The 56,604-nt window shown below is 71.5% G+C and carries 52 protein-coding genes and 1 pseudogene (1 of these 53 only partly in view); 16 read left to right on the forward strand and 37 right to left on the reverse strand.

The genetic code is table 11. The features are described from left to right. Positions 1-218: 218 nt before the first annotated feature. Positions 219-1,151, forward strand: a complete 933-nt coding sequence (locus AB0F61_RS08060; protein WP_357805059.1) for an alpha/beta hydrolase — start codon at positions 219-221, stop codon at positions 1,149-1,151. 4 nt (positions 1,152-1,155) lie between these two features. On the opposite strand, the gene AB0F61_RS08065 is transcribed toward AB0F61_RS08060, so the two are convergent. Together AB0F61_RS08065 and AB0F61_RS08070 are read right to left on the reverse strand one after the other, a co-directional pair. Beyond that, on the reverse strand, positions 1,156-1,521 hold the full coding sequence (locus AB0F61_RS08065; RefSeq protein ID WP_357805062.1) for a hypothetical protein: 366 nt from the start codon (positions 1,519-1,521) through the stop codon (positions 1,156-1,158). Then, positions 1,518-4,394 (reverse strand): SseB family protein, encoded by a 2,877-nt coding sequence (locus AB0F61_RS08070; protein WP_357805065.1) that lies wholly within the window; start codon positions 4,392-4,394, stop codon positions 1,518-1,520. Before AB0F61_RS08070 ends, AB0F61_RS08065 begins: the two co-directional genes overlap by 4 nt. Positions 4,395-4,546: 152 nt before the next feature. On the opposite strand from AB0F61_RS08070, the gene mycP reads away from it, so the two are divergent. Beyond that, a complete protein-coding gene (mycP, locus tag AB0F61_RS08075; RefSeq protein WP_357805068.1) occupies positions 4,547-5,770 on the forward strand; it encodes a type VII secretion-associated serine protease mycosin in 1,224 nt (407 codons plus the stop codon). Between the two features lie 82 nt (positions 5,771-5,852). On the opposite strand, the gene AB0F61_RS08080 is transcribed toward mycP, so the two are convergent. Next, positions 5,853-6,146 (reverse strand): WXG100 family type VII secretion target, encoded by a 294-nt coding sequence (locus tag AB0F61_RS08080; protein WP_357805071.1) that lies wholly within the window; start codon positions 6,144-6,146, stop codon positions 5,853-5,855. 22 nt (positions 6,147-6,168) lie between these two features. Next, positions 6,169-6,489, reverse strand: a complete 321-nt coding sequence (locus tag AB0F61_RS08085; protein WP_357805074.1) for a WXG100 family type VII secretion target — start codon at positions 6,487-6,489, stop codon at positions 6,169-6,171. A 437-nt stretch (positions 6,490-6,926) separates the two neighbouring features. Here AB0F61_RS08085 and eccE point away from each other — a divergent pair, with 437 nt between their 5' ends. The 4 genes from eccE to rarD all read left to right on the forward strand — a co-directional run bounded on the left by eccE (position 6,927) and on the right by rarD (position 10,659). After that, the gene (eccE, locus tag AB0F61_RS08090) at positions 6,927-8,693 is read left to right on the forward strand and encodes a type VII secretion protein EccE (protein ID WP_357805891.1); all 1,767 of its coding nucleotides are present in this window, start codon (positions 6,927-6,929) and stop codon (positions 8,691-8,693) included. A 60-nt stretch (positions 8,694-8,753) separates the two neighbouring features. Then, entirely contained in the window at positions 8,754-9,140 is a 387-nt protein-coding gene (locus AB0F61_RS08095) for a phage holin family protein (protein WP_357805077.1), read from the forward strand. A 116-nt stretch (positions 9,141-9,256) separates the two neighbouring features. After that, on the forward strand, positions 9,257-9,754 hold the full coding sequence (locus tag AB0F61_RS08100; RefSeq protein WP_357805080.1) for a GNAT family N-acetyltransferase: 498 nt from the start codon (positions 9,257-9,259) through the stop codon (positions 9,752-9,754). Continuing rightward, entirely contained in the window at positions 9,751-10,659 is a 909-nt protein-coding gene (gene rarD / locus AB0F61_RS08105) for an EamA family transporter RarD (RefSeq protein WP_357805082.1), read from the forward strand. The genes AB0F61_RS08100 and rarD overlap by 4 nt, the downstream gene beginning before the upstream one ends. Positions 10,660-10,699: 40 nt before the next feature. Here rarD and AB0F61_RS08110 read toward each other — a convergent pair whose 3' ends face one another. Further along, positions 10,700-11,416: a zf-HC2 domain-containing protein gene (locus AB0F61_RS08110; protein ID WP_357805085.1), complete on the reverse strand. Its 717-nt coding sequence runs from the start codon at positions 11,414-11,416 to the stop codon at positions 10,700-10,702. Then, complete coding sequence (locus tag AB0F61_RS08115; protein ID WP_357252026.1) at positions 11,413-11,907, reverse strand: sigma-70 family RNA polymerase sigma factor; 495 nt, start codon at positions 11,905-11,907, stop codon at positions 11,413-11,415. Before AB0F61_RS08115 ends, AB0F61_RS08110 begins: the two co-directional genes overlap by 4 nt. Before the next feature lie 247 nt (positions 11,908-12,154). Here AB0F61_RS08115 and AB0F61_RS08120 point away from each other — a divergent pair, with 247 nt between their 5' ends. Continuing rightward, a complete protein-coding gene (locus tag AB0F61_RS08120) occupies positions 12,155-14,269 on the forward strand; it encodes a PhoX family phosphatase (RefSeq protein WP_357805088.1) in 2,115 nt (704 codons plus the stop codon). A gap of 113 nt (positions 14,270-14,382) precedes the next feature. Here the strand turns inward: AB0F61_RS08120 and AB0F61_RS08125 are convergent, their stop codons facing one another. Then, positions 14,383-15,165 (reverse strand): IclR family transcriptional regulator C-terminal domain-containing protein, encoded by a 783-nt coding sequence (locus AB0F61_RS08125; protein ID WP_357805091.1) that lies wholly within the window; start codon positions 15,163-15,165, stop codon positions 14,383-14,385. A gap of 154 nt (positions 15,166-15,319) precedes the next feature. Between AB0F61_RS08125 and AB0F61_RS08130 the strand changes: the two genes are divergently transcribed. Further along, complete coding sequence (locus AB0F61_RS08130; protein WP_357805094.1) at positions 15,320-16,558, forward strand: MFS transporter; 1,239 nt, start codon at positions 15,320-15,322, stop codon at positions 16,556-16,558. A gap of 21 nt (positions 16,559-16,579) precedes the next feature. Here the strand turns inward: AB0F61_RS08130 and AB0F61_RS08135 are convergent, their stop codons facing one another. The 28 genes from AB0F61_RS08135 to paaA form a co-directional block, all read right to left on the reverse strand. Continuing rightward, entirely contained in the window at positions 16,580-17,665 is a 1,086-nt protein-coding gene (locus AB0F61_RS08135; RefSeq protein ID WP_357805097.1) for a polyprenyl synthetase family protein, read from the reverse strand. 90 nt (positions 17,666-17,755) lie between these two features. Then, positions 17,756-19,309 (reverse strand): NADH-quinone oxidoreductase subunit NuoN, encoded by a 1,554-nt coding sequence (gene nuoN / locus AB0F61_RS08140; RefSeq protein ID WP_357805100.1) that lies wholly within the window; start codon positions 19,307-19,309, stop codon positions 17,756-17,758. Further along, on the reverse strand, positions 19,306-20,838 hold the full coding sequence (locus tag AB0F61_RS08145; RefSeq protein WP_357805103.1) for an NADH-quinone oxidoreductase subunit M: 1,533 nt from the start codon (positions 20,836-20,838) through the stop codon (positions 19,306-19,308). Before AB0F61_RS08145 ends, nuoN begins: the two co-directional genes overlap by 4 nt. 64 nt (positions 20,839-20,902) lie before the next feature. Beyond that, positions 20,903-22,828, reverse strand: coding sequence for an NADH-quinone oxidoreductase subunit L (gene nuoL, locus AB0F61_RS08150; protein ID WP_357805105.1), 1,926 nt, complete (start codon positions 22,826-22,828; stop codon positions 20,903-20,905). Positions 22,829-22,840: 12 nt separating this feature from the next. Then, positions 22,841-23,158: an NADH-quinone oxidoreductase subunit NuoK gene (nuoK, locus tag AB0F61_RS08155; RefSeq protein ID WP_357805108.1), complete on the reverse strand. Its 318-nt coding sequence runs from the start codon at positions 23,156-23,158 to the stop codon at positions 22,841-22,843. Continuing rightward, complete coding sequence (locus tag AB0F61_RS08160; RefSeq protein ID WP_357805110.1) at positions 23,158-23,928, reverse strand: NADH-quinone oxidoreductase subunit J; 771 nt, start codon at positions 23,926-23,928, stop codon at positions 23,158-23,160. Before AB0F61_RS08160 ends, nuoK begins: the two co-directional genes overlap by 1 nt. Continuing rightward, positions 23,925-24,566 (reverse strand): NADH-quinone oxidoreductase subunit NuoI, encoded by a 642-nt coding sequence (nuoI, locus tag AB0F61_RS08165; protein ID WP_357484594.1) that lies wholly within the window; start codon positions 24,564-24,566, stop codon positions 23,925-23,927. Before nuoI ends, AB0F61_RS08160 begins: the two co-directional genes overlap by 4 nt. Position 24,567: 1 nt before the next feature. Next, entirely contained in the window at positions 24,568-25,920 is a 1,353-nt protein-coding gene (nuoH, locus tag AB0F61_RS08170) for an NADH-quinone oxidoreductase subunit NuoH (protein ID WP_357805113.1), read from the reverse strand. Then, positions 25,917-28,424 (reverse strand): NADH-quinone oxidoreductase subunit G, encoded by a 2,508-nt coding sequence (locus tag AB0F61_RS08175; protein WP_357805116.1) that lies wholly within the window; start codon positions 28,422-28,424, stop codon positions 25,917-25,919. The genes nuoH and AB0F61_RS08175 overlap by 4 nt, the downstream gene beginning before the upstream one ends. Further along, a complete protein-coding gene (gene nuoF / locus AB0F61_RS08180) occupies positions 28,424-29,740 on the reverse strand; it encodes an NADH-quinone oxidoreductase subunit NuoF (RefSeq protein WP_357805118.1) in 1,317 nt (438 codons plus the stop codon). The genes AB0F61_RS08175 and nuoF overlap by 1 nt, the downstream gene beginning before the upstream one ends. Continuing rightward, the gene (gene nuoE, locus AB0F61_RS08185; RefSeq protein WP_357805121.1) at positions 29,737-30,891 is read right to left on the reverse strand and encodes an NADH-quinone oxidoreductase subunit NuoE; all 1,155 of its coding nucleotides are present in this window, start codon (positions 30,889-30,891) and stop codon (positions 29,737-29,739) included. The genes nuoF and nuoE overlap by 4 nt, the downstream gene beginning before the upstream one ends. After that, positions 30,888-32,213: an NADH-quinone oxidoreductase subunit D gene (locus tag AB0F61_RS08190; RefSeq protein ID WP_355027401.1), complete on the reverse strand. Its 1,326-nt coding sequence runs from the start codon at positions 32,211-32,213 to the stop codon at positions 30,888-30,890. Before AB0F61_RS08190 ends, nuoE begins: the two co-directional genes overlap by 4 nt. Then, positions 32,210-32,947, reverse strand: coding sequence for an NADH-quinone oxidoreductase subunit C (locus tag AB0F61_RS08195; RefSeq protein ID WP_357805124.1), 738 nt, complete (start codon positions 32,945-32,947; stop codon positions 32,210-32,212). The genes AB0F61_RS08190 and AB0F61_RS08195 overlap by 4 nt, the downstream gene beginning before the upstream one ends. Beyond that, positions 32,944-33,621, reverse strand: coding sequence for an NADH-quinone oxidoreductase subunit B (locus AB0F61_RS08200; RefSeq protein ID WP_151489187.1), 678 nt, complete (start codon positions 33,619-33,621; stop codon positions 32,944-32,946). The genes AB0F61_RS08195 and AB0F61_RS08200 overlap by 4 nt, the downstream gene beginning before the upstream one ends. A gap of 12 nt (positions 33,622-33,633) precedes the next feature. Continuing rightward, positions 33,634-33,999 (reverse strand): NADH-quinone oxidoreductase subunit A, encoded by a 366-nt coding sequence (locus AB0F61_RS08205; protein WP_007454588.1) that lies wholly within the window; start codon positions 33,997-33,999, stop codon positions 33,634-33,636. 135 nt (positions 34,000-34,134) lie between these two features. Beyond that, complete coding sequence (locus AB0F61_RS08210; protein WP_357805127.1) at positions 34,135-35,412, reverse strand: geranylgeranyl reductase family protein; 1,278 nt, start codon at positions 35,410-35,412, stop codon at positions 34,135-34,137. Positions 35,413-35,551: 139 nt separating this feature from the next. After that, positions 35,552-35,776 (reverse strand): hypothetical protein, encoded by a 225-nt coding sequence (locus tag AB0F61_RS08215; protein WP_355027404.1) that lies wholly within the window; start codon positions 35,774-35,776, stop codon positions 35,552-35,554. Positions 35,777-35,855: 79 nt separating this feature from the next. Then, the gene (locus AB0F61_RS08220; protein ID WP_357805131.1) at positions 35,856-36,566 is read right to left on the reverse strand and encodes a demethylmenaquinone methyltransferase; all 711 of its coding nucleotides are present in this window, start codon (positions 36,564-36,566) and stop codon (positions 35,856-35,858) included. A gap of 139 nt (positions 36,567-36,705) precedes the next feature. Next, positions 36,706-38,025: an LPXTG cell wall anchor domain-containing protein gene (locus AB0F61_RS08225; protein WP_357805133.1), complete on the reverse strand. Its 1,320-nt coding sequence runs from the start codon at positions 38,023-38,025 to the stop codon at positions 36,706-36,708. A 423-nt stretch (positions 38,026-38,448) separates the two neighbouring features. Continuing rightward, a complete protein-coding gene (gene mqnC, locus AB0F61_RS08230; RefSeq protein WP_357805136.1) occupies positions 38,449-39,639 on the reverse strand; it encodes a cyclic dehypoxanthinyl futalosine synthase in 1,191 nt (396 codons plus the stop codon). Positions 39,640-39,855: 216 nt separating this feature from the next. Further along, a complete protein-coding gene (locus AB0F61_RS08235; protein ID WP_357805139.1) occupies positions 39,856-41,001 on the reverse strand; it encodes a hypothetical protein in 1,146 nt (381 codons plus the stop codon). After that, positions 40,998-41,570, reverse strand: coding sequence for a sigma-70 family RNA polymerase sigma factor (locus AB0F61_RS08240; RefSeq protein WP_357805142.1), 573 nt, complete (start codon positions 41,568-41,570; stop codon positions 40,998-41,000). Before AB0F61_RS08240 ends, AB0F61_RS08235 begins: the two co-directional genes overlap by 4 nt. A 330-nt stretch (positions 41,571-41,900) precedes the next feature. Beyond that, positions 41,901-42,311 carry a hypothetical protein gene (locus AB0F61_RS08245; protein WP_357805145.1) on the reverse strand — a complete coding sequence of 137 codons (411 nt, stop codon included), beginning with the start codon at positions 42,309-42,311 and terminating at the stop codon, positions 41,901-41,903. Between the two features lie 59 nt (positions 42,312-42,370). Then, positions 42,371-43,480 carry a 1,2-phenylacetyl-CoA epoxidase subunit PaaE gene (gene paaE / locus AB0F61_RS08250; protein WP_357805147.1) on the reverse strand — a complete coding sequence of 370 codons (1,110 nt, stop codon included), beginning with the start codon at positions 43,478-43,480 and terminating at the stop codon, positions 42,371-42,373. After that, the gene (gene paaD / locus AB0F61_RS08255; protein ID WP_357805907.1) at positions 43,477-43,950 is read right to left on the reverse strand and encodes a 1,2-phenylacetyl-CoA epoxidase subunit PaaD; all 474 of its coding nucleotides are present in this window, start codon (positions 43,948-43,950) and stop codon (positions 43,477-43,479) included. The genes paaE and paaD overlap by 4 nt, the downstream gene beginning before the upstream one ends. Positions 43,951-43,991: 41 nt before the next feature. Next, complete coding sequence (paaC, locus tag AB0F61_RS08260) at positions 43,992-44,717, reverse strand: 1,2-phenylacetyl-CoA epoxidase subunit PaaC (RefSeq protein WP_357805150.1); 726 nt, start codon at positions 44,715-44,717, stop codon at positions 43,992-43,994. Next, positions 44,714-45,001 carry a 1,2-phenylacetyl-CoA epoxidase subunit PaaB gene (gene paaB, locus AB0F61_RS08265; protein ID WP_357805152.1) on the reverse strand — a complete coding sequence of 96 codons (288 nt, stop codon included), beginning with the start codon at positions 44,999-45,001 and terminating at the stop codon, positions 44,714-44,716. The genes paaC and paaB overlap by 4 nt, the downstream gene beginning before the upstream one ends. Next, positions 44,998-46,089, reverse strand: a complete 1,092-nt coding sequence (gene paaA / locus AB0F61_RS08270; RefSeq protein WP_357805154.1) for a 1,2-phenylacetyl-CoA epoxidase subunit PaaA — start codon at positions 46,087-46,089, stop codon at positions 44,998-45,000. The genes paaB and paaA overlap by 4 nt, the downstream gene beginning before the upstream one ends. Positions 46,090-46,459: 370 nt before the next feature. On the opposite strand from paaA, the gene AB0F61_RS08275 reads away from it, so the two are divergent. Next, complete coding sequence (locus AB0F61_RS08275) at positions 46,460-47,449, forward strand: hypothetical protein (protein WP_357805157.1); 990 nt, start codon at positions 46,460-46,462, stop codon at positions 47,447-47,449. Beyond that, complete coding sequence (locus AB0F61_RS08280; protein WP_357805159.1) at positions 47,449-48,411, forward strand: hypothetical protein; 963 nt, start codon at positions 47,449-47,451, stop codon at positions 48,409-48,411. The genes AB0F61_RS08275 and AB0F61_RS08280 overlap by 1 nt, the downstream gene beginning before the upstream one ends. Positions 48,412-48,446: 35 nt before the next feature. Here the strand turns inward: AB0F61_RS08280 and AB0F61_RS08285 are convergent, their stop codons facing one another. Next, the gene (locus AB0F61_RS08285) at positions 48,447-49,298 is read right to left on the reverse strand and encodes a menaquinone biosynthesis protein (RefSeq protein ID WP_357805161.1); all 852 of its coding nucleotides are present in this window, start codon (positions 49,296-49,298) and stop codon (positions 48,447-48,449) included. 203 nt (positions 49,299-49,501) lie between these two features. Here AB0F61_RS08285 and AB0F61_RS08290 point away from each other — a divergent pair. From AB0F61_RS08290 to AB0F61_RS08300, 3 genes and pseudogenes are all read left to right on the forward strand, one after another. Further along, positions 49,502-49,918: pseudogene (locus AB0F61_RS08290) on the forward strand (DUF222 domain-containing protein); the annotation flags it as partial. A 77-nt stretch (positions 49,919-49,995) separates the two neighbouring features. Beyond that, complete coding sequence (locus tag AB0F61_RS08295) at positions 49,996-50,751, forward strand: DUF222 domain-containing protein (RefSeq protein WP_357805928.1); 756 nt, start codon at positions 49,996-49,998, stop codon at positions 50,749-50,751. A 383-nt stretch (positions 50,752-51,134) separates the two neighbouring features. Then, on the forward strand, positions 51,135-53,396 hold the full coding sequence (locus tag AB0F61_RS08300; protein ID WP_357805164.1) for an AAA family ATPase: 2,262 nt from the start codon (positions 51,135-51,137) through the stop codon (positions 53,394-53,396). Positions 53,397-53,422: 26 nt separating this feature from the next. Here AB0F61_RS08300 and AB0F61_RS08305 read toward each other — a convergent pair whose 3' ends face one another. Further along, positions 53,423-54,034: a hypothetical protein gene (locus AB0F61_RS08305; RefSeq protein ID WP_357805167.1), complete on the reverse strand. Its 612-nt coding sequence runs from the start codon at positions 54,032-54,034 to the stop codon at positions 53,423-53,425. Between the two features lie 393 nt (positions 54,035-54,427). Here AB0F61_RS08305 and AB0F61_RS08310 point away from each other — a divergent pair, with 393 nt between their 5' ends. The 3 genes from AB0F61_RS08310 to AB0F61_RS08320 all read left to right on the forward strand — a co-directional run. Further along, a complete protein-coding gene (locus tag AB0F61_RS08310; protein WP_357805170.1) occupies positions 54,428-55,369 on the forward strand; it encodes an ABC transporter ATP-binding protein in 942 nt (313 codons plus the stop codon). Between the two features lie 10 nt (positions 55,370-55,379). Then, entirely contained in the window at positions 55,380-56,117 is a 738-nt protein-coding gene (locus AB0F61_RS08315; RefSeq protein WP_357805173.1) for an ABC transporter permease, read from the forward strand. 96 nt (positions 56,118-56,213) lie between these two features. Next, positions 56,214-56,604 carry the 5' portion of a VOC family protein gene (locus AB0F61_RS08320; RefSeq protein ID WP_357805176.1) on the forward strand. 374 nt of this gene lie beyond the right edge of the window, so the window shows 391 of its 765 coding nt (coding positions 1-391); it begins with the start codon at positions 56,214-56,216; its stop codon lies off the right edge, out of view.

Consider the following 56,604-nt stretch of genomic DNA (forward strand, 5'->3'; position numbering starts at 1 on the left):
GCGCCGGGCCAGGTCGTGCAGGGTCAACGTGCTGGCGGAGAAGAGCTCGTCGCCGCCGATCCCCTGGAGGTGACGCCGGGAGCCCGTACCTGCCCGGGCGCCGCCCTTTGTCCAGCCGCACCGTGAACCCTCGTTCCGGTAGGGGACAACCCGGGCTTCTCCCTGTTCAACGCGACCACCAGGGCCGCCTGCGCCAACCTGGTCCTAGGCTGTCTGCCATGACCGACCAGCGCGGCGGAGTCGTCGACGAGTCCCGTGTCCTCACCGAGGGGCCGTGGACGCACCGTTTCGTCGGCGCCAACGGCACCCGGTTCCACGTGGTCGAGGCGGGCACCGGGCCGATGGTGCTCTTCCTGCACGGCTTTCCCGAGCACTGGTGGGCGTGGCACCAGATGCTCCCGGCGGTCGCCGACGCCGGCTTCCGGGCGGTCGCCGTCGACCTGCGCGGCTACGGCGCCAGCGACAAACCACCCCGGGGGTACGACGGCTACACCCTCGCGGCCGACATCGCCGGGTTGATCCGTGCGCTCGGTGAGCGGTCGACGACGATCGTCGGCAGCGGCGTCGGCGGCATGGTGGGCTGGACGGTGGCCTCCTTCCACCCGCCGCTGGTGCGCCGGCTCGTGGTGTTGGGGGCACCACACCCGCTGCGACTGCGCGCCGGCATCTTCGCCGACCCACGCGGGCAGTTCGCCGCCTCCACCCCCGCGCTGAAGTTCCAACTACCCCGCTACGAGCACGTACTGACCCGGGACGGCGCGGCGGCCGTCGGCGAGATCCTGCGCCGCTGGGGCGGGCCACGCTGGGTCGCCGGGCCGGACTTCGAGGCGTACGCCGAGCGGTGCCGGGAGGCGATGTGCATCCCACAGGCCGCGTTCTGCGCGTTGGAGGGTTACCGCTGGGCGTTCCGCTCGCTGCTGCGGCTGCACGGCTACCGGTTCGTCCGCCTCATGCAGAAGCCGCTGTCCACCCCCACCCTGCAACTGCACGGCGCGCTTGACCCCGCCTCCCTGCCGCGTACCGCCCTGGGTTCCGGCCGCTACGTCGTCGCCCCCTACGAGTGGCGGCTGCTCGACGGGGTGGGGCACTTTCCGCACCTGGAGGCACCGGAGCTGGTGCTCGGCGAGATCCTGCGCTGGGCCAAGAGCTGACCGCTCAGACCCGCTGCTCCCGCAGGTCGGTGACCTCGGAGGCCGGCGCCCACCCCTGGTAGACGCCGAAGTCGAAGACTTCCAGCCGCATCGCCTCAGCCACCGGCCAACGGCCACCCGTGTATTCCACCCGCAACCAGGCGTCGTGCTCGCCGAGCACGATGAACGGCTGCCCCTGCCACGTGCAGGTGGTCCGCACGTACGCCAGGTCCTCGATCTCGCTCGCCGGCAGCACCCGGACGTACCGGCCGGCGCGGACCTCCTCGAAGCCCTCGCCCGGCTCGCGTTGGTAGAGGCGGATGTTGTCGCCGTCCGGGCTGGCCTGGTATTCCCGGCCCTGCCACCGGGCCACGTAACCGTCGCGCATCACGCCTCACCAACCCGTCGCCAGACCACCGTGTCGGTGTCCAGTTCGGCGACCACCCGCTCGGTGCCGTCCGCGCCGATCCGCCAGAGCTGCGTGCCGTGTGGGAGGCGCGCGCTGTCCACCTTGAACTCCGCCACCACGTCGCTGCTCTCGCCCGGGGCGAAGCCGTTGCCCCGGAACGGGGGACGCTCGATGACCCAGCCCTCCATGGCCCGCATCGCCGGCTCGTTCTGACCGCCGTACGGAATCCGGTAGAGGCTCGGCCGGTGCGCCGGCCAGCGCAGCACGTAGATCTCCTCGGCGTCCCGGGCGAACGGCGAACCGGGATAGCTGAGGCCGAGCGCGTCGTGCACCTGCGCGGGAGTGGTCAGGTGGGCCAGCTCACCGGCCCGGTGCACGAAGCCGGAGACCCGGTCGTACCCGCGATCCAGGTAGTAGGCGAGTTGGCTGGGCGCGACCGCCTTCTGCATGACAGTCGGTCGGGCCGGGTCGACCGCCGCCGGGGCGTAGCGGGGACGGGCGGTGGGCTCCGCCACGGCCGGCGCCTCCACCGGGTCCACCTCCAGGTCGTCACCGAGCCCCACCTCGGCGGCCCAGTTCGCCAACGCGACGATCTGCTCCCCGGGCAGCTTGGCACCGACCGGGGTGCCCGGGTTGACGGCGAACGACCAGTCCTCGTCCGGCCACCGCCGGATCAACTGGGCGAACTTCACGCCGACGGTGGTCACGTCGCCCTCGACGTGGTCGGCGAGGCGCTCCGGTGACGTGTAGACCACCACGTACGTCTCGCCGTCGAGCTGCGCCGTCCGCCAGACGAAACCCGGATCACCGGGGCGGCTGCCCGGCAGCGATTCCGGTGCCGCCGGTAGCAGCACCCGGGCCAGCAGCAGGGTGGACAGGAACGTGTCGGTGCTGCCGGCACCGGCGGCACCGAGGAGGTCCTCCTCGACGGTGTTCGCCGGCTCGAACTCGACAGCTGCCGGTCCGTCGGCGGGGGGCGGCTGCCCGGAGTCGTCCGCGACAGCGCTGTCGACCCGATCCGCGCCGGTCCCGACGACCGACGAGCCGTCGAAGTCGGTGCGATCGCCACTGGCCGGGACGCCACCGCGGTCAGCGGTGTGCCCGCGGCCCGTGCCGGCACCGCCCAGGCCGTCCGCAGTGTGACCGCCGTCCACCGGCCCGCTGGCGGGCGGCGCCGAAGGGATCGGACCGGGGTCGGACGACGCGGGGCCGGACGGGCGGGGACCGAAGGACGACGGACTGAACAGGTCCGGACCGGAGGGCGCCGGGTCGAACGGTCGCGGGGCGGCCTCGGCGGGGCGGGGCTGCCGGGGCGCGTCGAACCCGCCGCTGACCCCGACCGGGTCGGTGAGGTCGCGGGACTCGATGATGGTGCCCTCGATGACGATGGGCGTGAAGCCGCGGCGCGGCGCGGGCGGGCCGGAGACCGGTTCCGCGACGGATGCCGGCAGCTCCTCCACCGGCTCGAATCGGCTCGGCCGGTCGCGCGGGATCGCCTGGGTCTGCTCCGCCGACGGGCTGGGCCGCTCCGGCGCCCGGGTCGGCAGCGGCTCACCCGTCATCCGAAAGGCGCGGGTCGGCTCCTCAGCCACCGGACCGGGCCGGCGCGGCGGCAACGGCTGCGTGATCTCCTCGCCCGGTGCCGGCGCGCGTACCCCCCGGGACGCACCGAGGTCGCTGGTCGGGGGCCGCAGCGGCCGGGTGGCGTCCGGATCCGTCATCGGAAAGGCGCGGGCCGCGGTCTCCTCGGCCGGCGCGTCGGCCGGGCGGCGACGTGGGAAGGGCTGGCTGCCTCGCCCGAATCGGGTCGGTGGGGCCGCTCGGTCAGCGGAGCGCCCCCCACCCGGCATCGGGTCCGACGCCCGTTCCCGGGCGGTGGTGGGTTCGAAGAAGGAACGCCGAGCGGCCTGGGGACCGCCGTTGCCGTTACCCGCCGCCAGGCCGTCGGTGTCGCTCGGTCGATTCGCTGCCGGCCAGCCCACGCCCGGTCCGGGGGCATCGGCGGGACGGTCGGCGGGCGCCAATGGTGTGAACCGGGATGGCCGGCCGGTGCGGGGCAGGGCTCCGGCGCCCGACGCGCCGGGTCGGGGCGAGTCACTCGGGTACCGCTGACCGGTGGCGGGCAGGTCCTCCTCGCCAGGTCGGCGGGACGGCTCGACGGGGCCGGTTGTCCGCGCCGCCGGGCCGGGCGCCGAGGGTGCGCCGGCCGCTCGGGGCGTCGGGCCCCACGCGGCCCTCCGGGGCGGGACCGGGGCGGGCGGCACCGGGGCGGGCGGAGTCGGAGCAGGCGGGGCCGGAGCAGGCGGAGCCGTGGTGGGCGGGGCCGGGACAGGGCCGGAGTGCGTCGTACCCGTCGTGGGAGGCGACCCGGCAGCCGGCGCGGCGTCCCGACCGGGCGCGCCGGTGCGGGTGCGGGCCAGGGTCTCCGCCCGCTCCAGCCGAGCGCGGGCGCCCATGGCGCGGCCGGGCAGGCGCACGTCGCCGCGGGAGAGTTGAGACACGAACCAGGCCGGCAGGTAGCCCTCGACCGGCAGACCCGGGTTGACGGCGAGCCACCACTCCGGGTTGGGCCAGCCGACCGCGAGGTCGGCGAAGGGAACGCGTCGGTTGGTGCCGGAGTGCTCGCCGAGGCAGACCCGCAGTGCGGCGGCGGACGTGAAGGCGAGCACGTGCGTCCGGCCACCTGTTGTCCAGGTGCCCCACCCGGGGGGTGCCTGACCGGGCTGGGCCGGCGCGGAGACCGGCAGCAGCAGGTCGGTGCGGGACAGAAGTCGGAAGTAGAGCTCCTGGTCGTTGGCGCGCAGCGCGTCGCGCATCGCCACCTCGGCCTCCGTGGCCGGCTCCCATGCGGTCACGGCCACCTCCCCTTCCGAGAACAGGCCACAGGTATCGCGTACAACCTACAAGGTGGTACCAAGATCACAATGGCTGGTAGGCGGCGGCCAACCGGGGCGCGGGCGAGGCGATAACATCCCGTCCCGGAGCCGACACGATACGGAGGCTGTCGATGTCCCGATCGATCACGCGCCCGGTCCTCGCAGGTCTGGCCGCGAGCCTGCTGACCGTACCGGCCCTCCCGAGCGCCCCCGCCACCGCCAGGCTCCGGACGGCACCGGCGTGCGCGACCCCACTCGCCCCGGCCCGACCGGTCACGGCCACACCCTGGCCACAGCAACGGTACGACCCGACCCGCCTCGCACCCCTGACCACCGGCGCCGGGGTGACCGTCGCGGTGGTCGACTCCGGGGTGGACCGGGTGCACCCCCAGCTTGCCGGGCGCGTGCTGGCCGGCACCGATCTGCTCGACCCCGGCGGTGACGGCAGTCAGGACTGCGCCGGGCACGGCACCGGTGTGGCGAGCATCATCGCGGCGACCCCCCAGCCCGGAGTCGCCTTCCGCGGTCTGGCGCCGGGTGCCCGGATCATGCCGGTGCGGGTGAGCGAGCAGCAGGTGGTCCAGGGGCGGGAGTCGGGGCGTACGGTCAGCGCCGACGAGTTCGCCCAGGCCATCCGGTGGGCCGTCGACCACGACGCCGACGTGGTGAACCTGTCGGTCGTGTTGTACGCGGACGACCCGGAGGTCCGTTCGGCCGTGCGGTACGCGATCGACCGGGACGTGGTGCTGGTGGCCGCCGCCGGCAACCTGCACGACGGCGGGGATCCCCGGCCGTTTCCCGCCGCCTACGACGGGGTGCTCGGCGTGGGGGCGATCGGCGCGGACGGCGGTCGGGCGGCCTTCTCGCAGACCGGATCGTACGTGGACCTGGTCGCACCGGGCAGTGAGGTGCTGACCGCCGCACCCGGGTCGGGCCATCATCAGGTCGAGGGCACCAGCTACGCCGCGCCGTTCGTGGCCGCCACCGCCGCGTTGCTGCGCGAGTACCGGCCCGAGTTGACCGCGGCCCAGGTGGCGGAACGGATCATCGCCACCGCCGATCCGGCTCCCGACGCGGGCCACGGCGGCGGGTACGGCGCCGGCGTGCTGAACCCGTACCGGGCGGTCATCGAGACCAGCGGCAGCCGTGCCGCCGGCCCCCGACCGGCCGCCGTGCTCGCCGCCGACCGGGCCGACCCGGCGCTGCTGGCCCGCCAGGCCCGCCGGGCGACCGCGCAGAGACGCGCCCTGCTGGTCAGCGCGGCGGTTGGCACGATGACGGCCACCGTGGCGCTGCTCGCCTTGGTGGTGCCCCGTGGCGCCCGACGACGCTGGCGCCCGGCCGACCCAGCCTGAGGCCGACAGACCGCCCGGACCGAGAACCCGCGGCGGCCGGGCGGCTGACCGGGACACGGTCAGCGCTCCCGAGCCGCCGCGCTCACTGGAACAGCCCGGTGTTCTTCTTTTCGGTGTCCAGGTAGTCGGTGGCCGAGTCGTGCACCGCCACCTTGATGTCCCGCAGCATCGCCTGGAGATCCTGCGAGGCGGACCGCCACCGCGTCTGCCGCTGCTCGTAGGCCTGACGGGCCTCGCCCGTCCAACTCGCCACCAGCGGGGCGGCGTCCCGTTCGAGTTGGCCGAGCTGCGAGTCGAGCGTGTTCAGCGCCTTCTGGATGTCCGCGCCGGCCTGCTGGAGCGCGGCGAAGTTGACGACCAGCACACCATGGTCCATCGGATTTCCCTCCCGAGCGGGATCAGAGCGGCAGTTGGATGCCGCCGCGATTGGTGCCGGCAACCCGGCTTGCCACCTCGTCGTCGGAGGCGTCGTACTGCCGGCCGGCGGTGCGGATCGCCCCGGCGGTCTCCCGCAGCGCCCGGTGCAGCGCCGCCTGGTCCTGTGACCACTGCTGCTTGACCTGCTCGAATGACCGGCCGCCAGCACCACGCCAGGCCTGCTGCAACACCTGCAACTCGGCCAGCAGGCCGGTCAGCATGGACTGCAACGACTGGTCTACCTGCTCGAACTTCGCGGCGGTCTGCTGCATCACCGCGGCTTCTGCCTGGGTCTGGGACACCCGGACGTCACCTCGTCTCCCTGATCGAACCTTGGCCCTCGACGCGCCCGCCCTGTGAACGCGTCGTTCGCTTGGCCCGGTCGTCGAGCACTGAGACGCGGGTCAGCGATGACTTCGTGGCTGACGGTAGCGGCCTCGTTGCGGTTCTGCTACCCCCCATGTCTCCCCTGTGGACAACCATGCGAGCCATCGGTCGCTTACGATGTGCCGCAGCCACGTCGCGGCGTGTGACGGGCCGTCGCAGGGCGGCCCGGCCGCCCGACCCGGTCCACACTGGTCGAGGAGGCGCGGTGCCCGCGATCACCACCGGAGGGCCGCACCCGGCGACCCCGGTCGCCTCCGGGCCGAGCGCCGTCCCGCGAGCACCCGGGTCGGGTCGGGCCGATGCGGTCGGCCTGGATCCGACCGGCCCGCGCACCCCCCGTCGCCGGTCACCCCTGGCCCGCCGGGCCTGGTCCGATCGGCGGTCCGGCACGGCGGTACGGGCCGGTCAACTGGTAACCGCGCAGGTCGCGGCGGCACTCGTCCTCACCGCCCTCGGCCGGCCCGCACCTGTCGTCGTCGCGGCCGTGCTGCTGGCCGTGCTGCTGCTGGCGGCCGCCGGGGTCCGGTTCCGGGGCCGGTGGCTCTTCGAGTGGCTCGGCACCGCGGTCGGGCACCTGACCCGACGTCGGGCGCTCGCCGGGCCGGCCGGAGCGGCCGACCTGCTCGACCTGGTCGCTCCCGGCACCGTCGTCCGCTCGACGGAGCTGACCGGCGGCCCGGCCGCCGTTCTGGAGGACACCGCGGGCATGGTGGCGCTACTGGAGCTCGGCGACCCCGGTGACCTGCTCGGCGACGTGTCCCGGGCGATCCCCGCACCAGCCGCGTTGCTGCCCCCGGCCGGTCCGGACGTGCCCCCGCTCCGGGTTCAACTGCTGCTCGCCGGGTCGCCGGCACCGGTGCCGGCCGCGGGTGGCACCGCCGGCACGTCGTACCGGCAGCTCACCGACGGACGGCTCGCCGGGCGGGAGCGGGCGGTGGTGGCGATCCGGGTGCTGCGGGTGGACGGCTGGTCGGAGGAGGACCTGCGCCGCGTACTCGCCGGCACGGTACGTCGCGTCGTCCGCCGGTTCGGATCGCTGACCGCGCGGCCACTCGGCGTGCCCGCGGCCCTGCGCGTCCTGGCCGAGCTGGCCCACCACGACGGCCAGCCGGTGCGGGAGTCCTGGCCGGCACTGCGCTGCGGCACCCTGGTGCAGGCCACCTTCCGGCTGGTCCAGTGGCCGGAGGCGGGCGCCACGGGTGGGCGGCGGCTGGTGCCCCGGATGCTCGCGCTGCCGGCGACCGCGACGACTGTGTCGATCACCGCGGGTCCGTCGCCGAGCACCGGGACCGGCCCGCCGCCCACCGAGCTGACCGTACGGCTGGCCGCCACGACGGCGACCGAGCTGACCGCGGCCACCAAGGCGCTGCACCGCCTGGTGACCGACCAGGGCGGGGAGCTGCGCCGCCTCGACGGCGCCCACCTGCCCGGGCTGGCTGCCACGCTGCCGTTGGCGTTGACCACACCCGGGGCCCGGCCCCGCGTCGCGATGGACGACTGGGAGCTGACCCTGGGCGACGCGGGGATGATGGTCGGCACGAACCGGCACGGCAGGGCCGTCACCGTGCGACTCTTCCGGCCGGAGAGCACCCGGGTGCTACTGGTCGGCGGGGTACGCGCGGCCCAGTTGGTGGCCCTGCGCGCACTCGCCCTGGGCGCGCTCGTGGTGGTGCAGACCGCACGGCCGCGCGCCTGGGAGCCGTTCGTCCGGGGGGTGGGCGCGCCGGGCGGGACGATTCCGCTGCTCCCGACCGGTCGACCGGTCGCCGACGGGGTGGGCACCGCCCTGCGTCCGTTACTGCTGGTCGTCGACGCCGGGCCGGTGCCGGCCGAGGCCGAGCCGGGTCCGCCGTGGCGGGCCACGCTTGTCGTACGGGACGAGTTGACCGCTGCCGACGTCGACTCGTTGAGCCGCGCCGACCTCGCGTTGCTGCAACCGCTCGACGACAGCGAGGCCGCGCTGGCCGGCGCCGCCCTGGGGCTGGGCGGCTCCGCCGAGTGGCTGACCCGGATCCGGGACGACATGGTCGCCGTGGTCAACCGGCGGGCGCTGCGCTGGGCGCTGCTCTCCCCCACGCCGATCGAGTCACAACTGATCGGGCCGCCGGGGCGCGGCTGAACCACCCGCATGGTCAACTGCGGGTTACGCCGGTGCGAGGTCCGTGGCACGATCCCCGCCATGGGTTTTCTGAAAGGTCTGCTGATTCGGCTGGCCAGCACAGCGCTGGCATTCTGGCTGGCCACACTCCTCATTCCGGGCATCTCACTGGAGTCGGACTCCGCCGGCGAGACGATCACCACGCTGCTCCTGGTGGCGGTGATCTTCGGCGTGGTCAACGCGGTCCTCCAGCCGGTCATCAAGACCGTCGGCTGTGGCTTCTACCTGCTGACCCTGGGTCTCATCGCGCTTGTGGTGAACGGGCTGCTGTTCCTGCTCACCAGTTGGATCGCCGACCAGGCGGGGCTGCCGTTCACGGTGGACGGTTTCTGGCCGGCCGCAGTGCTCGGTGCCCTGTTCGTGAGCATCGTGACCTGGATCCTCGGCGCCGTCCTCGACCGGGACTGACCGTCTGCGGGCCAGCACCGATCCGGTTCGCCGAGGGCTGCCACCACGGCCGGCCAATGACCAGGATCTGGGAATTGGCCGGTCGGGCCGGGCACCCCGGCGGCTAGCGTCGCAGCGTGTTCTCGCTGACTCGCACCGACGGTCACCTGCTCAGCACCGACCCCGCCCGACTCGATCTGGCATTGGTGCATCTCTGGTTGTCCACCGACGCGTACTGGGCGCTCGGTCGGGACCGGGAGACCACGGCACGGGCGTTCGCCGGCTCGCTGCCGTTCGGCGTCTACCGCCCCGAGGACGACCGGCAGGTGGCGGTGGCCCGGGTGGTCACCGATGGCGCCACCTTCGCGTGGCTCTGCGACGTGTACGTCGACCGCGCCGCCCGGGGCCGCGGGTTGGGCGGTTGGCTGACCGGTGCCATCCGCGACCACCTGGACGACCTCGGCGTACGCCGGATCCTGCTGGCCACGAACGACGCGCACCAGGTGTACGCGAAGGTGGGCTTCACGGCGTTGGACGTGCCGGAGCGGTGGATGCAGCTCGATCGACGCACTCCGGTGACGCCGCTCACTGGAAAGGAGCAAAACGACAGTACGCCCCTTACGGTGGAGCGGTGACGCCACTCCGCCTGGGATACCTCTACGGCTTCGGCGCGTATCTGCTCTGGGGCTTCTTTCCGCTCTACTTCAAACTGTTGCGGCCGGCCGGGCCACTTGAGGTACTGGCCCACCGGGTCGTCTGGTCGGTGGTCTTCGTGGCCCTGCTGCTTGCGGCGCTGCGCAACATCGGCTTCCTGCGGGCCCTTGTGCGACGTCCCTGGGCGGTGGCCGGGATCGTCGCCGCCGCCGCGCTGATCGCCGTCAACTGGGGCACCTACATCTACGGGGTCAACTCCGACCGGGTGGTCGAGACCGCGCTCGGCTACTTCATCAATCCGCTGGTCGTGGTGCTGCTCGGGGTGACAGTGCTGCGGGAGCGGCTCCGCCCGGCACAGTGGCTGGCGCTGGGAATCGGCGCGTCAGCGGTCGTGGTGCTCACCGTGGACTACGGCCGGCTGCCCTGGTTGGCGTTGACGCTGGCGTTCAGTTTCGCGGGCTACGGCCTGGTCAAGAAGCGGCTCGGCCTGCCGGCGGCGGAAGGCCTCTTCGTCGAGTCGGCGGTGCTGGCCCTGCCGGCGTTGGGTTACCTGGCCTGGCTCACCAGCCGCGGCCAGTCCACGTTCGGCCACGTCTCGGCCGGGCACACCGCGCTGCTGGTGCTTGCCGGCGCGGCCACGGCGATCCCGCTGCTCCTGTTCGCCGGGGCGACCAACCGGCTACCCCTGAGCGGTCTCGGCATGATCCAGTATCTGGCGCCGATCCTCCAGCTCGGCTGCGGCGTGCTGATCTTCCACGAGCCGATGCCGCCGGCCCGCCTCGCCGGTTTCGCGCTGGTCTGGCTCGCCCTCATCGTCTTCACCGCCGATGTCGTGCGCAGCTCCCGCCGAACCCGAACCCCCAGGCAACCCGCCCTGGTCCCCTGACCCTCCCGCACCCTCGTCCCCGGACGGCGGGTGGGGTCTCTCAGGGGACCGCGTAGGTGAGGATGGGCGTGCCGTCGGCTCGCTGAAGTTCGACGCTGACCAGCTCGGCGTCGGTGAAGCGGGTGACGCCGGTGACGCTGAGGTCGTCGCCGGGGGCCGCCAGCCAGGAGCCGATCTGTTCGCTGGCGCCGCTGGGGCCGCGCGCCACCAGCCGGAACGGGTATGCCTTGCTGTAGCTCGTCCGCGCGTCGTACCCGCAGCGCATGGTCACCCGGGTACCCCACTTGGTGCCGATGAGCCCGATGTCCGCGTGCACCGGCCCGGTGCTGGCCACCGGACGCATGGCGACCATCGACACCTGCGGCGCCGGTGTGCTGCCCTGGGCGACCGGAGGGCCGGACGGGTCGGGTCGGGGCAGCACCACGGCGGTGCCCACACCGACAAGCAGGGCCAGCCCGGCGGCGGCCAGGGTGGTCAACGCGTACCGTCGCCGGTCCGTGGCGCGTTCCCGACGCCTGCGACGCCGGGCCTCCTCCAGCAACGCTGGCACCCGGGGCGGGGCCGGTGGCGGCAGGATCTGCTCCAACCCCGCCGGGTCGAGCCGCCCGAGCAACCCGGGCAGGACGGCGATCTCGGCGACCGCCTCGCGGCAGGACGCGCAGCCGCCGAGGTGCCGCTCGTAGGCCGCCCGCTCGGCGGGGGCCAGGGCACCCAGCACGTACGCGCCATCGTCGTGCGCGAACTCGCACCGGGTCATCCCGTCACTCCCATCTCAGCCAGGACCAACCGTAGGGACCGCAGCGCGTAGTGGGTGCGGGACTTCACGGTCCCCGGTGGCACGCCCAGACGGGACGCCGCCTCGGCCACCGACCGTCCCTGGTAGAAGCACTCGACAAGCACCTCCCGGTGGGTCGGGCTGAGCCGGTTGAGCGCCTCGGCGACGGTCCACGCCTCCACCGCCCGCTCGGCCTCGTCGATCACCTCGGGCGGTTCGGGAAGGTCGTCGGTGAAAACCTCGCCGACCCGGGTGGAACGCCGCCGCCAGGCGTCGATGGCCAGGTTGCGCGCGGTGGTGAAGAGCCACGACCGCACCGAACCGCGCTGCGGGTCGAGCGACTCCGGATGTCGCCAGGCCCGCAGCAGCGTCTCCTGCACCAGGTCCTCGGCTCGCTGCCGGTCGCCGTTGACCAGCCGCAGGGCATGCGCGTACAGCGCCTCCGCGTGCTCGTCGTGCAGCGCGCGCAGCAGTTGGGCGTCGTGGTCGCTGATGGCGGTCTCCCTCGCTTCCGGCGCGCGTCCGGCGTTGCGTTCGCTCGGAAATACGTGCTGTCACGCCGATCGGTTCAGCCCGAGGTCAGACCGGTTACGTGCGGTAGCCGCCCGCGAAGGTGTTCACGGCCGGTTCACATCGTGGCCGACGCCCGCTCACCGCGTCCTCCTAGCGTCCGCCTGGTACGCCGCCTGCCGTGCCACCGACTCCTCTGGAGGCTCCCCCATGAGCGACAGTCCCCGGCTGCTTCCGCTGCTGACCGGCAGCCGCCATGGCACCCGTGACGCCATGACCTGTCTGTACCGCTGCGGGAACGCCTGTGACCACCCGGTCCCGAACACCTCCGACAACGCGTACTTCGGTGACGTGGTGAACGCCGAGGTCTCGCGGCGCGGCGTGGTCCGGGCCGGCGCGGTCGGCGCACTGGTCCTCGGCTTCGGCGGCGCGGCTGCCGGTGCGGCGCCGGCCCTGGCGGCCCCCGCCACCCCGGACGTCCCGGAGGCCTTCGGTTTCGGCCGACCCGGCACCGGCGTCGGCAACGGGGCGCTCACCTTCAAGCCGATCCCACCGAACAAGCTGGACACCCTGGTCGTCCCGAACGGCTACGACCACGCCGTGGTGATCAGGTGGGGTGACCCGGTGCTGCCGGGTGCGCCCGAGTTCGACCTGCACCACCAGACCGCCGCGGCGCAGTCCAAGCAGTTCGGTTACAACAACGACTTCGTGGGCGTGCTGCCGCTGGACAAGCAGGGCCGGCGCGCACTGCTCGTGGTCAACCACGAGTACACGAACGAGGAGCTGATGTTCCCGGGCTTCCCCGGCCTGGACGGGCTCTCCTCCGAGCAGCTCCGCACCACCATGGCCGCGCACGGCATGTCGGTGGTGGAGGTGGAGCGGGTCGCGGGCACCGGGCAGTGGAAGCCTGTCGACACCGGCCGCCGACCGTACAACCGGCGGGTCACCGCGCTCAGCACCAAGTTCGACCTGACCGGCCCGGCCGCCGGCTCGGCCTGGCTGAAGACCGCCGCCGACCCCAAGGGTCGTACGGTCGTCGGCACGCTCAACAACTGCTCCGGTGGCGTGACCCCGTGGGGCACCGTGCTCTCCGGCGAGGAGAACTTCAACCAGTACTTCGTGGGCGCGGACGCCGCCCCGGCCGAGCTGAAGGCGAAGCTGGACCGCTACGGCATCACCACCGCGAGCCGCTACCCCAGCGGCAGCCGCAAGTGGGAGCGCGCCGACGAGCGCTTCGACCTGGCCCGGCACCCCAACGAGGCGCACCGGTTCGGCTGGGTCGTCGAGATCGACCCGTTCGACCCGGAGAGCCGCCCGCGCAAGCACACCGCGATGGGCCGGTTCAAGCACGAGGGCGCGAACGTGATCGTCGCGAAGGACGGTCACGTGGTCGCGTACATGGGCGACGACGAGCGGTTCGACTACCTCTACAAGTTCGTCTCGGACCAGAAGTTCCTGAACGGCAACTCCTGGGCCGCCCGCAAGCACAACCTGACCCTGCTGGAGTCCGGCACGCTCTACGTGGCGAAGCTCGACCAGACAAGCGCCGCCGAGATCGACGGCTCGGGTCAGCTCCCCACCGACGGCGCGTTCAACGGCCGGGGGCGCTGGATCAAGCTGGTCAGCGGCAACCGGTCGTTCGTCGACGGGATGACCGCCGCGGACGTGCTCACCTTCACCCGGCTGGCCGGCGACAAGGTCGGCGCGACCAAGATGGACCGCCCCGAGGACGTGGAGCCGAGCCAGCTCACCGGCAAGGTGTACGTGGCGCTCACCAACAACACCGACCGCGGTAAGGCCGGCAAGGCCGCGGCCGACGAGGCCAACCCGCGCAACGCCAACAAGCACGGGCAGATCCTGGAGCTGGTCGAGGACCGCAACGACAACACTGCGGAGACCTTCGCCTGGTCGCTGCCGATCGTCTGCGGCGACCCGACCGACCCGTCGACCTTCTTCGCCGGGTACGACAAGACCAGGGTCTCCCCGATCTCCTGCCCGGACAACGTCGCCTTCGACGCCACCGGCAACCTGTGGATCTCCACCGACGGCAACGCGCTGGGCAGCAACGACGGCCTGTTCGCCACGGCCGTCGAGGGCCCGGAGCGGGGTCACCTCAAGCAGTTCCTGACCGTGCCGCTCGGCGCGGAGACCTGCGGGCCGTTCATCACCGGCGACAACCGCTCGGTCTTCGTCGCCGTGCAGCACCCGGGTGAGATCACCGGCGCCTCGGTGGAGAACCCGGCCTCGAACTGGCCCGACGGCGACTACGCCAAGCCGGGCGTGGTGGTCACCTGGCGTCTCGACGGCGGCCCGGTGGGCAGCTGACGGTGCCGCTGCGGTCGGTGGACCGCTGAACGTCACTCACGGCGGGTCCGGCGCTGGACCGCCACGAGAGGCCCTCTCCCAGCCCGGGAGAGGGCCTCTCGCCGTCGGTGGGGTCAGGTGTCGGCGGCGATGCCGTCGGCGACGCTGCGGGCGACGGTGAGCAGTTTGGCGCGGACCACCCGGGCGGAGGTCATCATCTCGCTGGCCGGCAACGCGCAGGCCAGCACGACCCGGCGTTCCATGTCCTTGTCCGGCGCGACGAGCACCGCCGCACACGCCACCCCCTGGCGGAACTGCCCCATCTCCAGTTGCATGCCACGCCGGTCACCGGCGGCCAGGTCGGCCTCGAACGCCTCGGTGGTGGTGAGCGTGGCGCTGGTGAACGGGCGCATGCCGTACTCCCGCAGGTAGCGGTGGCGTTGATCGGCGGTCAGGGTGGCGAGCAGTGACTTGCCGAGAGCCGTCGCGTGCGCACCCTCGTCGAAGCCGGGGACCAGGTCCTCCAGGTAGGGCGAGCGGTGCCCCTCGGCGACCGCCGTGAGGGCCACCTGCCCGCCGACGAAGCGACCCAGGAAGTGGCTGTAGCCGGTGTCCAGAGCCGCCCGTCGCAGCGTCTCACCGACCACCGGCGGGCCGCGGAACGCCGTCACCAGCTCCCGGTAGCGGTCGGCCACCTCCAACCCCACGATGTACGTGCCGTCCTCGCGACGGATCACGTAGCCCTCGTAGGCGAGGGTGCGGACCAGGTGGTAGGTGGTCGCCACGGTCAGCTCGCACCGCCTGGCGATCTGCTTGACGGTCAGGCCTTTCGGGGCACGACCGACCGACTCCAACACCCGCAGCGCTCGGGACACGCTGCGGATCAGGTCCGAAGGTTCTGCCAAGGGGTCGCGCACAACCACCTCCGCCGCCGGGGACTTACACCATATGAAATACAGGCCCACTGCGAAATGCCTGTTCGGGTGGAGGATGCCAGATCATCACCCACAGCGTGTACCCCGGTGGTCACCAAGAGTGGCCCGAGCAGGGTTCACGTAACTTTGCCGGACGATGATTAACACCGTCTCCACCTCCGACCCGACCATCGCCCGACCCCACCCGGTCCGGGCCAGCGCCGGCGCAGTCGTCACCACCGTGGCCTGCGTACTGCCCGTCTTCCTGCTCGGCGGTCTCGCCGTGCAGATGGGCACCGACCTCGGCTTCTCCCCGGCCGGCCTCGGCCTGGCCGTGGCCGTCTACTTCGGGATCAGCGCGCTGGCCTCGGTACCCTCCGGCCGGCTGGTCGAGCGGTACGGGCCGGCCCTGGTAGCCCGCTGCGGCATCGCGCTGGCCGCCGGGTCGATGCTGGCCGTGGCCGCCTTCGCCCGGTCGTACCCCATGCTTGTCGGCCTGCTGGCGCTCAGCGCCGCCGCGAACGCGCTCGGCCAGTTGGCAAGCAACGCGGCGCTGGCCCAGCACGTGCCGGCCCGACGACAGGGGTTGTCGTTCGGCGTCAAGCAGGCCGCCATCCCCGCCTCCACCCTGCTGGCCGGGGCGGCGGTGCCCACCTTCGCGCTCACCGTCGGCTGGCGCTGGGCGTTCGTGGCCGCCGCCGTGGCCGCGCTGACCACGCTCCCCGCCGTACCCCGGCAGTTGCCCGGCCCGGCGCGGCGGGCCGGCGCGTCCGGCGCGGGTCGGGCCACTGTGGCGCTCGTGGTGATCGGCGCGGCGGCGACGTTGGCCGCGGCCGCCGCCAACACGCTCGGCACCTTCCTTGTGGACTCCGCTGCGGCTCGGGGCCTCTCGCCCGGCCTCGCCGGCCTCACCCTGACCCTGGGCGGCACGGTCTGCATGGTGGCCCGGGTGGGCGCCGGCTGGTTCGCCGACCGGCGCGACACAGGCCACGTAGCCCTCATCGCCGCGATGCTCGTCGTCGGCGCGGCCGGGCTGACCCTGCTCGCGTTGACCGGCTCGGTGCCGCTGGTGGCCGGCGTGGTGCTCGGCTTCGGCCTGGGTTGGGCCTGGCCCGGCCTGATGAACTTCGCGGTGGTCCGGCTCCACCCGCAGTCACCGGCCACCGCCACCTCGATCACCCAGACCGGGGTGTACGCGGGCGGCTGTCTCGGCCCGCTGAGCCTCGGCCCACTCGCCGCCCACTTCGGCTACCCCGCCATGTGGACCACGGCGGCGGTGGCGATGCTGCTCGCCGCCGCCCTCATGCTCGTCGGCAGTCGCCTGTTGACAGCGGCCCGCCCCGAGCACCGTGGTGGTGACACGGCGGCCCGGACACCCGGCGAGGTGCCGCGATAGCGTCCGGGCGGGATGGGTGGGTCAGCCGGTGCGGTCGGCGATGTAGTCGCAGAGCGATTCGAGCGCCCGGCGGGACGGGCCCTGCGGAAGCGGACCCAGGCGCGCGCGGGCGTCCTCGGCGTAACTACGAACGGTCTCCCGGGCGCGCTTGAGCGCCGGGCTCTCCCGCAGGAGCCCCAACGCCTCCGCGTGCAGCGCGTCGTCGGTGAGCGGGCCGGTCGCCAGGATCTCCCGCAGCCGCACCGAGGACGCGTCGGCGTCGTCCGCCGCGCGAGCGTAGAGCACCGGCAGGGTCGGGACACCCTCGCGCAGGTCCGTGCCGGGCGTCTTGCCCGACTGACCCGACTCGGAGGCGATGTCCAGCAGGTCGTCGGAGAGCTGGAAGGCGACGCCGATCGTCTCGCCGTACCCGGCGAGGGCATCCACGTGCTCCGCGGGGGCGCCACCGAACATCCCGCCGAACCGGGCCGACGTGGCGATGAGCGAGCCGGTCTTCTCGGCGATCACGTGCAGGTAGTGGGTCACCGGATCGTCGCCGACGCGCGGGCCGACGGTCTCCGCGATCTGACCGTGCACCAGCCGGGCGAAGGTACGGGCCTGCAACCGGACCGCCTCCGGGCCCAGATCGGCGGCGATGTCCGCCGCCCGGGCGAAGAGGTAGTCGCCGACCAGGATGGCGACCGAGTTGGTCCAGCGGGAGTTGGCGCTCGGCGCGCCCCGACGGACGGCAGCCTCGTCCATCACGTCGTCGTGGTAGAGGGTGGCGAGGTGGGTGAGCTCCATCACCACGGCGGCCGGGACCACCTGCGCGCCGCTGGGGTCACCGAACTGGGCGCCGAGCGCCACCAGCAGCGGCCGGAAACGCTTCCCGCCGGCTTCCAGAAGGTGCCGGGCCGCTTCGGTGACGAACGGGTCGGCGCTTGCCACACTGGCCCGCAGCTCGACCTCGACCGTGTCCAGCACACCGAGCACGGACGCCTCGACGCGAGGATCGGCAAGGTGGAGGCCGAGCGCGCCGAACTGACTCGTGCTCGCCCGACCCCGCCGACCGCCGGAGCCGGAGGAACCTGAACGCTCGCCCGCCGGATTCACCACGCCATCAACCATGCCACACCCGTTCTACCTGCTCCGGGTCGGGGATACGCACCGGGGGTCGGCACGTGAACACGCGCCGACCCCCGATGATCGATCCCTCGGTCATCTAACGAATTCGGCAGCTCCGGTAGCCAGATCGAGCAGCGGCGCCGGGGCGACACCCAGCACCAGGGTCGCCAGCACACCGATCATCAACGCGGCGGAGGTGAGCCCACCGGGGACGGTGACGGTCGGGGTGGACTCGCCCGGCTCGGACAGCCACATCATCACCACGACCCGCAGGTACGGGAACGCCAGCACCATGCTGGTCAGCACACCGGCGATCACCAGCCAGGTCTGACCACCCTCCAGCGCCGGCCCGAAGACCGCGAACTTGCTCATGAAGCCACTGGTCAGCGGGATACCGGCGAAGGCCAGCAGGATGAAGGTGAACAGGGCGGCGAAGAACGGCGAGCGGCGGCCCAGCCCGGCCCACCGGGACAGGTGGGTGGCCTCCCCGTCGGCGTCGCGCACCAGGGTCACCACCGCGAACGCGGCGAGCACCGAGAAGCCGTACGCGACCAGGTAGAACATCGTGCCGGCCAGCCCGTCGCGGCTCGGCGCCAGCACCCCGACCAGCAGGTAGCCGGCGTTGGCGATCGAGGAGTACGCGAGCAGCCGCTTGATGTCGGTCTGGGTGACCGCGAGCACCGCGCCGACAAGCATGGTCAGCACCGCCACCACGCCGAGGACCGGGGTGAAGTCCCAGTTGGCGCCGGCGAACGCGACGTGGAAGACACGCAGCAGGGCACCGAACGCGGCGACCTTGGTGCAGGCGGCCATGAAACCGGTGACCGGGGTCGGCGCGCCCTGGTAGACGTCCGGGGTCCACACGTGGAACGGCGCCGCCGCGGCCTTGAAGAGCAGCCCGATGGCGAGCAGCGCCATGCCGGCGAAGAGCAGCACCTCGCTGGCCGGCGAGTCGCTCACCGCCGCGTTGATGGTGGCGAAGTCGACGCCGGCCACCCGACCGGGGATACCGGCGGTGAAGCCGTAGATCAGGGCCACGCCGAACAGGAAGAAGGCGGAGGCGTACGCGCCGAGCAGGAAGTACTTCATCGCCGCCTCCTGGCTCAGCAGGCGGCGGCGACGGGCCAGCGCGCAGAGCAGGTAGAGCGGCAGGGAGAAGACTTCGAGCGCGATGAACATGGTCAGCAGGTCGTTCGCCGCCACGAAGATCAGCATGCCGCCGATCGCGAACGTGGTGAGCGGGTAGACCTCGGTGAGGCCGTTGCGCCCCTCGGCCTGCCGCCGGTCGTCGGCGGACTCGGCGGTCACCGCGGCCTGGGCGACGAACGCCCCGCCCAACTCGACCGAGCGGTCACCGATCAGCAGCAGCGCCATCGCGGCCAGCACCAGGATCGCGCCCTGGAGGAACAGCGTCGGGCCGTCGATCGCGAGGGCCTGGCCGGCGGTGATCATCCGCTCGTCGGCGTTGAGCACCACCATGGTCAGCGCCGCGAGCACCGCCAACAGCGCCAGCGTCAACTGCACGACGTGCCGCAGGCGCCGGGGCACGAAGGCCTCGACGAGCACGCCGAGCAACGCGGTGCTCAGCATGATCAAAATCGGAGAGAGCGCCGCGTAGTCGATCGACGGCAACTTGAAATCGGTCACTTTGCCGCCTCCTGGACGGTGCCGACCGACGGGGCCGGGTCGGTTCTGCCGATGTCGTCCATGGTCGCCTGGACAGCCGGGTTGATCACGTCAGTGACCGGCTTGGGGAAGAAGCCGAGCAGCACGATCAGTGCGATGAGTGGAGCGACCACGACCTTCTCACGCAGGTTCAGGTCCCGGCGCATGCCGTCGACCTCGGTGAGCGTCGGGTTGAGAGTGCCCTGGGTGGTGCGCTGCACCATCCACAACACGTACGCGGCGGCCAGGATGATCCCGAGCGTGGCGATGATCGCGACCGGCTTGTTCACCGTGAAGGTGCCGATCAGCACCAGGAACTCGGAGATGAACGGCGCCGTACCGGGCAGCGCGAGCGAGGCGAGACCGGCGAAGAAGAGCACCCCGGCGAGCACCGGGACCAGCTTGCCGGCGCCACCGAAGTCGCTGATCAGCGCGGAACCACGCCGCGAGATCAGCATGCCCACCACCAGGAACAGCAGGCCCGTCGCCAGACCGTGGTTGAGCATGTAGAGCACCGCGCCGGTGCCGGCCTGGGTGGTGAAGGCGAAGATACCCACCCCGATGAACCCGAAGTGCGCGATCGAGGTGTACGACACCAGCCGCTTGAGGTCGTTCTGGCCGACCGCCAGCAGCGCCGCGTAGACGATGCCGATCACGCCCAACGCCAGCGCCCACGGCGCGAACCACTTCGACGCCTCCGGGAACAGCGGCAGGCAGTACCGCAGGATGCCGAACGTGCCGACCTTGTCCAGTACGCCGACGAGCAGGGCCGCGGCACCCGCCGGGGCCGCACCACCGGCGTCCGGCAACCAGGTGTGGAACGGGAAGAACGGGGCCTTGATGGCGAACGCGAGGAAGAAGCCGAGGAACAGCCACCGCTCGGTGCCGGTGCTGATGTCGACCTCCGACAGCGCCTGCCAGTCGAAGGTCTTGCCGCCGACCACCCACAACCCGATCACGGCGGCCAGCATGAACAGACCGCCGACGAGCGAGTAGAGGAAGAACTTCACCGCCGCGTACTGCCGCTGGTGGCCGCCGTAGCTGCCGATCAGGAAGTACATCGGGACCAGCATGACCTCGAAGAACACGTAGAACAGGAAGACGTCGGCGGCCGCGAAGACACCGATCATCGTGCATTCGAGGACCAGCAGCAGCGCGAAGTAGACAGGCACCGACCGCTTGGAGGACTCGGCGTCATGCCAGGAGGCCAGGATCACCAGCGGCACCAGGACCGCGATCAGCATCAGCATCACCAACGCGATGCCGTCGGTGGCGAAGGTGAAGCTGACGCCCCAGTCCGGGATCCACGAGTACGACTCGCGGAACTGGAACCGCTTACCGCCGGCGTTGAAGCTGACCCACATCGCCACCGAGAGCGCCAGCACCAGCAGCGACCAGACGAACGCCACCTGCTTGGCCAGCTCCGGCCGATGGCGCGGCAGGAAGGCCACCACCAGGGCGCCCACCAGTGGCGCCACGGTGAGCACCGAGAGGAACGGGAAGTTGGACATTATGCGGCCTTACCTCCGTCGTCACTGCGTGGTCCGCCGGCGGGGGCGGCCGGGAACAGGTCGATCACGCCAACCACCCCGCCTGCACCGCCAGGAACGCCGCCATCACCAGCAGCGCACCGGCCAGGATCGAGGTGGCGTACGAGCGGACGAAGCCGGTCTGCATCCGCCGGAGCCGACCCGAGCCGCCGCCGACCGCGGCGGCGAGCCCGTTCACCAGCCCGTCGATGCCCCGGTTGTCGAGGTAGACAAGCGCCCGGGTGAGGAAGATGCCCGGCTTCTCGAAGACCGCCTCGTTCACCGCGTCCGCGTACAGGTTGCGCCGCGCGGCGGTGACAAGCACCCCGGCCGGCTGCGGTGCGGTGGCCGTACCGGCCCGGAACAGGAACCAGGCCAACCCTGCGCCGAGCACGGTCACCAGCAGCGACAGCGTCGTGATCACGGCGTGCGAGAGGACCGCCTCGTGTTCCGCGTGCTCGCCGCCCAGGCCGGCGGTCGCCGTCAGCCAGTCCGGCACCGAGGTGGAGAGCAGGAAACCAGCGCCGACCGAACCGGCCGCCAGCAGGATCAGCGGGATGGTCATCAGCTTCGGCGACTCGTGCGGGTGTTCGATGTCGTCGGTCCAGCGCTTCGGGCCGTGGAAGGTGAGCACGAACAGCCGGGTCATGTAGAACGCGGTGAGCCCCGCGCCGAGCAGCGCCGCCCCGCCGAAGAGCCAGGCGGTCCAGTCCTCCCGCTCGAAGGCGGCCACGATGATCGGCTCCTTGGAGAAGAAGCCGGAGAACGGGAACATGCCGATGATGGCCAGCCAGCCCATCATGAAGGTCAACCAGGTGACCTTCATGTACGTCGACAGCCCGCCGAAGCGGCGGATGTCGACCTGGTCCTTCATCCCGTGCATCACCGAGCCGGCGCCCAGGAACATGTTGGCCTTGAAGAACCCGTGCGCCAGCAGGTGCACGATGGCGAGCGCGTACGCCCCGCCGCCCAGGCCGACACCGAGGAACATGTAGCCGATCTGGCTCACCGTCGACCAGGCGAGCACCCGCTTGATGTCGTCCTTGGCCGCGCCGATGATGCAGCCCATCAGCAGGGTGAGCGCACCGACGCTCACCACCACGAGCTGGAGCGTCGAGTTGGCGGAGAAGACCGGGTTGGACCGGGCGATCAGGTAGACGCCCGCGGTGACCATGGTGGCGGCGTGGATGAGCGCCGACACCGGGGTGGGGCCCTCCATCGCGTCCGGCAACCATGCCTGGAGCGGGAACTGACCGGACTTGCCGGCCGCACCGAGCAGCAGCAGCAGACCGAGGACCAGCACCGTGGCGCCGGTCAGCGCACCGACACCGTTGAACACCTCGTCGTACTGGGTGGTGCCCAGGGTGGCGAACATGATGAAGATCGCGATGGCCAGGCCGGCGTCGCCGACCCGGTTCATCAGGAACGCCTTCTTGCCGGCGGTGGCCGCGCTAGGCCGCTCGTACCAGAAGGAGATCAGCAGGTACGACGCCAGACCGACGCCCTCCCAGCCGACGTAGAGCATCACGTAGTTGTTGCCGAGCACCAGCAGCAGCATCGCCGCGACGAACAGGTTGAAGTACGCGAAGAAGCGGCGACGGCCCGCGTCGTGCGCCATGTACTCCACCGCGTACAGGTGGATCAGGAAGCCCACCCCGGTGATCAGTAGCACGAAGACCGCGGCCAGCGGGTCGAACAGCAGGCCGAAGTCGACCCGCAGGTCACCGACCGCGATGAAGTCCCAGAGGCTCAGCTCGACCGACTTGTTCTCCAGGCCGCGCAACTGGAAGAAGAACGTCAGGCCGAGCACGAACGCGGCACCGATGGCGGTGACGCCCAACCAGTGCCCCCAGCGGTCGGCCCGGCGGCCGAGCAGCAGCAGGATGGCCGCGCTGAGCAGCGGGATCGCCACCAGCAGCCAGACGCCCCCGAGCAGCCCCGTGGCCTGGGCGTATTCCACAGTCTCTTCCACCGGTGGACCCCTCTAGTACTTGAGCAGGTTGGCGTCGTCGACACTCGCCGAGCGTCGCGTCCGGAAGATGGACATGATGATCGCGAGCCCGACCACGACCTCGGCCGCCGCCACCACCATCACGAAGAACGCCATGATCTGACCGTTGAGATCACCGTTGATCCGGCTGAAGGTGACCAGCGTCAGGTTGGCCGCGTTGAGCATCAGCTCCACGCACATGAACAGCACGATCGCGTTGCGCCGGATCAACACCCCGGAGGCGCCGATGGTGAACAGCACCGCGGCGAGGACGAGGTAGTAGGTCGGCTCGACCGAGAAGAACGTTCCCATTACTTGTCCGTCCCCTTCAGCGAGGTCTCCTCGGCGGTCAGCTCGCGCTGCGGAAGGATCGCCGGGGTGCTGCGGTCGGTCAGGCGGCCGTCGGGCAGCCGCGCGGGGGTGGCCACCGACGAGGAGGTCGCGAAGACACCGGGGCCCGGCTTCGGGCCGGGGTAGTTGCCCGGGGCGAAGCGTGCCCGCATGGTCGACACCTGGTCGACCTTGTCCTGCTTCCGCCGCTCGACGTGGGCCAGCACCATGGCACCGACCGCAGCGGTGATCAGCAGCGCCGAGGTCAGCTCGAACGCGAAGACGTACTTGGTGAACAGCAGCCGGGCGATGCCCTGCACGTTCCCCTCGGTGTTGGCCTGCTCCAGGCCGACCGCTGTGGTCCCGTCCAGCGCCTGGTAGACGCCGGTGGCGACCAGGCCGGCGAAGCCCAGGCCGAGCACGATCGCGGCGACCCGCTGGCCGCGCAGCGTCTCGATGAGCGAGTCCGTGGAGTCCCGACCGACGAGCATCAGCACGAAGAGGAACAGCATCATGATCGCGCCGGTGTAGACGATGATCTGCACCATGCCGATGAACGGGCCGGCCTGGAGCACGTAGAACACGCCCAGGCAGAGCATGGTCAGCACCAGCCACAGCGCCGAGTGCACGGCGTTGCGCGCGGCCACCATCCCGACCCCGCCGATGAGCGCGAGCGGGGCGAGGATCCAGAAGGTGACCGCCTCGCCGCCGGAGACCGAACCGGCGGTGGCGAGCACCGTAGACGTGTTCATGCTCCCTCTCCCTTGCCGGCCGCGGCGCGCTGGGCGGCCTGCTCGGCGCCCGGGAACGTCACGCCGGGGTGCTCCTCGACCTGGTAGCGGCCCGGACCCATCGGGGACGTCTCCGCACCGGCCGAGGTGCCCGGGTTGTCCAACGCGCCGACGTAGTAGTCCTTCTCGCTGTCACCGAGCCGCATCGGGTGCGGTGGCTGCTCCATGCCCTCCAGCAACGGCGCGAGCAACTGCTCCTTGGTGAAGATCAGGTCCTGCCGGTTGTCCCGGGCCAGCTCGTACTCGTTGCTCATGGTGAGCGACCGGGTCGGGCAGGCCTCGATGCACAGCCCGCAGAAGATGCAGCGGGCGTAGTTGATCTGGTAGATGCTGGCGTACCGCTCACCCGGCGAGAAGCGCTGCTCGTCGGTGTTGTCGCCACCCTCGACGTAGATCGCGTCCGCCGGGCAGGCCCAGGCGCACAGCTCACAGCCGATGCACTTCTCCAGGCCGTCCGGGTGCCGGTTGAGGATGTGCCGCCCGTGGTAGCGCGGGGCCGACACCGGCGGCTTGAACGGGTAGTCGGTCGTGACGACCTTCCTGAACATGTGCGAGAAGGTGACACCGAATCCCTTGAACGTTCCGGTGATCGCGCCCACGTCACACCTCCCTGGAGTCCGAGCCGGCAACGATGTTTGCCGGCTCCCGCTCGGCGACCACGCGCGTGATACGCGGGCTCGGCGGTACCTGAAGATCCATCGGCGGCAGCGGGAAGCTCCCGTACGGCCGGTTGTCGACCTGTTCCTGCGTCGTCGGCTTCGGCTGCGGCCGGCGACTGGGCCAGAACAGCGTGGCGATGAGCAGGAGGCCGGCCGGGATGCTGACGGCGATCACCTTGCCGCGGGTGTCCCAGTCCTCGATGGAGCGCAGGCCCGACAGGACCAGGATCCAGACCAGGTTGATCGGCAGCAGGACCTTCCAGCCGAGGCGCATGAACTGGTCGTAGCGCAGCCGGGGCAGCGTGCCGCGCAGCCACACGAAGACGAAGACCAGCGCGATCACCTTGCCGAAGAACCAGAGCATCGGCCACCAACCGGAGTTGGCGCCTTCCCACAACGTGATCGGCCAGGGCGCGCGCCAACCGCCGAGGAACAGCGTCGTGGTGACCGCGGACATGGTCACCATCGCGACGTACTCACTGAGCATGAAGAGCGCGAACTTCAGCGAGCTGTACTCCGTCATGAAGCCCGCGACCAGCTCGGACTCGGCCTCGGGCAGGTCGAACGGCGCCCGGTTGGTCTCACCCACGGTGGCGATGAAGAAGATGACGAAGCTGGGCAGCAGCAGGATCGCGTACCAGCCCGGCGCCGGGATCTCGGTGCCGAAGATGGTCAGCCGGGTGGCGTCGCCCTGCGCGGCGACGATCCCGCTGGTGCTCATCGTGCCGGCGGTCATGAAGACAGCCACGATGCTCAGGCCCATGGCGACCTCGTAGGAGATCATCTGGGCGCTCGACCGCAGGCCGCCGAGGAGCGGGTACGTCGAGCCGGAGGCCCAGCCGCCCAGCACGATGCCGTAGACGCCCATCGACGAGCACGCCAGCAGCAGCAGCACCGCCACCGGCACGTCGGTGACCTGCAACGGCGTGTGGTGGCCGAAGATGCTCACCATCGGGCCGAACGGCACCACCGACAGGGCGGTGACCGCGCAGATCACCGAGATGGTCGGGGCGAAGAAGTAGACGACCTTGTCGGCCGCCTTCGGCAGGATGTCCTCCTTGAAGGCCATCTTCAGGCCGTCGGCGAGGGTCTGCAGCAGACCGAACGGGCCGACCTGGTTGGGGCCGGGCCGCACCTGCATGTAGCCGACCACGCGCCGCTCGAACCAGACGCCGAGCAGTGTGGCCAGCAGACCGAACGCGAACGCGAAGACGATCTTGCCGAGCACCAGCCACCACGGATCCCGGCCGAAGTCGGCAAGCGTCGGATCCTGCGCCAGGATTGACGGACTCACTGGACACCCCCAGCGTTGTGCATCGGACCCGGGAGACCGGTCTCGTCCGCCGGCACCCGCCCGGCCGGAACGACCGCGCTCGGTGCGGGAACGGAGATCCGGACGACCGCGCCGGACGTCGCCCCGAGGCTGCGTCGCACGGTCGAGCCGGGTGAGTTGGTCGGCAGCCAGACAACGCCGTCCGGCATCTCGGTGAGCTCGGCCGGCAGGGTCAGCGCCCCCCGGTCGGTGCCGACCGTGACCGCGTCGCCGTCGGCGACACCGAGCGCGTCGGCGGTGCCCTTGCCCAACCGGACCACCGGCGGACGAGCGGTGCCGGCGAGGTTCTCGTCACCCTCGGTCAGGCTGCCGAGGTCCACCAGTTGGTGCCAGGTGGACAGCACGGCTTCCCCGGCACCCGGGTGCGGCACCCGGGCCGGTGCCACCGACGGTGCGGACGGCCGCGACGTACGCGTCGCCGGAAGCGAGCCCAGCTCGCGGCGCACGCTCGGCACGTCAGCGGTGCCGAGCCGCACGTCGAGCAGCGCGGCCAGCGCGTCGAGCACCCGACCGTCGGTCATCGCGGCGGTGTTCAGCACCGCCTCGAACGGGCGCAGCCGACCCTCCCAGTCCAGGAAGCTGCCGGCCTTCTCGGCCACCGGGGCGACCGGCAGCACCACGTTCGCCCGCCGGGTCACCGCGGTGGGGCGCAGCTCCAGGCTGACCAGGAACGGCACCGCGTCCAGGGCGGCCTCGGCCAGTCGCGGGTCGGCCAGGTCGGCCGGGTCGACCCCGCCGACGACAAGCGCACCGAGCTGCCCGTTGGCGGCGGCGTTGAGGATGCCGTCGGTGTCCCGACCGGCCTGGCTCGGGATCACCCCGGCCGGGATGTCCCACGCCTCACCCAGCTCGGCGCGGGCGGCCGGCTCGTTGACCAGGCGTCCACCGGGGAGCAGGTTGGGCAGGCAGCCCGCGTCGACAGCGCCGCGGTCACCCGCGCGCCGCGGCACCCAGGCCAGCTTCGCGCCGGTACGCCGGGCCACGTCCGCCGCGGCGGAGAGCCCGCCCGGCACACTTGCCAACCGCTCGCCGACGATCAGGATCGCGCCCGGTGCGCTCAGCGCCTCGGCGACCGTCGCGTGCTCGGCGAGCACGCTGGCCTCCTCGCCCGGCACGACCCGGGCCAGCTTGGCGCCGAGCTTCTCCAGGCCGCGGGTGGCGAACGGCGCCAGCGCGTACACCGTCAGGGTCTTCTTCAGGTACGCCTTGCGCAGCCGCAGGAAGAGGATCGGGCACTCCTCCTCCGGCTCCAGGCCGACGAGCACCACCGCCGGCGCGTTCTCCACGTCGGTGTAGGTGACGTCGGTGACCCCGGCGACCGAGCTGGCCAGGAAGTCGGCCTCCTCGCGGGAGACCGGCCGGGCCCGGAAGTCGATGTCGTTCGTGTTCAGGGCGACCCGGGCGAACTTCGCGTACGCGTACGCGTCCTCGACCGTCAGCCGGCCGCCGGTGAGCACCGCCGTGCCCTGCCCACCCTCCCGAGCGGCGTGCAGCCCCTCGGCGGCCACGGTGAGTGCCTCACTCCAGGACGCCTCGCGCAGCTCACCGGTGCGCTCGTCGCGGACCAGCGGGGTGGTGAGCCGGTCGGTGGCCCGGGTGTACTGGAAGCCCCACCGGCCCTTGTCGCAGTTCCACTCCTCGTTGACCGCGGGCTCGTCGCCGGCCAGCCGGCGCAGCACCTTGCCGCGCCGCCAGTCGGTGCGCTGCCCGCAGCCGGCCGAGCAGTGCTCGCAGACGCTCGGGCTGGAGACCAGGTCGAACGGGCGGGCCCGGAACCGGTACTGCGCACCGGTGAGCGCGCCCACCGGGCAGATCTGCACTGTGTTGCCGGAGAAGTAGGAGTTGAACGGGACGTCGCCGGCGTCGCCCTCTTCGCCGTACGCGTCGTCCCGGTAGATGTTGATCTCTTCGGCGGACGACCGGCCCATCAGGTCGATGAACTTGTCGCCGGCGATCTCCTCGGAGAAGCGGGTGCACCGCTGGCAGAGGACACAGCGCTCGCGGTCCAGCAGCACCTGGCTGCTGATCGCCATCGGCTTCTCGTACTCCCGCTTGTGCTCGTGGAAGCGCGAGTCGGTGCGGCCGGTGGACATCGCCTGGTTCTGGAGCGGGCACTCGCCGCCCTTGTCACACATCGGGCAGTCCAGCGGGTGGTTGAGCAGCAGCAGCTCCATCACCCCCTCCTGCGCCTTCTTGGCGACCGGGGAGGTGAGCTGGGTCCGTACGACCATGCCGTCGGCGACGGTCTGGGTGCAGGAGGCGACCGGCTTGCGCTGCCCCTCCACCTCGACCAGGCACTGCCGGCACGCGCCGGCCGGGGCCAGCAGCGGGTGGTCGCAGAACCGGGGGATCTCGGTGCCCATCTGCTCGGCGGCCCGGATCAGCAGCGTCCCCTTGGGGGCGGTGACCTCGACGCCGTCGATGGTGAGCGTGACGGTCTCGGTCTGCTTTGCTACGTCGGTCATTAGTGGGCTCCCACCAGCTGCTTGTCCGACAGCTTCGGCGCGGTACGTCCCTCGATGTAGTCGAGGTAGTCCTGCTTGAAGTACTTCAGTGACGAGGTCACCGAGCTGGTCGCGCCGTCACCGAGGCCGCAGAACGAGCGGCCCAGGATGTTGTCGCAGGTGTCCAGCAGGGTGTCCAGGTCCTCGTGGGTGCCCTGACCGGCGAGGATCCGTCGGTAGACCCGGACCATCCAGTAGTTGCCCTCCCGGCACGGGGTGCACTTGCCGCACGACTCGTGGTGGTAGAACTCCAGCCACCGGTACGTCGCGTAGACCGGGCAGTCCTGGTCGGAGAAGATCTGGGTGGCAGTGGTGCCGAGGATCGAGCCGGCCGCCGCCACGCCCTCGAAGTCGAGCGGCACGTCCAGGTGCTCGGCGGCGAGCAGGGGCGTCGACGACCCGCCCGGTGTCCAGAACCGCAGGTTGTGACCGGGCTGCATCCCGCCGGCCAGCTCCAGCAGCTCGCGCAGCGTGACGCCCATCGAGCACTCGTACTGACCCGGGTTGACGATCCGGCCGGACAGCGAGTAGATCATCGGCCCGGAGGACTTCTCGGTGCCCATGGATTTCCACCAGTCGGCCCCACCGAGCACGATCGGCGGCACGCTGGCGATGGTGCCGACGTTGTTGACCACCGTCGGGCTCGCGTACAGGCCGTGGGTGGCCGGGAACGGCGGGCGCAGCCGGGGCTGCCCCCGGAACCCCTCCAGCGAGTCCAGCAGCGCCGTCTCCTCGCCGCAGATGTACGCCCCGGCGCCGGAGTGCACCACCAGCTCCAGGTCGTAGCCGCTGCGCAGGATGTTCCGGCCCAGGTAACCCTTGTCGTACGCCTCCTGGACCGCGTTGCGCAGCCGGCGCGCGGCGTGCACCGCCTCGCCCCGGATGTAGATGTAGGCGCGGCTGGCCCGGATCGCGTACGACGCGATGATCACGCCCTCGACCAGCGCGTGCGGGTCGTGGGTCATCAGCGGCAGGTCCTTGCAGGTGCCCGGCTCGCCCTCGTCGGCGTTGACCACCAGGTAGTGCGGCTTGCCGTCGCCCTGGGGGATGAAGCCCCACTTGAGGCCGGTCGGGAAGCCGGCGCCACCTCGGCCGCGCAGCCCCGAGTCCTTGATGAGCTGGATCAGGTCGTCCGGGTGGGCCTTGAGCGCCTTGCGCAGGGCGGCGTAGCCGTCGAGCTGCTCGTACGTGCCGATACGCCAGGCGTCCGGCGACAGCCAGCGCTTGGTGAGCACCGGCGTCAGCTTGGCCACGGTCTCCGGGCGGGGAGTGGTCACTTCTGGGCCCCCGTTTCGTTCGCGTCCGCCGGTCCGGCGCCGTCGGCGTCCGTGCCAGCCTTCGCTTCGGTGAGGTTGCGCTCCTGCGCCCCGGCCTCGTCGCCGGCGGGCTTGCCGTCGCCGGCCGGCGGGTTGGCCGCCACGCCGGCGGCCTCGGCCGACCGCGCGTCGCCTGCCTCGGGCGCGGTGCCGTCCGCCGGGACCTTGGTGCCCGGGGCGTCCGGCACCGCAGTGGCCGCGTCCGGCTGCCGGGTCTCGGCGGTACGCACCTGCGGCGACTTGTCGTCCGGTGCCTTGACGTCCCGCGTGGTGCTGCCGGTGGCGTCTGCCGGCTTCGCCGGCTCGGTGGCTCCGGTCGGCGCGGACGCCCCGTCGCCACCCTTGACCGGTGCCGCGCTGGCCTCGGCGGGTGCCGGCTTGGCGGCCTCCGCCTTCGCCTTCGCCTCGGCGGCGGCCTTGTCCGCCTCGGCCTTGCTCCGGATCGGGGTGTTCGGGTCGAAGCCCGGCACCGAGACGCCGTGCTGCTGTGCCAGCCGCAGCCCGCGCAGGGTCGGCTCGCCCGGACCGCCGTCGGCGACCGCGCCGTCGCGCTCGTCGGCGAAACCGGCGAGCTGCACCGCCATCTCCTTGAGGGTGCAGAGCCGGGCGCCGCGGGTCGGCATCGGCCGCCCGCCCGCCCGCAGCTCGTCGACGACACCGACAGCGGTGGACGCGTCCACGCCGTCGAAGAAGTCGTAGTTGACGGTCATCACCGGGCCGTAGTCGCACGCCGCCAGGCACTCGGCGTGCTCCAACGTGATCGTGCCGTCGGCGGTGGTCTCGTCGTGCCCGACGCCCAGGTGCGCGGAGAGGGTGTCGTAGACCTCCTGACCCCCGAGCACGTTGCACATGGTGTTGGTGCAGACGCTGACCAGGAAGTCACCGGTCGGCTTGCGCTTGTACATCGTGTAGAAGGTGGCCACCGCGCCGACCTGGGCCTTGTTCAGCCCGAGCACCTCGGCGCAGAACGCGACCCCGGCCGGGGAGACGTACCCCTCCTGCGCCTGGACCAGGTGCAGGAGCGGCAGCAACGCCGAGCGGGACCGGTCCGCCGGGTACCGGGCGATGATCTCGCGCGCCCGCTCCCGGGTCTCTTCAGTGAAAACACTCATCGGTCACAACCACCCATCACCGGGTCCAACGAGGCGCCGCCGGCGATCACGTCGGCGATCAGACCGCCCTCGGCCATCGCCGGGAGGGCCTGGAGGTTGACGAAGCTGGGCTCCCGGTAGTGCACCCGGTACGGCCGGGTGCCACCGTCGGAGACCGCGTGTACGCCCAACTCGCCGCGGGGCGCCTCGATGGCGACGTACACCTGGCCGGGCGGGACCCGGAAGCCCTCGGTCACCAGCTTGAAGTGGTGGATCAGCGACTCCATCGACTGACCCATGATCTTCGCGACGTGCTCCAGCGAGTTGCCCATGCCGTCCACGCCGATGGCGAGCTGCGCCGGCCAGGCGATCTTGCGGTCGGCGACCATCACCGGGCCCGGACGGAGCCGGTCCAGGGCCTGCTCGACAAGCTTCATCGACTCCCGGATCTCGGCGAGCCGGACCTGGTAACGACCCCACACGTCACCGTCGGGGTGGGTCGGCACGTCGAACTCGTACGTCTCGTAGCCGCAATACGGCATGGTCTTGCGCAGGTCCCAGGCGAGGCCGGCGGAGCGCAGCACCGGCCCGGTGATGCCGAGGGCCACGCAGCCGGTCACGTCCAGCACCGCGACGTTCTTCGTCCGCTCGGTCCAGATCGGCTGGCCGGAGAGCAGGTCCTCGTACTCCTTGAGCTTCTTCGGCATCATCTTGAGGAACTCGCGGATCTTGACGATCGCCGCGTCCGGGACGTCCTGCGCCACGCCGCCCGGTCGGACGTACGCGTGGTTCATCCGCAGGCCGGTGATGGTCTCGAAGATGTCGAGGATGTACTCCCGCTCGCGGAAGCCGTACAGCATGATCGAGATCGCGCCCAGCTCCATGCCGGTGGTGGCCAGCCAGACCAGGTGTGACGAGATCCGGTTGAGCTCCATCATCAGCACGCGGATGGTGGTGGCCCGCTCGGTGATGTCGTCGGTGATGCCGAGCAGCTTCTCGACGGCGAGCGCGTACGCCGTCTCGTTGAAGATCGGGGCGAGGTAGTCCATCCGGGTGACGAACGTCGAGCCCTGAACCCAGTTGCGGTATTCGAGGTTCTTCTCGATGCCGGTGTGCAGGTAGCCGATGACGGACCGGGCCTCGCGGACCGTCTCGCCCTCCAGCTCGAGGATCAGCCGCAGGACCCCGTGCGTGGACGGGTGCTGCGGACCCATGTTGACGACGATCCGCTCGTCGTTGATCGGGTCGGTGCCCGAGACGATGGTGTCCCAGTCCCCACCGGTGACGGTGAAGACCCGACCCTCGTCGGTCTCGCGCTCGCTGGCGTAGTTCGACGTCGTCACTGGTACGACCTCCGGGTGTCCGGCGGCTGGATCTCCGCGCCCTTGTACTCGACGGGGACACCGCCGAGCGGGTAGTCCTTGCGCTGCGGGTGGCCCTCCCAGTCGTCCGGCATGAGGATCCGGGTCAGGTTGGGGTGGCCGTCGAAGACGATGCCGAACATGTCGTACGCCTCCCGCTCCTGCCAGTCCGCCGTCGGGTAGACAGCGGTGACGCTGGGCAGGTGCGGGGCCTCGACGGAGACCGCGGCCTCCAGCCGGACCCGACGCCGGTACGTCATCGAGGTGAGCAGGTAGACCACGTGCAGCCGGCGCTCGTCGGCGCCCAGGTAGTCCACCCCGGACACCGAGGAGCACAGCTCGAACCGCAGCGCCAGGTCGTCCCGCATCACCTGGCAGACCTCGGCGATCCGTTCCGGGCGGACGTGCAGGGTCAGCTCGCCCCGGTCGACAACGACCTTCTCGATCGCGTCACCGAAGGCCGGGTACGCCTCCTCCAACGCGTCGCGGACCTCGTCGAAGTAGCCCCCGTACGGCCGGGACGCCTCCTCGATGGGCTGGCGCTGGCGGACCAGGCCGCCGTAGCCGGACACGTCGCCGGTGCCCTGGTTGCCGAACATCCCGCGACCGGCCGGGCTGGCCGGCGGGTACTCGGCCGGGGCGGTGCCGCTGGCGCCGGCCGGCGTGACCGGCACCGGCACCCCGCCGTCGTTGGGCTTGTCCGTGGGTGAGGTCATTTGGGGCCTGCCTGCGGGTGGAGGTGGTTCTGAGCGTTCATCCAGTTCTCGATCCGCAACTGCTCCTCGCGGCCCTCGCGGACCGCCCGGGTCCACTCGGCACGGCGGGTTTTGTCGCTGCGGTACGAGGAGGGCATGGAGCCGTAGGGCACTACCGGGACGTCACCGCGCTCCTGGCGGGCGGCCAGCATCTTGCGGCCGTTCGGGCCGAGCGGCTCATACATGATCTTCTCGCGGAGCTTGAGGATCGCGTCGATGAGCATCTCCGGCCGGGGCGGGCAGCCGGGGAGGTACATGTCGACGGGCACCACGTGGTCGACGCCCTGCACGATCGCGTAGTTGTTGAACATGCCGCCGCTGCTGGCGCAGACGCCCATGGAGAGCACCCAGCGGGGCTCGGCCATCTGGTCGTAGATCTGGCGCAGCACCGGAGCCATCTTCTGACTCACCCGGCCGGCCACGATCATCAGGTCGGCCTGTCGGGGGGACGCCCGGAAGACCTCCATGCCCCAGCGGCCCATGTCGTAGTGCGGACCACCGGCGGCCATCATCTCGATGGCGCAGCAGGCCAGGCCGAAGGTGGCGCCCCACACGGACGACTTCCGGGACCAGTTGACCAGCTTCTCCACCGAGGTGAGCAGGACGCCGGCGGGAAGCTTCTCCTCGATGCCCATGACGTTCCTTCCTCAGTCCCAGTCCAGGCCGCCGCGCCGCCACACGTAGGCGTACGCAACGAAGACCGCGACGATGAACAGGACCATCTCCACGAAGCCGAAGATCGGCAGGGCGTCGAACGAGACCGCCCAGGGGTAGAGGAAGATGATCTCGATGTCGAAGACGATGAAGAGCATCGCCGTCAGGTAGAACTTGATCGGGAACCGGCCGCCGCCGACCGGCTGCGGGCTGGGCTCGATGCCGCACTCGTAAGCCTCGAGTTTGGCCTTGTTGTAGCGCCGGGGACCGGCGAAGCGGGCGGCGCCAACGGAAAACAGCGAGAACGCCGCGGCGAGGGCGAACAGCCCGATGATCGGTGCGTAAGGCGAGAGCGACATCGTTTTCTCCTGCTCGTCCTTCCCTGCCCTCGGTGCTTGACGAAAATCACACTATTCACGTCCCTCGCAGTGGCAGTCGGCGGGGGTCGATCTTTGTCAGCGTCGGGGCCGTGACCAGCACCGATGCCGTCCTACTTATACGGCCGGGGCGACCTTCGTCATCGCGTTGATGACCCGGTCCATCGCGTCCCCGCCACGCGGGTCGGTCAGGTTGGCCAACAGCTTGAGCACGAAACGCATCAGCGTCGGGTGCGGCATGCCGTGTTTGGTGGCGATCCGCATGATCTCCGGGCGGCCGATCAGTTTCACGAAGATGCCGCCCAACCGGTAGTAACCGCCGAGGCGCGCCTTCAGCTCGTTCGGGTACGCCAGCAGCGCCCGCTCCCGCTCCGGCCCGGCCGGGCGGGCGAGGGCCTGGACCACGACCTCCGCGGCCAGCTCGCCGGATTCCATGGCGTACGCGATGCCCTCGCCGTTGAACGGGTTGACCATGCCGCCCGAGTCGCCGACGAGCAGCACCCCTCGGGTGTAGTGGGGCACCCGGTTGAAGCCCATCGGCAGCGCGGCGCCGAGGATCGGGCCGTCGGCGTTGGTCTCGTCGGTCATCCCCCAGTCTTCCGGGGTGTTGGCGAGCCAGTCGGTGAGCAGCCGGCGGTAGTTGGTCTTGCCGAACGCGGAGGACGAGTTGAGCACGCCGAGGCCGACGTTCACCCGCCCGTCGCCCAGGCCGAAGATCCAGCCGTACCCGGGCAGCAGGTTGTCGCCGCTGTCCTTGCTGCGCAGCTCCAGCCAGGACTCCAGGTAGTTGTCCTCGTGCTTGGCCGGCGAGCGGTAGTAGCGGCGGACGGCCACGCCGATCGGCCGGTCCTCCCGCTTGGCCAGCCCGAGCGCGAGCGGGAACCGGCCGGAGACGCCGTCCGCCGCGACGACGAGCGGGGCGTGGAACGTGGTCGGCTCCTTGCCCGGACCGACCTCCGCCTCGACGCCGGTGACCCGGCCGTCACCGTCGAGCACCGGGCCGAGCACGTTGACGTTCGTGCGCAGCTTCGCGCCGGCGGCCACCGCCCGCTGGGCGAGCAGGTCGTCGAAGTCCAGTCTCGTGCGCACCAGGCCGTAGTTGGGGAAGCTCGCCAGCTCCGGCCAGTCCAGCTCCAGACGCACCCCGCCGCCGATGACCCGCAGGCCACGGTTGTGCAGCCAGCCGGCCTCGGGTGAGGTGTCCACACCCATCCGGATGAGCTGGCGCACCGCGCGTGGGGTCAACCCGTCGCCGCAGACCTTCTCCCGGGGGAACTCGGTCTTCTCCAACAACAGCACCCGTACGCCGTGCCGGGCCAGGTGGTACGCAGTAGCTGATCCACCGGGACCGGCGCCCACGACAATGACGTCGGCGTCGTGTTCCACCGGGGTCATTCGCGCCTCCTCCCGCACGCTCGTGAAATGCTTCACAAGCCAGACGGGACGAGTGTATGACCGGCGTCATACCTGCGCAGGATCAGGGGTACCTAACTCGCCGATGTGACAGCCCTCGACCGTCCACAGCGGTCGGGTGTCAGGCCGGGCTGGGGGCGTCCAGACCCGCATCGACCCGGATGGCCTCCGGCAGATGCTCCCGGAGCGCACCGCCCGCCGCCCGGTCCAGTGCCGCCAACACCTCGGCGACCACCTGCCGGACCTCCACCGGATCGGCTCCCGCCAACGCACGCAGTTGCGCGACGAGTTCGGCCGCGTCGTCGTCGGTGGCGGCCACCGGGTCCGCCGGGTCTGCTCCGGTCATGCGAACGAGCGTACGGGGCAAAGTGGACTAAAGACCGATATTCGCGGAACCTGAGTAATGTCCGCGTCGGTCGCGGCGACTACTCGCGGATCCCCCGGTGCAGCGCCACCACACCACCGGTCAGGTTGCGCCACGCCACCCGTCCCCACCCGGCCGCGGCGACCCGGCCGGCCAGCGCGGCCTGCGCCGGCCAGGCCCGCACCGACTCGGCGAGGTAGACGTACGCGTCGGGGTTGCTCGACACCGCTCGGGCGACCACCGGCAGCGACCGCATCAGGTACGACAGGTAGACCGTCCGGAAGACCGGGTTGACCGGGGTGCTGAACTCGCAGATCGCCAACCGCCCACCCGGACGGGTGACCCGGGCCAACTCCCGCAGGGCCGCGTCGGTGTCGCTGACGTTGCGCAACGCGAAGGAGATGGTCACCGCGTCGAAACTGGCGTCGGCGAACGGCAGCCGCAGCGCGTCGCCGGCCAGCAGCGGCACCTCGGGACGGGCCCGCTTGCCGGCGTACAGCATGCCCAGGGACAGGTCGGCACCCACCGCGTACGCCCCGGACTGCGCCAGCTCCCGGGTCGAGACACCGGTGCCCGCGCCCACGTCCAGCACCCGCTCGCCCGGCCGCAGCCCGAGTGCCGCCCGGGTGGCCCGACGCCAGGACCGGTCCTGGCCGAAGGAGATCACCGTGTTGGTCAGGTCGTAGCGCTCCGCCACGCCGTCGAACATCGCGGCGACCTCGTGCGGCTGCTTGTCCAGACTGGCGCGCTGGCCCTGCGGGGAACGGCTCACCCCTCCACTCTGCCAGCCGCCCGCCAACCGACGCCCGTCGGGTGGTGCGGCACCCCCCGGTACGCGAAAGGGGCGGGGTGGTCGCCCACCCCGCCCTCGCGTCGTGCCGGCGTCCGGACGCCGACTGCCAGCGCCGCTGTCAGTCGGTCGGCTTCTCGTCGCTCGGGGCGACCAGGACGACCTTGCGCCGGCGGGAGAGCACCAGCAGCGCGCCGCCCACCAGCAGGATGAGGCCGCCGATGCCACCGATCAGGCCGACCTGCACACCCGTCACCGGCAGGCCACCACCACCGGAACCACCGCCACCGGCGGCCGGCGACGTGCTCGTGCCCGGCGTCGGCGTACCACCAGGACCGGGCGTACCGCTCGGCGTCGGGGTGGCCGTCCCGCCCGGGGTCGGCGTGGCGGTGGGCGTCGGGGTGGCCGTGGGCGTGGGCGTCGCGGTCGGGGTCGGGGTGGGGGTCGGCTGCGCGGTCAGGTCGACGAAGACGTCGAAGACCGCCTGGTTGTCGCCCTCGTCGACCTCGGTGAAGGCCTTGCGCTGGGCGCTGGTCGCCGGCTCGGGCTGCTCCTCGGCCTGACCCGTCGCACCGTCGAGACCGTGCGCGACAAGCTCACCGACCCGCAGCACCGGCTCGGTGACGTTCGCGCCGACCGTCACCCTGACGTCCGCCGTGTAGTACTCACCGGGCTTGATCACCGCGCCGTCGTCCTGGCAGAGCGCCTGGGCGACACCACCGAAGGTCTTCTGCGAGGTGCAGGCGTCCGGCAGAGTGGCGAAGGTGACGCCGGCCGGGAGCGTGAGCACGTAGGACAGGCCGGTGGCCGTGCTGCTGCCGTCGTTGTAGACCGCCCAGTCCAGCGGCACCGTCTCGCCGCGCCGGACCGGCCGCAGGTCGGGGTCATCGCCCTGGACGCCGTTCACCACGACGTTCGCGTAGACGTCCTGCACCCAGCTGGTCAGGTCGTAGCCGGGCGCGCCGACGGTGATGTCGTGCTCGACCGTGTTGTCCTTGCGGTTGGGGTCGGCGGTGGCCGACCTGATGGTGACCACGAGCGTGCCGGCCTCGCCGCGCGCACCAGTGGAGAAGAGCGGGATGCCGAAGTCCTCGCTGGTGCCGGCCGGCACGTCGCCGAGCGGGCAGGTGAACGTCCGACCCTTCACCTGGCAGCCGTCGGGCACGACCACCCCGATCGCGCTGTTCAACAGGTTGCTGGTGTCCACGGTGTAGCTGACGCCCTTGGCGGCGACCGTGCTCCGGGTGTTGTCGACCAGGAACTTGAACGGCTTGGCCTTGGCCGCCTTGACGCCCTCGGCCAACTCCGAACTGAGCGGCACCAGTGCCAGATCGGCCTGGTCGGCGGCCTGCGCCGGGACGGCCACGGTGGCCAGACCACCGGCCGCGAGCAGGGCCACCACACCAGCGCGGGCCAGGGCCGAGCGGTGGAACGCCGTCATCGGTCCCCCGGGGGGTAGGAAGAAAGATTGGTAGCGGAACGAGCGGACGTTATCGAACGTCGATCACGCACGCCAGCGTGCGCGGCCCTTTTCATCCGTCCGGACCGAGGTCCCCAGACGGTACGGGCGGGATGGTCACCCATCCCGCCCGTACCGCCGTGCGTTATATGAACGACCCGCAACGGGCCGATGGAGGACAGCCCACGAACGACCATCAAACCACCCGCCACCAGCACGATCACGCTGATTCAGCGGTCGACGGTGGTGACGGATACGAGCCGGGACGCTATCCGCCGACGATCACCTTCACCACCCCGCAGCGGACAGCCTGACGCTGCGGCGGCCGGGACCACCCGTACCGCCGGGGTGAGCCGGCGGGAGCATGAGTCTCGGGTCAGCCGAACGGCCGGGCGTCGAGCCGCGTCAGTTGACGTCGACGAGTGGCAGGGATCGGCCCGCGCCACCGCCGGGCAGGGCGATCGAGGAGAAGTGCGAGACCACCCGATCGTCGGTCGGGTCGTCGGCCGGCGTGTGGTGCACGGCGAGCCGGTTGTAGAGGGTGTCGCGCTGCGCGGGGATCCGGTCCGCCGAGCGGATCATGCCGATCAGCTCGTGCAGGTTGGAGCGGTGCCGCGCACCGGCGGAGGAGATCACGTTCTCCTCCAGCATGATCGAGCCGAGGTCGTCCACACCCATGTGCAGGGAGAGTTGCCCGACGTCCTTACCGGTCGTCAGCCAGGACGCCTGCAGGTGCGGCACGGTCTCGAAGAACAGCCGGGCCACCGCGACGAGGCGCAGGTATTCCAGGGTGGTGGCCTGGGTGCGGCCCTTGAGGTGGTTGTTCTCCGGCTGGTACGTCCACGGGATGAAGGACCGGAACCCGCGGGTGCGGTCCTGCACGTCCCGGATCATGCGCAGGTGCTCGATCCGCTCGGCGTGCGTCTCGCCGGTGCCCATCATCATGGTGGCGGTCGACTCGACGCCCTGCCGGTGCGCCAGCTCCATGACCTCCAGCCAGCGCTCGCCCGATTCCTTCAGTGGCGCGATCGCCTTACGCGGACGCTCCGGCAGCATCTCCGCGCCGGCGCCCGCGATCGAGTCCAGACCGGCGGTCTTGATCCGGGCGATGGCCTCGTCCAGGCTCACCCCGGAGACCTTCGCCATGTGCAGGATCTCGCTGGGGCCGATCGAGTGGATGACCAACTGCGGGTACGCCTGCTTGACCGAAGAGAACAGCTCCTCGTAGTACTCCACGCCGTAGTCCGGGTGGTGCCCGCCCTGGAGCATCACCTGGGTGGCGCCCAGCTCGACCGCCTCGCCGCACCGGCGCAGGATCTCCTCGGTCGGGTGGCTCCACCCTTCCTGGTGCTTCGGCGCACGGTAGAACGCGCAGAACTTGCACGCCGTCACGCAGACGTTCGTGTAGTTGATGTTGCGATCGATCAGGTACGTGACGACGTTGTCCGGGTAGCGCCGCCGACGCACCGCGTCCGCCGCCTCGCCCAACGCGTGGAAGGGCGCCTCGGTGTAGAGCAGCAGGGCCTCCTCGGGCGTGATCCGCCCGCCGTCCGCGCCACGCTGCAGGATGTCGTCGATCTCCCGGCTCACCGTCACGCCCCCGAGCGTACGCCGACCGCCGGCCTTGTCCCTGAGGGGTGCTCAGGGCTGTGATTCGCTCCGCACATCCTTGATCGGGCTGGTACACACAACCCTCGGCCGTGCGAACAACCAAAAAGACGGTGCGGGCCGCCTGGAGGCGGCCCGCACCGTTACCGAACGCCGGGCGCGTTACGTCGTCTGCCGGAATGCTGGCGGGTGGGAGTTCCCGGCCTACAGGTCGGCCTTCGTCACGCGGGAGGATTCGTACGTCGTGGAGGCCTGGGGGGTGCCCGGCACGATGGAGACGTCCTTGACCAGCATGCCGGTCTCGGCGTCGATGGTCAGCACCTCGCTGCCCTCGCCGCCGAACATCTCGGGGCCGGCGGTGATCGTCAGCGTGGCCTTGCCGTGGGTGGTCGAGTTCTTGACGCTGACCGCGGAGATGGTGGACAGCAGACGCAGCACACCGGCCCGGACCTGCGTGTTGCCGTCGCCAGCGGACAGCGCTTGGGTGCTGTACGTCCACAGGGCGTTGTCGAAGTGCTGCTGAACGGCCTGGGGGCTGTACGGCTTCGGCTCGGCGTTGCCGCCCTTCTGCTTGATAATCACCTGGGCGGCCGCCTGCTGCTTGTCCCACACCGCCTTCTGCGCTGCGGGATCGAGGCCCACCAGCGGCTCCTTGGCTGCCTTGAGCATCTGGGTCCGGCCGTCGGCCGGGCTGCTGTCCGCCGCGGCGACGGCTGCCTCGAGGAGCGGAGCGTAGCCGCCGTCCGTCATCTGGTCCTGGTGACGGGCGATCGCACGCTTGATGTCCTGCACGCTGTTGCCCGTATAGATCGCGTGACCGTCGGTGTACAGCGTGTAGACGACCTGCATGGTCTTGGTGCCGTGAACCTGCGTCGCCTTCACCAGCCACGCGTCGCCCGCCGGCGGGGTGACCGTCTTGATGGACCCGGCCAGGGTCATCAGCGGCGCGCGCTCGACGGGCCCGTCGGCAGTGGTCGAGCCCGAGGCGGCGGCCGACGAATCCTTGCCGGCCTGCGTGCCTCCAGTCGCCGGCGAGTTGATCATCATAGCGACGACTGCCGCCGCGGCGGCAACCCCCACCCCGGCGCCGATGCCCAATCGGCCCGCGATACCGATCCGGCGGCGGCGCTGAATCGCCGGGCTGGATTCGTGGTCCCGCGTGGTTGTCGTCGTTTCCATGGTTGAAGTCGCCTCCATAGTCGTGTCCTCCGCTGACGTCGCGCCCAGCAGCCGCACGGTTCCGGGGTCGGCCATAGCCGCCCGCAGCACCGCCCGCGCCCGCTGATACGCCTCCGGGCGCAGTGGTTCTGCGCTGCCCAACGCACCGACCAGATCGAGCTCGTCGGTCATCGGTGTCTCTCCTTCGTGCTGTTGCGGTCCTTCAGAAGCGCGGACACCCCCGGCGCGTCGCGCAATGCCGTCCTGGCCTGGCTCAGCAGCCGCCGCGCGGTGCCGGCCGGTATGCCGAGTGCCCGCGCGGCGTCGGCTGCGGTCAGGTCCTCCCAGGCGACGAGCCTCAGGACCTCCCGCTCTTCGGGTTTGAGCCGCGTCAGGGCCGACCGGAGCACCGCCCGGGCGTCCACGCCGAGGTCCACCGCCGACCACGGATCCGATCCAGTAGCCACGTCCGGCACGTCCGCGACCAGGTCCTCGGCCGGCCGGGACCGCCAGTAGCGCCGCAGGCGATTCAATGCCACCCCGTACAGCCACGGCCGCGCATCGTTGTACGACCGGTCGTACAACCGCCGCGACTCGAACGCCGCAACCCAAACCTCGCCCAGGAGGTCCTCAGCCGCATCCCGCCCCGCCCGACGAACGAGGTACGCACCGACGGCGGCCTCATGACGCTCGACCACCTCCACGAAGGCGTCGACATCGCCATCCAGCGACCGGCCTATCAAATCCGCATCCGAAGCCATGGCCCTCCTCGGCAAAGTCCGCGCTTCAACCTGTCATTGCCGATCAGGAGGGAAAGTGTTCAGGGCCGAGGTCCGAGGGCGAGCGGTGTTGTCGCCGCACCTGCTCCGCGGATTGGCCGTCGAGGTCGATCTCAGCTCGCCCCGCCCCGCGTCGCTTTGACGCCCGAAAGGACTGCGGTGATGTGCTCCGAACCGCTCGGGAGCTGGTCAGACGCCTTGGCAGCGCAGCGCGGCGGGGACGGCGTTCAGGTCGTGGGCCGCGCCGGGCAGTGCGGCCGAGGCCCAGACGAGACGCCCGGCCCGGCGGCAGTAGCTCAGGTCACTCCCTGATCACTCGTCCGACAGCTCGACCCGCACGCCATATCGCCTGCGGGCGTCGGCCACCATCTCCGCGCCGGCGTACCGGGGAAGCCGGGCCCGCCACCACGGCCGGGGCACCTCGAAGGGAAGCGGCTCGGATCCCAGCAGGGCCCGGAACCGCTCGTCCGCCTCCGTGACCTCCGCCCACATCCAGCCCAGCTCCGGGATGCCCGCGAGCGCGGGCCCGTTCAGCACCCGCTCGATGAGGTCCCGGACGGTCAGGTCGTTGTTGTACTCGTCGAGGTTGTCGTCGTAGCCCTCTTCGCAGAACTCCACGAACTGGGCCCACTGCCCCAGCAACTCCCCGGGCAGCCGGGGTCGCGCACCCGTCGCGGCCACCGCCGCCCGGAAGCGGTCGGCGAAGCCGACATGTTCGGTCATGGCCTGACCCTAGGGAGCCGGCCGGCGACATGCCGCCCCGTCGCCGCGCGCGATGCGGGTCAGGCGTCGTAGTCGACGGTGAGCCGGTCGGTGGTCGGGCTGGACTGGCAGGTGAGGACGTAGCCGGCGGCCAACTCGTCCGGCTCCAGGGCGTAGTTGCGAACCATCGTGACCGACCCGTCGACGACCTTCGCCTTGCAGGTCGAGCAGACACCGCCCTTGCAGGCGTACGGCAACTCGCCGCGCACCTTCAGCGCGGCGTCCAGCACCCGCTCCTCGCGACCCATCGTGAAGCTCGACGACCGGCCGTCAAGCACGATGGTGACCTCCGCCCCGGCGCCCGCCTGGTCCACCGGGCGGCGCACCGGCTCCGGCGGCGCGTCGACGTGGAACAGCTCGGTGTGCACCGCCGACTCGGGCAGGCCACGTGCGGTGAGCACGTCCCGGACGTCGACCACCATGGCGTACGGGCCGCAGAGGAACCATTCCTCGATCACGTCGCCCGGCACGATGGTGCCCAGCAACCGGCCCAGCCGCTCGGCGTCGATCCGCCCGGAGAGCAGCGCCGACTCGCCCTGCTCGCGGGAGAGCACGTGCACCAGGTGCAGCCGGGTGGGATGGCGGTCCTTCAGATCGGCCAGCTCCTCGGCGAACATCACAGTGTTGGCCGTGCGGTTGCCGTACACCAGGGTGAAGGTGCTGGCCGGCTCGACGGCCAGCGCCGTCGCGACGAGCGCGAGCACCGGGGTGATGCCGGAGCCGGCGACGACAGCGCCGTAGTGCCGGGCCCGGTCCGGCGCGAACGCCGTGGTGAAGGTGCCCAACGGCGGCAGCACCTCGACCGTGTCGCCACCACGCAACGCCCCGCACGCGAACGCCGAGAACGCGCCGCCGGGGATCTCCCGCACCCCGATCCGCAACCGGCCGTGCCGGGCCAGGTCGTCGGGGGTGGAGCAGATCGAGTACGACCGGCGCACGTCCGTGCCGTCCTCGGCCACGCGACGCACGGTGAGGTGCTGGCCCGCGCGGAACGCGAAGGTCTCCCGCAGATCCTCGGGTACGGCGAAGGTCACCGCAACCGCATCGTCGGTGAGCCGGTCGACGGCCGCGACCGACAGCGGGTGGAAGACCGGCCGGCGGCGGACCGGGCGGGTGATGGTGACAGTCACAGCGCCTTCAGGTGGTCGAAGGGTTCGGAGCAGGAACGGCACCGCCACAGAGCCTTGCACGCGGTGGAGCCGAACCGGCTGACCTGCTCGGTCTCCGGTGAGCCGCACTGCGGGCAGCGGACCGCGAGGGTCAACGGGACGACGCCGGCGGCGGACACCGGGGCCGGCGGGGCGATCCCGGCGGCGGCGAGCTTGGCCCGCCCGGCGTCGGAGATCCAGTCGGTGCTCCACGGTGGGCTGTAGACGGTGCGGACCTCGGCGTCGGGGTGGCCGGCGACCGCCAGCGCGCGGCGGATGTCGGTGCGGATCACGTCCATCGCCGGGCAACCGGTGTAGGTCGGGGTGATGGTGACGGTGACCCGACCGCTTGTCGGGTCCTCCTCGACCGCCCGCAGGATGCCAAGCTCGGCAATGGTGATCACCCGGATCTCCGGGTCCACGACGCCTGCGGCGGCCTCCCGCGCGTTCACCGTGCCGCGGTTCGCGACCGCCGGGCTCGCGCTCGGCGCGCTCACCAGGTCGCTCCGGGATGGGCGCGGTGCAGCACCTGCATCTCGGCGAGCAGGTAGGCCAGGTGCTCGGTGTGCACGCCGTCCCGCCCGCCGGCCGGGGCCCAGCCGCTTCCCGGTCGGATGAGCGTCGCCTCGGCCAGCACCGCGCCGACGGTCTCGTCGAACGCCGGCCGCAGGGTGGCCGGGTCGACCGGCGCCGCCGGGTCCGCGGCGAACAACTCGTGGGTGTACGGCCACACCTGGTCGACGGCCGCCTGCATGCGACGGTGCGACTCGTCGGTGCCGTCGCCGAGCCGCTTCACCCACAGTGCGCCATGGTCCAGGTGGTACGCCGACTCCTTGCGCGCCTTCGCACCGATCGCGGCCAACCGCTCGTCGGCGCAACCGGCAAGCGCCGCGTACAGCGGTAGCTGGTAGGCCGCCAGGAAGAACAACTTCGCCATGGTCACCGCGAAGTCGCCGTTGGGCAGCTCGACCAGTAGCGCGTTGCGGAACTCGCGGTCGTCACGCAGGAACGCCAACGCGTCCTCGTCCCGGCCCGCGCCCTCCAACTCGCCCGCGTAGGACAGCAGCAGCCGGGCCGCGCCGAGCTGGTCGAGGGCGATGTTCGCAAGCGCGATGTCCTCTTCCATCTCCGGCGCGCGGGTCGTCCACTCGGCCAGTCGTTGCGCCGCGATCAGCGCGTCGTCGCCGAGGGCGAGGGCGAAGTGGTGAGGCCCGTTCACAGGTGGGCCACCCCGTCCGGCACCTCGTAGAAGGTGGGGTGGCGGTAGACCTTGTCGGCGGCCGGGTCGAAGAAGGAGTCCTTCTCGTCCGGGCTGGACGCGGTGATCGCGCCGGCCGGCACCACCCAGATCGACACACCCTCCTGGCGGCGGGTGTACAGGTCCCGGGCGTTGCGCAGGGCCAGCTCCGCGTCGGGGGCGTGCAGGCTGCCGACGTGGGTGTGTGACAGGCCGCGTCGCGCCCGCACGAAGACCTCCCAGAGCGGCGAGTGTTCGGTAGTCACGCGGCCACCTTCTCCTTCTGTCGCGCCCGCTTCGCGGCGTACGCCGCGGCGGCCTCGCGGACCCAGGCGCCCCCGGTGTGCGCCGCCCGACGGTGGGCCATCCGTTCCCGGTTGCACGGCCCGTCGCCGGAGATCACCCGCAGCAGCTCGTCGTAGTCCGGCTGGGTGTAGTCGTACGCCTGCCGCTCCTCGTTCCAGCGCAGGTCCGGATCGGGGATGCGCACGCCGAGGATCTCGGCCTGCTGGACGCACATGTCGACGAAACGCTGCCGCAGATCGTCGTTCGAGAAACGCTTGATCTTCCAGGACATCGACTGGGCGGAGTGCGTGGAGTCGCCGTCCGGCGGGCCGAACATCGCAAGCGACGGGTACCACCAGCGGTCCACCGCGTCCTGGGCCATCGCCTGCTGCGCCGGGGTGCCGTGCGTCAGGGTGTGCAGGATCTCGTAACCCTGCCGCTGGTGGAACGACTCCTCCTTGCAGACCCGGATCATCGCGCGGGCGTACGGGCCGTACGAGCAGCGGCACAGCGGCACCTGGTTGACGATCGCCGCGCCATCCACCAGCCAACCGATCGCGCCGACGTCGGCCCAGCTCAGGGTGGGGTAGTTGAAGATCGAGCTGTACTTCTGCCGGCCGTCGAGCAGCAGCCGGACCAGCTCGTCACGGCTGATGCCGAGGGTCTCGGCGGCAGCGTAGAGGTAGAGGCCGTGACCCGCCTCGTCCTGCACCTTGGCCAGCAGGATCGCCTTGCGCTTGAGCGACGGCGCCCGACTGATCCAGTTGCCCTCCGGCTGCATGCCGATGATCTCGGAGTGGGCGTGCTGGGCGATCTGCCGGATCAGCGTCCGGCGGTACGCGTCGGGCATCCAGTCGCGTGGCTCGATCTTCTGCTCGGCGTCGACCACCTCGGTGAAGTACGCCGCGAGGTCCTCGTCGGGCGCGGGTCCGCCACGCCGGCCGCGCGCCGCCGCCGCGCGTAGCTCTGCCTCGGCGGCCTCGACCTCGCCCAGCAGGCCGGCAGCGGGCGCGTCGCCCGCCGCGGCGTCCGACGCGTCGGTCGGGGTCGGGAAGTCGTTGCCATACATGGGACAAGTGTTACAGCTTGCGACCCAAGAAACCAGAGCGTGTAACAGGAATCCGAGGATCCGATCCGTAACGGAATGAGCGCTTTGCGCTACCCGGGCGCTCCACCTTCACGGTGATCTGGCCCACGAAACGAAGGTGAATCGCCACAAGGACCGCATACCGTCTCCATATCCCGCCTTTATCGCAGGTTGCCTAGTGTCGGACCCTGGCGGGTCTCCCAAGCAGACGTAGACTTTCCGCCGTCACACCGATCGGCTTCAGAAGATCGCCGCCAGACAGAGGTCACCTCCCCCGGCCTCGGCGATTCGGCCGACCCGTCCGGACAACAAGCCGGTCCCCCCGGCCCTGACACCTGGAGTTCACCCACTCATGCGATCCCGCGTGACCCTGGTGCTCGCCATCACGGCGGTCCTGCTCGGCGGCGTCCTCCTGGTCCCCGCCGCGTACGCCCGACTCTCCGACGGCAGCGGAGGCGGTGGTGGTGGCGGCGGCGACGCGACCGTCGCCGCGCCCGCACCCACGCCACCGCCGCCGCCCACGCTGGCGGCCGGTCCGGTGTCGGTGAACTTCCAGGGCGACTTCTTCTCCTGGGCGCTGCTGGATCGGCAGACCGGCAAGATCTCCGGGTCGCCGAACATGGCCGCGACCAGCTCCACCGAGTCGATGCTCAAGGCCTGGATCGTCTCCGACTACCTGCGTCAACTCGGCGACAGGGAACCGCCCGCGGCGCTGAAGAAGGCGGCCAGCCTCGCCATTCGGGAGAGCAACGATGACGCCGCCAACCTGGTCTACCGGGCCGCCGGCGGTTCGTACGCCGTCCCGGCCGGTGGCCAGCCGGGGCCCGTACTCAAGCGCGCGATCAGCATCTGTGGCCTGACCGACACCAAGCGCGGCAACGTGCCGAAGTACGAGGGCTGGTGGAGCTTCACCCGGATGTCCCCCCGCGACGCGGTCCGGATGGGCGACTGCATCGCCGACGGCAAGGCCGCCGGCCAGAAGTGGACCAAGTGGGTGCTCAGCGAGATGAGCCAGGTACGCGGCACCACCGCGGACAAGGACCAGAAGGCCAAGTCCGGGGGTGGGCACTGGGGGATCATCGACGGCCTGCCGAAATCGATCACGGCGCAGGGCCCGGTCAGCATCAAGAACGGATGGACGCGGATCAACTATGACGCCAACTGGCACGTCAACTGCCTCGCCGTCACCGGCAAGTGGAGTCTCGCGGTGATGCTGCGCTATTCGATCAAGAACAGTCTCGACTACGGCGCGAAGGTCTGCGCCAGTGTCGCCACCCAGTTGGTCACCCCGCAGCCCGGGGCCGCGCTCAAGGTGCCGCAGCAGCCCGCCGGGAAGCTCTGATGGCCGGAAATCGGCGGGCCGACCGGCGCGGCGGCGGTGAGACGTCCCCGCTGCGACTCATCGCCGTCGCCGTCATCCTGATCGGGTTGGTGCTGGTGTCGCTGCGGCTGCTGCCCGGGTCACCGTTCGAGTCGGCGGCCGCCGCCAGGTGGGGCGACGCCGGCTCCAGCACGAGCGACCGCCCCACCGGCGCAGGCACCAACCGGAGTGCCCGCCAGCCGTCCTCGCCGTCACCGAGCCCCAGCCCGGAGCTGGAGCCGCTGCCGTTCGTCGCCAAGGACCTCAAGCTGGACATCGAGGGCTGGTACGCCTGGAGCGTGTTGGACCGCCGCACCGGGCAGATCATCGGCTCCAAGAACATGAACGAGACAAGCACCACCGCGTCGATGATCAAATCCTGGATCGTCGCCGACTACCTGCGCCGCTCGGCCGACGCCGGCCAGACGCCCAGCGACGCGAAGCTCGCCGACGCGACCCGGATCATCCGGGACAGTGACAACACCCGGGCCGAACAGTTCTACAACCAGGTCGATCGGGACGCCTCGATCAAGCGGCTGATCTCCATGTGCAAGCTGACCGACAGCAAGGTCGCCCCCGACAAGGGCTGGTCCCGGACGGCGCTGTCCCCCCGGGACACCGCCCGCCTGGGCAACTGCATCGCCACCGGCACCGCCGCCGGGCCGAAGTGGACCAAGTGGCTGCTCAACGAGATGAAACTGGTCCGCGGCGCCGGTGACTTCGGCATCCGCAAGGCCTTCCCGGCCGCGGAGCAGAAGCAGATCGCCATCAAGAACGGGTGGATCGACCGGACCCAGGAGCAGGAGATGCACATCAACTGCCTGGCCATCGGCGACACCTGGACGATGGGCGTGATGGTCAAGTACCCGATCAACATGGGCTACGACTACGGCATGAAGAACTGCGAGAAGATCACCGAGGCGCTTCTGCGCCCCGGCACCTGAGCGGCCGCCCCGCGCCCGCGGGGCGGCCCCGCCGGTCAGCCGGCGAAGAACTCGGGGCCGCCGTCCGGCAGCTCCGGGGCCTCGCCGATCGCGGCGGCTCGCCGGGCCCACTCGCGCAGCCCGGCGACCTGCCGGTCACCGAGCGAGAAGTCCAGGGTACGGAAGTACGTGGCCAGGGTCGCCGCGTCGAACGTCTCCCAGCGGGCCGCGGCCTCGGCGACCTGGTCCAGCTCGGCCAGGCACAGGTCCCGCGAGCGTAGGAACGCCTCGTGCACCTCCTTGACTAGGCCGGGATGGGCGGCTGCGAAGTCGCGGCGGACCGCCCAGACGGCGAAGACCATCGGCAGGCCGCTCCACTCCCGCCACGCCTGCCCGAGGTCGGTGACGATGAGACCGCGCTGCGGCGCCTCGTAGTACGCCCGCAGCGCCACGTCCCCGATCAGCACCCCGGCGTCGGCTTCGAGCAGCATCTGGGTCAGGTCCGGTGGGCAGCGGAAGTATTCGGGCCGCACGTTGTACCGCTCGGCGAGCAGCAACTGGGCCAGCATCACCCCGGTCCGCGAGGTCGAGCCGAGCGCCACCCGGGCGCCGTCCAGCTCGGCGAGGGGTCGGGTGGAGACCATGTTGACCGAGAGCACCGGTCCGTCACTGCCCACCGCCAGGTCCGGCAGGAGGAGCAGCTCGTCGGCGTGCTTCAGGTACTCCAACAGTGTGATCGGGCCGATGTCGAGGTCACCGGCGACCAGTGCCGCGCTCAACCGGTCCGGCGAATCCTTCTGCAGGTCGACGTCGAGCAGGGCACCGGAGCGCATCAGACCCCAGTAGATCGGCAGGCAGTTCAGGAACTGGATGTGCCCGACCCGCGGGCGTGCGATGCGCTCAACCATGACCCGACCGTATCCCCGGCCTTCGGATCCGGCTCGGCGGGTCGGCCCGGAGTGGGCAAGCCCGCATCCGGCCCGGTCGCCGCCGGTCAGGCTCGACCGGCCGTCGGCGTTTCACCGCCGACGCCGTGACCGGCACGAACCCGGCCCGTCCCATTGATGATCGACGACCTGGAAGTGTCGTACGTCAGTTCTATTCTGACGTCATGTTGAGGGCGTTGGCGCAGGCAGGAGGTGCGGTCGACGACTGCACCGAGACCGCGCTCTGGGGGCTCTCCGACGATGAGCTGCTCGCCTCTCTCGACGCGACCCAGGTGTTGGCGCAGCGGCTGTCCACCGTTCAGCTCGGGCTGGTCCGCGAGTTGGACGCCCGCGGTCTGGCGGTCGCCCAGGGCGCCTCGTCCACCGCCGTCTGGCTGCGGGAGCGGCTCCGGCTCTCCGGCCGCTCCGCGCGCCACCTGGTTCAGCTCGCCGCCACCGTCGACGCCGCGCCAGCAGCGGTGCGTGACGCGCTGCTCAGCGGTGCCATCACCGTCGAGCAGGGTCGAGTGGTGGCCGAGACGATCGCCGCCCTCCCGGTGGAGGCCGGCCCCGAGGTGGCGGACAAGGCCACCCAACTCCTGGTCGCCTGGGCCGACCGGTTCGATCCGACCGTCCTGAGCCGGCTCGGAGAGCGGGTCCTCACGACGTCGCGCCGGATCTGGCCGACCAGGCTGAGCTCAAGGCTCTCCAACGGGCCACCGAGCGGGCCGAGGCCCGCCGGCACGTCACGCTCTCCGAGCAGCAGAACGGTCAGGTACGCCTCAGCGGAAACCTCGACACCGAGACCGCGAGCCTGCTCCGGGAGGCGATCGACCCGCTCTGCGCCCCGGCCGGTGAGCACGATGATCGCAGCCCAGGTCAGCGGCGTGCCGACGCGCTTGGCGAGATCTGTCGATTGGCGCTGCGCACGGGTCAACTGCCCGACAGCGGCGGAGACCGGCCTCAGCTCGTGGTGACCGTGTCGCTCGACGATCTGGTCAACGGCGTACGCGCCGGCACGTTGGAGACCGGAGTTCGTCTCACGCCGGGTGCGGTCCGCCGTCTCGCCTGCGACGCCAACCTGTTGCCGGCCGTGCTGGGCGGCAACAGTCAGGTCCTGGACGTCGGCCGCCAGCGCCGGCTCTTCACCGGCCCGCTGAGGCGTGCGCTGGTGCTGCGCGACGGCGGTTGCGCCTTCCCTGGCTGCGACCGGCCGCCGAGATGGTGCGACGGTCACCATGTCCGGCACTGGGCCGACGGTGGGGCGACAGCGCTGGGCAATGCCGTGCTGCTCTGCGGCTACCACCACCGGTTCGTCCATCGCGGCGACTGGACGGTCCGCATCGCGGCGGACGGCCGGCCCGAGTTCCTTCCGCCCCGGTGGCTCGACCCGCTGCGCACACCACGCCGCAACCTCTACCACCAGCGCTGCTGATGCCGCCGACCACGGCTACGCCGCCCTGGGACCCCGGACCAGGACCAGGACAAACGGCAGACCCCGGCTCAGCCCTGCCGCTCCGCCACCGGCCGCTACGAGCCGAACAAGGCACCCAGCGGCCAGGCCGCACGACCAGCAACACGCCATCTCAGCGTGCCTACCGGCAGACGTCACCAGCGCCGCCCATCCGGCAACACGCCGTCTCGGACGGGTGGCCGGCCGGGTAACCCGATGGAACCGACGGGTCCGGGGGCGTAAGGTTGCAGGCCGCTTGACGGCCGAGGTGAGCTGCACCGGAACGGACGTCTTCGCGCCGGGCGGCCGGCCATCCGCCCCCGGACACGCGAGCGCGCAGCAGATGTGAACGATGGGACGTCAGCATGCCCGCACTTGACCTCGACACCCAGCTCGACACGGACCTTGCCGACGAACGCGCTCACCTGGAAGCCTCGCGGATCGCGCTGCGGCGGATGCGGGAGCGGGCCGAAGCCCTCTTCGCCACAGGTGACCAGGTGGCCGGCGACGCGTACGCGGCGGAGACGCTCGGCCGCACCCTCGCCCGCCGGGTGGCCGAGCTGGCCGACGACCCGACCACGCCCCTGTTCTTCGGCCGCCTCGACTTCGCCGGGTCCACAGACCCCGACGGCACGGACCCCGACGGCACGGACCCCGACAGCACCGACACCGGCAGCGCCGCACACGGCACCAGCGACGGCAGCAGCACCGCGCAGGGCAGCACCGGAGGCAGCCGCACCACGCACGGCAGCACCGGAGGCAGCCGCACCGCGCAGGGCAGCGCCGGGGGCAGGGCCGGCGACGGGGATCCCGGCGCGGGTGCGCGCAGCTCGGATCATGACGGTCGGCGGTATCACGTGGGGCGGCGGCATGTCGCCGACGACCGCGGTGAGCCGTTGGTGCTTGACTGGCGGGCGCCGGTTTCCCGGTCGTTCTACCAGGCCAGCGCACGGGATCCGCAGGGTGTGGCGGTCCGGCGTCGGTTCGGGTTCAGCAACGGGGTGCTGACCAGCTTCGAGGACGAGCGTCTCGATCGGGGCGAGGAGCTCGGCACGACCAGTCGGATCCTCACCGCCGAGATCGAGCGGCCGCGGGTCGGGCCGATGCGGGACATCGTCGCCACGATTCAGCCGGAGCAGGACGAGTTGGTCAGGGCCGACCTTGCCGACTCGATCTGCGTGCAGGGAGCGCCGGGCACCGGGAAGACGGCAGTCGGCCTGCACCGGGCCGCGTACCTGCTCTATCTGCACCGGGAGCGGTTGCGGCGGGCGGGTGTGCTTATCGTCGGGCCGAACCGGGCGTTCCTGTCGTACATCGCGGCGGTGTTGCCGGCGCTCGGTGAGGTCGAGGTCGAACAGGCCACGGTGGAGGAGTTGATCTCCCGGGTGCCGGTCCGGGCGGTCGAGGCACCGGAGGTCGCCGTGCTCAAGCACGACGTACGCATGGCGCGTGTGTTGCAACGCGCGGTGCGGGCCCAGATCGGCACGCCCACCGAATCGATCACCGTGTCGGACGGCTCGTTCCGGTGGCGGATCGGGTTGGAGCCGTTGCACCGGATCGTCGAGGAGACCCGCCGGGAAGGGCTGCCGTACGCCACGGGTCGGGAGCGGGTCCGCGCGCGGGTGGTCAGCCTGCTGCAACGACAGGCCGAGGCGCGGCGGGCGGAGTCGCCAGGCGATGCCTGGTTGCGCCGGATGGGTCGCTGCCGGCCGGTGGTCGATTTCCTGGACGCGGTCTGGCCGGCGCTCACCCCGGAAGGGCTGGTGTTCGGCCTGCTCTCCGACCCGGGCCGGCTCGCCGCCGCGGCGGACGGGCTGCTCACCGACACCGAGCAGGCGCTGCTCGGCTGGGCGAAGCCGGCCCGCACCGCGAAGGCGACCCGCTGGACCTCGGCCGACGTGGTGTTGCTCGACGAGGCGGCTGGCCTCCTGGAACGGCCCTCCGGTTTCGGGCACGTGGTGGTGGACGAGGCGCAGGACCTCTCCCCGATGCAGTGTCGGGCCATCGCCCGGCGCAGCGAGCACGGCTCGGTCACCCTCCTCGGTGACCTCGCCCAGGGCACCGCGCCGTGGGCGGCGACGGACTGGCGTGAGTCCCTCGCCCACCTGGGCAAGCCGGACGCCGTGGTGGTCCCGTTGACTGTGGGTTTCCGGGTGCCCGCAGCGGTGGTCGCCTTCGCGAACCTGCTGCTTCCGGCACTCGCGGTGGACGTACCGCCGGCCGAGTCGCTGCGCCACGACGGTGGGCTGGACGTGCGTCCCGTGACCGACCTGGTCGCGGAGACGGTGGCCGAGGTGCGGGCGGCGCTCGCGCACGACGGTTCGGTGGGTGTGATCGCCGCCGACGACGCGGTCGACGGACTGCGCGCGGCGCTGGCCGCCGCCGGTGTCGCGACCGCGACCGCCGACGACGTGACGGCCGCGGAGCGGGTCACCGTGGTGCCCGCGACGCTCGTCAAGGGCCTGGAGTACGACCATGTGGTGGTGGTCGAGCCGGCCGCGATCGTCGCGGCCGAGCCGCGCGGGCTGCACCGGCTGTACGTGGTGCTGACCCGGGCGGTGTCCCGGCTGGCGGTGCTGCACAGCGAGCCGCTGCCCGCCCCGCTCGGCGGTGGCTCAGCCGGCTGACACGGCCCGCCCCGCTCGGCGGTGGCTCAGCCGGCTGACACGGCCGCCGCGACCTCCCGCAGGGGGCGGCCGGAGTCGGCAAGCGGCACGTGGAACGACAGCCACGACCCGTCGGTGAAGTCGATCCGCAGCCGCTTCCAGTTCAACCGGTACCGGCCGACCCGGGCGGCCACCGTCGTGCGCGGCGCCGACCCGAGCAGCTCGACGTCGGCCTGCGCCCGTTCGTCCGCCGCCGAGCTGGAGAGCAGGCCGACCGGTGCTGTCGCGCCGAGCAGCAACCGCTGGTCGGTGACCCCCAGCAGGATGTCCCGGAGACCGAAACCCTTCGTCGCCACGGTCAGGGCGTGGTGCAGCAGAGACGCCTGCGACCCCGGTTCGCCTCGACCTCCGACACCGAAGAAGAGCCAGTCGACGGCGGTGTCCGCACGGCCGAAGGTGATGTTCGGCGAGAGCACGTTGAGCAGGACGCCCAGCAGGCTCGGCCCGCCGGGGGCAGGTGAGGCCGCCGGTTGCGGGGGCGCCGCCGGGGCGAGACCTCCGCCCACCCGGACCCGGGCCACCGCACGCACCGGCTCTCCGGCGGGTAGCAGTCGCGTGAGCCCCTCGACGTACCGGGCGTGACTCCCGTCGAGCGTCATCGGTGCAGCTCGCGGTGCGGGCTCGACACGGACCCTCCTGTGTGTCCTGTGCGACGGGTCAGCCGCCGCCGTTCCCACCATAGGCACTGTCCACGCAACCGGTGATCCCGCCCGCGACGTGGGGGGTCACCGAGCTTTGGCTTTGCGTCATATGGTTCGGTGCGGGAACTCGACGACGGTCTGCTTCCCACGACGCCGCGGGGGGGGCAGTGTGAGCGCGCAGGGAACAGCACGGGTCGTCCACCCGCAGGCAGCGGGTCGCCGTCAGCCTCACCACGCTCGGCGACGGCGAGAGGATCAGGCTCCGCCGGTCGCGGCCGGGCCGGTTGGCGTTCGAGGCGCACACCGAAGAGGTCCGCGCCCTGCTCGATTCACTCCGTCGAAGGAGCAGTCATGACCCTCGTCCGCGCCGACCAGGCCAGCCGCCGGTACGGCGACGTCCTCGCCCTCGACCGCGTCGACCTGGAGGTCCGGGCCGGTGAGCTGGTCGGCCTGCTCGGGCCGAACGGCGCCGGCAAGAGCACCCTGATGAACCTGCTGGTGGGCCTGCGCCGCCCCACCTCCGGGCGGGTCGAGCTGAACGGCGGCGACCCCCGCGACCCGGCGAGCCGCCGGCAGATCGGCGTCACTCCGCAGGAGACCGGGCTGCCGGGCACCCTGCGGGTCGGCGAGGTCGTCGACTTCGTCTCGGCGCACTACCCGGACCCGGTGCCCCGCGGGGAGCTGCTCGACCGCTTCGATCTGGGCGATCTGGCCCGACGGCAGTGCGGTGGGCTCTCCGGTGGGCAGCGCCGTCGGCTGGCGGTGGCGCTGGCGTTCGTCGGCCGACCCCGCCTGGTGCTGCTCGACGAACCGACCACCGGCCTGGACGTGGCCGCCCGGCACGCCCTGTGGGAGGCGATCCGCGCGTTTCACGCCGACGGCGGCACCGTGCTGTTGAGCAGCCACTACCTGGAGGAGGTGGAGGCGCTGGCACACCGGGTGGTCGTCATCGGGCAGGGCCGGGTGCTCGCCGACGACACCGTGGACGCGGTGCGTGGCATCGTCGGCGTACGCCGGGTCAGCCTGGTCACCGACGAACTCCCCGACCTGCCCGGGGTCGTTCGCAGTGAACGGATCGACGGGCGGGTGCACCTGCTCACCACCGACGCCGACGAGTTGGTCCGCGCGCTTGTCACGGCCCGGACTCCCTTCAGCGACCTGGAGGTACGGCCGACCTCGCTCGAGGAGGCGTTCCTCGCCATCACCAGCGGGGACGCGCCCGGCGGGGACCAGCCCGCCAGCGCAGACCGGCCCGCCGCCGCCGCTGCCGGCGGCCGATCCGCCACCGCCTGAGGAGTCCACCGTGCAGCTTGCCCTGGTCCATGCCCGCTACCAGCTCCTGGAGATCATCCGGATCCCGGTGGCGGTCGTCGGCAGCGCCTTCTTCCCGGCCGCCGCCATGATCTTCTTCGTGGTGCCGTTCGCCGGCGACGACTCGGCCGGCGCCACCTTCGCCACCGCGTCGATGGTCACCTTCTCGGTGATGAGCGCCAACATCTTCCAGTACGGGGTCGGCGTCGCGGAGGACCGCGACCAGCCGTGGAACCCGTACACCCGGACCCTGCCGACCGGGCCGGCCCCCCGCTTCGCGGGCCGGGTGCTGGCCGGCCTGGCGCTGACGTACCTCTCACTGATCCCGGTCGTGGTCATCGGCCTGACGCTCACCGCGGCCCGGATCACCCCGGCGGCGTTCCTCCTGACCGCCGTCACGGTGGCCGTCATCTCGGTGCCGTTCACGCTGATGGGCCTCGCCATCGGCTACTCGCTGCCGAGCAAGGCCGCGATCGTGGTGGCCCAGGTGGTCTTCCTGCCGCTCGCGTTCGGCGGCGGGCTGCTCTCCGCACCCGGAGAGGCGCCCGGTTTCATCGAGACGATCGCGCCGTTCCTGCCCACCCGGGGGGCGGCCGAACTGATGTGGTCGGCGGTCGGTGACTACGCCGTCGAGCCGCTGGCACTGATCATGCTCGGCGTCTGGGTGGTACTGCTCGCCGCGCTCGCCGCCTGGGCCTACCGACGGGACGAGGGTCGCCGGTTCACCTGACGATTCGTCCGTTTCCGCCCCGCGCCACAGTGGGACGGTGCCAGGATTCCGGCAGGGGGTCGACGTGGCCGCCCGGGCCGAGAGGGGTCTTTGACCGTGAGCACCGTCCCGCCGGGCACGCCCTGCTGGGCCGACCTGGCCACCCCCGACCTGGCCGACGCCCGGCGCTTCTACCCCGAGCTGTTCGGGTGGACCGGCCGGGTCACACCGGAGCCCGAGGCGGGCGGCTACACGGTCTTCCTGCTCGACGGCAAACCGGTGGCGGGGGCCGGGCCGCCGGCAATCCCGGACCAGGTGCCCATCTGGTCGACGTACCTCGCCACCGACGACGCCGAACTGGTCGCCGGCCGGGTCGAACGGGCCGGCGGGCAGGTGGTGGTGCCGCCGTTCGAGGTCTTCGACCGGGGCTGGATGGCGGTCTTCGCCGACCCGGCGGGCGCCACGTTCAGCGTCTGGCAGCCGCTGGCGATGGCCGGCGCCGAGGTGT

This window comes from Micromonospora sp. NPDC023888 (genome assembly GCF_040639415.1).
In the GTDB taxonomy this organism is placed as follows: Bacteria; Actinomycetota; Actinomycetes; order Mycobacteriales; family Micromonosporaceae; genus Micromonospora.

What these genes read in the sequence shown, in the direction of transcription:
- nuoK (WP_357805108.1), bottom strand. Translation starts at nt 23,158, where the DNA reads ATGGGAACGTTCTTCTCGGTCGAGCCGACCTACTACCTCGTCCTCGCC.
- AB0F61_RS08310 (WP_357805170.1), top strand. Translation starts at nt 54,428, where the DNA reads ATGACCCTCGTCCGCGCCGACCAGGCCAGCCGCCGGTACGGCGACGTC.
- nuoE (WP_357805121.1), bottom strand. Translation starts at nt 30,891, where the DNA reads ATGAGTGTTTTCACTGAAGAGACCCGGGAGCGGGCGCGCGAGATCATC.
- AB0F61_RS08200 (WP_151489187.1), bottom strand. Translation starts at nt 33,621, where the DNA reads ATGGGCATCGAGGAGAAGCTTCCCGCCGGCGTCCTGCTCACCTCGGTG.
- AB0F61_RS08285 (WP_357805161.1), bottom strand. Translation starts at nt 49,298, where the DNA reads ATGGTTGAGCGCATCGCACGCCCGCGGGTCGGGCACATCCAGTTCCTG.
- AB0F61_RS08245 (WP_357805145.1), bottom strand. Translation starts at nt 42,311, where the DNA reads ATGACCGAACATGTCGGCTTCGCCGACCGCTTCCGGGCGGCGGTGGCC.
- AB0F61_RS08135 (WP_357805097.1), bottom strand. Translation starts at nt 17,665, where the DNA reads ATGGTTGATGGCGTGGTGAATCCGGCGGGCGAGCGTTCAGGTTCCTCC.
- AB0F61_RS08145 (WP_357805103.1), bottom strand. Translation starts at nt 20,838, where the DNA reads ATGTCCAACTTCCCGTTCCTCTCGGTGCTCACCGTGGCGCCACTGGTG.
- AB0F61_RS08235 (WP_357805139.1), bottom strand. Translation starts at nt 41,001, where the DNA reads ATGACCGACGAGCTCGATCTGGTCGGTGCGTTGGGCAGCGCAGAACCA.
- AB0F61_RS08305 (WP_357805167.1), bottom strand. Translation starts at nt 54,034, where the DNA reads ATGACGCTCGACGGGAGTCACGCCCGGTACGTCGAGGGGCTCACGCGA.
- AB0F61_RS08120 (WP_357805088.1), top strand. Translation starts at nt 12,155, where the DNA reads ATGAGCGACAGTCCCCGGCTGCTTCCGCTGCTGACCGGCAGCCGCCAT.
- AB0F61_RS08240 (WP_357805142.1), bottom strand. Translation starts at nt 41,570, where the DNA reads ATGGCTTCGGATGCGGATTTGATAGGCCGGTCGCTGGATGGCGATGTC.
- AB0F61_RS08080 (WP_357805071.1), bottom strand. Translation starts at nt 6,146, where the DNA reads ATGGACCATGGTGTGCTGGTCGTCAACTTCGCCGCGCTCCAGCAGGCC.
- AB0F61_RS08175 (WP_357805116.1), bottom strand. Translation starts at nt 28,424, where the DNA reads ATGACCGACGTAGCAAAGCAGACCGAGACCGTCACGCTCACCATCGAC.
- AB0F61_RS08300 (WP_357805164.1), top strand. Translation starts at nt 51,135, where the DNA reads ATGCCCGCACTTGACCTCGACACCCAGCTCGACACGGACCTTGCCGAC.
- AB0F61_RS08110 (WP_357805085.1), bottom strand. Translation starts at nt 11,416, where the DNA reads ATGACCCGGTGCGAGTTCGCGCACGACGATGGCGCGTACGTGCTGGGT.
- AB0F61_RS08275 (WP_357805157.1), top strand. Translation starts at nt 46,460, where the DNA reads ATGCGATCCCGCGTGACCCTGGTGCTCGCCATCACGGCGGTCCTGCTC.
- AB0F61_RS08205 (WP_007454588.1), bottom strand. Translation starts at nt 33,999, where the DNA reads ATGTCGCTCTCGCCTTACGCACCGATCATCGGGCTGTTCGCCCTCGCC.
- AB0F61_RS08130 (WP_357805094.1), top strand. Translation starts at nt 15,320, where the DNA reads ATGATTAACACCGTCTCCACCTCCGACCCGACCATCGCCCGACCCCAC.
- AB0F61_RS08215 (WP_355027404.1), bottom strand. Translation starts at nt 35,776, where the DNA reads ATGACCGGAGCAGACCCGGCGGACCCGGTGGCCGCCACCGACGACGAC.
- AB0F61_RS08160 (WP_357805110.1), bottom strand. Translation starts at nt 23,928, where the DNA reads ATGAACACGTCTACGGTGCTCGCCACCGCCGGTTCGGTCTCCGGCGGC.
- paaA (WP_357805154.1), bottom strand. Translation starts at nt 46,089, where the DNA reads ATGTATGGCAACGACTTCCCGACCCCGACCGACGCGTCGGACGCCGCG.
- AB0F61_RS08280 (WP_357805159.1), top strand. Translation starts at nt 47,449, where the DNA reads ATGGCCGGAAATCGGCGGGCCGACCGGCGCGGCGGCGGTGAGACGTCC.
- AB0F61_RS08225 (WP_357805133.1), bottom strand. Translation starts at nt 38,025, where the DNA reads ATGACGGCGTTCCACCGCTCGGCCCTGGCCCGCGCTGGTGTGGTGGCC.
- AB0F61_RS08060 (WP_357805059.1), top strand. Translation starts at nt 219, where the DNA reads ATGACCGACCAGCGCGGCGGAGTCGTCGACGAGTCCCGTGTCCTCACC.
- AB0F61_RS08095 (WP_357805077.1), top strand. Translation starts at nt 8,754, where the DNA reads ATGGGTTTTCTGAAAGGTCTGCTGATTCGGCTGGCCAGCACAGCGCTG.
- mycP (WP_357805068.1), top strand. Translation starts at nt 4,547, where the DNA reads ATGTCCCGATCGATCACGCGCCCGGTCCTCGCAGGTCTGGCCGCGAGC.
- AB0F61_RS08195 (WP_357805124.1), bottom strand. Translation starts at nt 32,947, where the DNA reads ATGACCTCACCCACGGACAAGCCCAACGACGGCGGGGTGCCGGTGCCG.
- AB0F61_RS08210 (WP_357805127.1), bottom strand. Translation starts at nt 35,412, where the DNA reads ATGACCCCGGTGGAACACGACGCCGACGTCATTGTCGTGGGCGCCGGT.